Here is a 57671-nt window from a genome sequence, read left to right as displayed (position 1 = left end):
TCCTTATGAACAGGTTGCAATTATAGGTAAAACTGGTGCAGGAAAATCGACACTTCTAAATATGATAGCAGGTCTTGTTTCACTAAAAGAAGGTGAAATGAGAATCAATGGAGAGAAAAGAGAGCGGATCAGTGAAAAATCCTGGTTTGATAGCCTAAGCTATATTTCCCAGGACCCATATCTTTTTTCAGGAACGATTGCGGATAACATCGCAATTGGTTCTATAGAGGAAACGACACGTGAAGAAATAATCAAAGCAGCTGAGAAGGCCGGATTAAATAAACTAATCGATACACTTGAAAAAGGGTATGATACACCAATTGGCGAAGCAGGAAGAGGAATATCTGGTGGCGAAAAACAGCGGATTGCTATTGCAAGAGCCTTCTTAAAACGTCCTTCTATCATTCTTTTTGACGAACCAACTACCGGATTGGATTTGCAAACAGAGCAAATCCTCCAATCGTCTATCAAAGAGCTTGGAGAAAATTCAACCGTTATTACCGTAGCTCACAGACTGTATACGGTTAAGAATGCAGATAAAATTCTGTTGCTGGATAACGGAGAACTACGTGCAACCGGTACCCATACAGATCTGTTAGAGTCAGATGAAATGTATCGAAATATGGTACATACACAACAGGGAGGGAAAGCGGAATGAAGGGTTTAAGAACGGTAATTCTCGTTTTGCTGAAGGAGAAAAAAGATATTGTTCTTTCCATTATCTGTGGATTCATTGCCGGAATTACTGCTGTCGGTCTTTTTTCTTCTAGTGGATATTTAATTTCACAGGCCGCACTTGCTCCGCCTATTTATACATTAATGGTGCTTGTTGCCGTCGTCAAACTGCTTGGAATTATTTCCGCATTAAGCAGATATGGGGAGAGATATTTTTCCCACCGAGGAACATTTACGATGCTTGGCAACCTGCGTGTATCTTTTTATGAAAAACTCGAACCCCTTGCTCCAGCAATTTTTCAAAAATATCGAAGTGGGGATTTGCTATCCAGAATCGTTGGGGATGTGGAGACATTACAAAATTACTTCCTACGAGTTTTTTATCCACCGATCGTTATTGTACTCGTATTTCTCGTTACTATATTTTTTACAACATTCATATCCATCCAAACGGCATTGATTCTCGTTTTGGGGTTGCTCTTGACAACTTTTGTTGTTCCAGCCCTTTTTGGATACAGACAACGAAAAGTGGATCGTAAAGTAAGGCAGCGCAGAGGGAAACTATCCACAGATGTCACCGAGTTTTTATATGGTTTTCGAGATTTGAAAATATATCAGCAAGTACATGACAAAGAAAAGGATTTACTTCAGTCATCGAATCATTATGTGGAGGAGCAGGAACGGGAAAGCATCCATAATTTGTTTAGTGAATCGGTAAATACCTTTATATCACTTCTCGTTTCTGTAACTGTTCTGGCAGTGGGAGCTTACTTGGTTACTGTGGGGCAATTGGACGGAATATTTCTTGCCTTGCTTGTCATGATATCACTGACAGTATTTGAAAATACAACTGCCATGGCTGCGTATCCAAGCCATCTACAGGATAGCAGACAAGCTGTAGCGAGATTGGATACGGTTGTAAATGAAGAGGAGCCGTTGCAGCAAAATCAGACAGAAACGATGGAGCAAGGAATCGCTCCCTCCATTGAATTTAAAAATGTGCATTTTTCCTTTCCAGGAGAAACAGGTGATACACTGAAAAATATATCCTTGAATCTTCCAGCAGGATCTAAAACAGCAATCGTTGGTCCCAGTGGCTCAGGAAAATCGACAATCATGCAACTGTTACTGAAAATATACCCTGTCGGTAATGGGGATATCTATTTCAATAACCAATCGTTCTTGCAAGCAACACAGGAAAGCGTCTGGGAAAATGCCAATGTTGTACTGCAATCGAATCATTTTTTCTATGGAACCATTAGAGAAAATCTTGAACTTGCTAAGGATGGTTTGCGTGATGAAGAAATGAAGGAAATACTCCGAAACGTAGAGCTAGGCCATTTCGATCTCGATGATCAGGTGCTGGAAAAGGGGGAGAATCTTTCGGGTGGAGAGAAGCAACGATTAGCAATAGCCAGAGTTCTAGCACGGAAAGCCCCTTTATGGTTACTGGATGAACCGACCTCATCGATTGATGTATTAACAGAATCGAAACTGTACGAGCGTCTCTTTGAAGTCGCGAAAGATGATACCGTTATTCTTATCAGTCACCGACTTACAGGCCTAGAGAAAATGGATCAAATTATCGTAATGGAAAAGGGAACAATTATTGAATCCGGAACTTATGAAGAATTGATGAATCAAAAAGGCTACTTCCAGCAGATGAAAGAGATTGAAAAGAGTGTATTTCTTGGGGAGTAAGAGCACTTTTGGGAATAAGAAAAAGGCAGTCTAACGTATAACACCTTTAGACTGCCTTTTTAAATTGCCACATTGTTGCATTCCATTAATCTTTCTTCGTAACGATGTCATCTTTACCAGCTACCAAAAATGCGAGTGCGATCGCAACGATAATAATGAGAAAGGGAGCAATAAATATTAGAAAATCGTTAAACATCTGGATCACTCCTCCTTATTGTTATTTCCTTGTACATAGTCCTTATCAAAAAGAAACAGTTTCATTAATAAATATAAGGATGGGAGCAGGAGAGCCATTCCTAGAATAAATGCGATGACAAGTGAGATTGCCATTGCTCTATTGGTGAATCCTTCATATATTGTCAGATGTGGATATAGTAAATATGGATAATGTGATATTCCATACGCGAAAAATGCCAAAGCGAATTGTCCTACAAGTAAACCGAATGCAATTCCATAATTTTTCCGTTTCCATAGAAGCCAAACGGTTCCAATCCATAATACGAATGATAAGGCGAACATCCACCAAAGATCCATAATCCTGGAAAAGTGTTCTTCATTATGAAAACTCAATTCATAGATAATACCACTAGCTGTAATAATTAATGGTATTGACCAACCGATTGCATATTTTCGCATGAGACCAGTAGCTTTTTCGTCACCGGTTTTATTTGCGTACCAAGTTAGGAATACAGCCGAGATATAAAGTACAGCTGCAATACTAAGCACAACAATTGACCATGTTAATGGACTCGTAAATAAGGCTGCATAATCGAGTACCGGATTTCCATCAATAATGGATACAAACCCACCTTCTGAAATAGTCAGCACAATGGATAAAGAAGCTGGAATCAATAAGCCCGAAGCTCCATACATAAATGCATATCCCCTGTGACCCTTCGTTCCATACGATTCAAAGGCATAGTAGGAACCCCGAATTGCAAGCAATATCAAACCAATACTTCCCGGAATGAGTAGTATCGTTCCGAAGTAGTATGCTGATTGTGGGAAGAACCCGACAATTCCTACGAAAAAGAAGACAAAGAATACATTTGTCACTTCCCAGACAGGAGAAAGATAACGTTGAATTATATTTGACAAAATATGCTGTTTGCCTGTGATGATGCTGTGGGCATTAAAGAAACCTGCGCCATAATCAATGGAACCGACAATAACATATCCAAACAGGAATAACCAAAGTACGGACATACCAAGAATCTCTAAGCTCATGATGGATCACCACCCTGCATTTTTTCGAGCTCTTTCTCGACGGGATCATTTTTGAAAATTCGCCTGATCACGACAACTGTTCCAATTCCAAGAACAAGGTAAAGACCTGCAAACAGGATAAACATATGTCCGACATATTCACTCGTTGTTGCTGCTTGATCAACCGTCATAATCCCTCTTAATATCCAAGGTTGTCGACCAACTTCAGCCATCCACCATCCTGCTTCAATTGCAAGGAAGGATAATGGTCCACCGAGCACAATGAGCCAACGGTACCAATTTGCCTTAACAAATGGCCATGCTCTCCTAATGCCTATCCAGTAAACAAGGGATAGAAGAACCATAAATCCGCCAATCGTAACCATGGTGTCAAAGAAATAATGTATGACCAGTGGAGGTTGTTCTTCGACAGGGAATTCATTCAACCCGATAACCTCAGATGTAGGATTTCCGTGAGCAAGAATACTTAATGCAAATGGAATCCGAAGTGCATACTTCACTTCCTGATTTTCATCTAATACGCCATACATGAGCAATGGTGCGCCTTCTTCTGTTTCAAAATGCCATTCAGCAGCAGCCAGTTTTTCTGGTTGGTATTCTGCTAAGTATTTACCGGAGAGATCTCCAATTAATGCAGCAGCTATTGCGAATACGAGACCAACTTTCATTGTCATATACAACGCTTTTTTGTGATATTCATGATTGGATCCTTTAATTAACTTGAAAGCAGCAATCGCTGCAAGCATAAATGCTACTGTCATATAAGCTGTAGCTAAAACATGCGATACCTTTGTAGGCATGGATGCAGTAAACATTGCTGCCAATGGGTTTGCATTCAAAAGTTGCCCATTCACTATATCAAATCCACCTGGTGAATTCATAAACGAATTTACGATGGTAATAAAGAAAGCTGACATCCCTGCTCCTAGGGCAACTGGGATTAACAATAGGAAATGTTTTTTGGGATTATCAAATCGATCCCATGTGTATAAATAAATACCTAAGAAAATTGCTTCAAAGAAGAAAGCAAATACTTCCATAAATAAAGGTAATGCAATAATATTACCGGCAAGTTCCATAAACCTAGGCCATAGTAAAGAAAGCTGTAGTCCAATAATCGTACCTGTTACAACACCAACGGCAACAGTCACAACAAAACCTTTCGCCCATCTTCTTGCCATCAAAATATAATGATTATCATTCTTTTTGATTCCAATCCATTGTGCAATCATAATCATGAGTGGTACCCCAACCCCGATCGTTGCATAGATAATGTGAAAGGATAAGGTTAGAAGAGTAAGTAATCTACTAGCGTATACTGGATCATCAAATAACAATGTAAAATCCCCCTCTTAATAGTACGCAAGTATGGAGCATAAATAAGCGCTTTTTTAATATGCATTACAGTAGTTTGTTAAATAATGCACATGTTTAAATTATAACACGTATAACGAACAGGAATGTAATTTTCTTATGGCAAATTTCCAACATCGAAATGAATATCTTGTGAACAAATATATTAAATTCAAGTATATGCAAATCGAGTACATGTACATTACATTACCCAAAGCGTTACCGTAATAACCTTTTTTTAGCAAGTAAGAAATTTTAGATTTTATACTGCATATAAGTGCAACTTAGGCATGGGCTTAAAGGCTTAGGCAGTTGCTGCGTTTTTAAATATCGAATGTGTAATGTTTCTCAGTTAGAAAAATTCCCTTTTCATACGTTCGTTCCACAAAAGTGACATGATTGTTATGATCGATTAATATAACAGTAGAAGAGCGTGTTCCGTAGTCTGGAGTTCGTATGAATAATGGCGAGAGTTTTCTTTCGAGTTCTATGCCCACTCCTGTATGTGGGAGTTCTTTATCCCCAGCCTCTTCAGCATCAGAGACAATTTCAAATAGCTTATCGATATTCATATCCTTATTTTGATTCAAATAAGTTTCCAGCATACTTCGGCCTTTTCTGACTTTAGGCCATGGTGTATTCAGGAAATGATTGCTCAAAGCGTGTGTGCCTCTACTGACTTTTATGATATTATCCTCAATATTATTATAATAGAACAATTGCTCAGCATTGCCGACAATGACATTGAACCCTGCATAACGTTTATTGCTAGCACTTAAGTTTTTTAAATATTCGTCAGGAGTCACTTCTGTTGTCAAATAGTTGGTTACAATTTCACCTCGGGAAGTTTTGTTTTGTCCTTCCATGTCTGGATCCCGATAATTAGTCAATGCTGCGATGCGACCGCTTTTCGTGATGCCGAGCCATGTACCCATCAGCAATAGATCCCTACCTGCAAGTATTTCAGGATAATCTTCCCAAAACCCGGCCTCAGACGTGGGTCGCTTGTAAAACTCATCCCGATTGGCAACGATGACCAACTTATATTTTGGATGGTTATGAAACTGAAAATTGATTAAACACATGGCGGGATTTTCTCCTTTTTTCCCAATTATAAATGCATTGTACGTTGATTACCAAAAAATTGGCTTAACAGGAAAAAATTTATCTGGCAGTACTCATGGAACCATGCTATACTTATCAAGCGATGAGCTGATTTGTGTAAGACGGAAGGATAACGCAATACATGTGATGTGAACCACATGGTCCTGCGCCACAATTATAAACGCATAGAAAGAGGCTGCCTTATTAAGCAGCCTCTTTTTTCATACTTAAAAATTTAGATTTGATATATACTCGCAACTAGTGATGAAGAGCGATTTACGAACGGATGGCAACGTTTTGTATCCCAGTGTAGAATGACGAATGTGAATGAAGCAGAGGTGTTCAAAGGGTACGATTTCATAAAATAGGATGAAATTGTGCTATATTCTTCTATTGACAATAGTGCCGTTAGTGTCCATAATAATAGCAACAATATTGAACGGTAATGAAGGATTAGTACGTGGGAATGGCTATGAAAGAGAGCGGGATTTACGAGCTGAAAGATTCCGTCATAGTAAACCTGCAGAACCTGCCTTCAGAGTCCCATGCCAAAACATGGGCGCGTCTCCAGCGTTATGGATTTGAGCGGAATGCGCATGCATTCAAGTAATGGTGGTACCGCGGAAGCAAAGTTCTTTCGTCCTTATAAATAAGGATGATTGGGCTTTTTTTGCAAGTTATAAAGAATAAACTTTCTTACTTGCATCCGTGCAACGAAGACTGTCACCATAAAGGGTTGGTAATGTCAAGTTTTCTAATATTTATAAATTTTAATGTAGGGGAAATGAATGATGAGCAAAAAACGAATCGTAGTTAAAATAGGGAGCAGTTCTTTAACAAACGATAGAGGTGAAATTGATCAGCAGAAACTAGAAGATCATGTTCATGCACTGGCTGCACTTCGTAAAGCAAATCATGAAGTGATCCTTGTGTCATCCGGTGCAGTTGCAGCAGGTTTTGCAAGGCTGGGCTATTCCTCGAGACCAGTTACTCTGAAAGGAAAGCAAGCCGCTGCAGCTGTTGGTCAAAGTCTGTTGATTCAAACATATATTGAGAAATTCAATGCGTACCGTATTACTGCAGCACAACTGCTTTTAACTAGAAGTGATTTCTCCAACCAGGAACGGTACAAGAACGCTTACGCCACCATGATGGAGCTACTTGCGAGAAATATTTTACCAATTATCAATGAAAATGATACGGTTTCAGTTGAAGAATTGACTTTTGGAGATAATGATATGCTATCTGCATTGGTGAGTGGATTTGTCCATGCTGATCAGTTGATCATTTTAACGGATATTAATGGAATTTACAGCGGAAATCCAAAAACAGATCCAACTGCAGTGAAATATACTGTGCTTGAAGCCGTTACAGAGGAAATGATCGGTTTCGCTGATACGACCGGATCTAAAGTTGGAACCGGTGGCATGAAATCAAAACTGATGGCTGCCAAAGCTGCATCCTCACTAGGTATACCTGTTTTTATTGGAAGTGGTGAAGGAAGGGAAAAACTTCTTCATGTCTTAAATGGAAAAGGTAATGGGACCTATATTTCAGGTCATCGAAACGGCGCTATCAATACGAGAAGACAATGGATTGCAATCCACTCCGAAACAATGGGGAAATTGTCTGTTGATGAGGGCGCGGAAAAAGCGATTTTATATAACGGCAGCAGTCTACTTTCTCCAGGTGTTCTTAACGTTAGCGGCACATTCCAAAAAGGGGATGTCGTACAAGTCTATTGTGCAGATCGATTGCTTGGCAAAGGCCAGGTGAGTTGTTCATCGGATGATTTGAAAAAATGGATTGATAGCCGTATGGAAAATGGAATGGATATCATTTTACCTACTATAGAAGTCATTCATCGTGATGGATGGGTGGAAGCAAAGAAAATAGGGGAGGAAATATAAAATGAGTGAAGTTATTCAGAAGGGTAAGGCGGCAAAAATCGCAAGTTATTCTATGACAGGAGTGACTACGGAAGACAAAAACGCTGCATTGCAATTGATTGCGGAACAATTGATAGCCGATCAGCAAACGATTCTGGAAGAAAATAAAAAGGATCTTGTGGAAGGAAAAGAAAAAGGGCTGACCCAATCGGTACTGGATAGGATCATGCTGAACAAAGAAAGAATTGAAGGAATTGCTGAAGCTATTGGCCAGGTAATTGAACTTGATGACCCAATCGGTGAAGTTCTCTCAACAATCGAGAAGGATAATGGCCTATACATTCAAAAAAAGCGTGTGCCAATTGGTGTTGTTGGTATTATATATGAGGCAAGGCCAAATGTAACTATCGATGCAGCTGCACTTACTTTGAAAACAGGAAACGCCGTTGTTTTAAGAGGCAGCTCTTCTGCAAGGCATTCAAACATAGCCCTTGTAAAATCGATTCACCGTGCATTAAATAAGAGCAATATTCCAGTGGATGCAATTCAGTTAATCGAGGATACGAGCCGGGAAACAGCGAAAGAACTATTCCGCTTAAATGAGTATCTTGATGTACTGATACCTAGAGGTGGGAAAAACTTAATCGATACAGTTGTCAGGGAGGCTTCTGTGCCTGTGATTGAAACGGGTGCGGGGAACTGTCATGTATATATCGATGAGACTGCCAGACAGGAAATGGCTGAACAAATTGTACTGAATGCAAAACTCCAGCGTCCATCTGTCTGTAATGCGATTGAATCCTTATTGATCCATCCGAAGTGGTTTCATTCTCACGGTGAAAGTCTATTGAAAAAACTGAAAGAGGAAAATGTGGAAATATATGCGGAAGAGCAGGTCAGAGAAGTTTTACCACAAGCTAATCAAGCGACTGAAGAAGACTGGTATAAAGAATATCTCGGACTTGCGGTCAGTGTCAAAATAATTGATAATGTGGCAGAAGCAATTGAACACATTAATAAGTATGGCACAAGACATTCGGAAGCAATCATTACAGAGAACGACTCAAATGCACATATGTTTTTACAGAATGTAGATGCTGCTGCTGTGTACCATAATGCATCAACCCGGTTTACAGATGGATTTGAATTTGGATATGGTGCTGAAATCGGAATCAGCACTCAAAAACTGCATGCAAGAGGACCGATGGGATTGCAGGCACTAACATCAAGTAAATTTTTTATAAAAGGGAACGGACAAATCAGAAACTAAAAAGTAAGTTTGACAAATTTAAGGGGAGTGCCTGTAATCGATGGCATAATCCCCGGCAATTAAACATGGGTCGGCAACGTTTCTACAGAACATCTACACTATCATCTCGCTAGAAGGGGTCTTATTGTCATGGAAATCATACGACTTAATAAAATGGACCAATTAAAAGAAGTCCAATATCTCGAAGAAACAGTCTGGAAAGAGCCATCAATCCCATTGCATCAAACGTTTACAGGATTAAATAATGGAGGAATCATTTTAGGGGCTTATGATGAGGACAGAATGATAGGTTTCCTTTACAGTTTTCCTGGTTTTGATGGAAAAAATGCTTATCTATGTTCACATATGCTCGGAATATTACCGGAATATCGAAATGCAGGCATCGAAAAAAAGATGAAGATAGAACAGGCCATCCTTGCAAAGGAAATGGGTTATGAAATGATTACGTGGACGTTTGACCCACTGCAAAGTGAAAATGCCCATTTTAATTTGCATAAGCTTGGAGCGATAGGTACTGATTTTAAAGCGAATACATATGCCAATTTTAATGATGAATTCAGTAAGAGTATTCATTCAGACCGGATACAGATTATGTGGGACATCAGGGAACGATGTCAGGTGAAAGAGCCGGTTCACCTAGATGAAACAAAAATATTACTTCACATGAATTCAGACACTGCACCGGTCATTACCGAAAATTATTATCAACATTATCATAAGCAAAATGATGTTTGGTTTGTAGCAATTCCAGCAGATTATCAAGCAATCAAGCAGCGTGATTCTGCACTTGCCAATAACTGGAGAGAAGCAACAAAAACAATTTTAAAAAGAATTTTTGATGATGGATACCAGGCAAACGATTTTATTATTACCGGATATGATTATAACCTCTATGTATTTACGAAATAAATTTAAAGCAACTATCCGTTTAAGTCTTGAAATGGATAGTTTTTCATATGTATTTTAAGGAGAGAGATGATGTCCATACCTATTATGCAATTGAAATTGCACAAGCTGAATATGAAGTTGAAAGAGCCATTCCGTACAAGTTTCGGTACGTTTCAGGATAAGGAATTTTTCATTACAGAGGTAATTGATGTTAAGGGCAATCATGGCTATGGTGAATCAGTAGCATTTTCAAGTCCCTGGTATACAGAGGAGACCGTGAAAACAAGCTTGCATGTCATGGAGGACTTTCTTATTCCCATTTTAAAGGAAAATGAAATTAGTCATCCTGATCAAGTCTCCGAATTGTTTCAACCAATCAAAAGAAATAATATGGCCAAATCGGCCTTGGAAGGTGCCGTCTGGGATTTATATGCAAAGCGGGAAAATCAAAGCCTTGCAAAAGCCCTTGGGGGAGAAAAAAATGAAATAGAAGTCGGTGTTAGTATTGGAATCAAACCTACCGTCCAAGAGTTGCTTGATACGATACAGGAGTCTGTAGACGAAGGCTATAAACGTATAAAAATCAAGATTAAGCCAGGATGGGATTTGGATATTTTAAAAGCGGTCAGAAACAAATTTCCCGATTTACCTATGATGGCTGATGCAAATTCAGCTTATAGCCTAAAGGATATTGGCCATTTGCAAAAATTCGATGAGTTAGATCTGATGATGATTGAACAACCACTTGGATCTGACGATATTGTGGACCATGCAAAACTGCAATCCGAGTTGAAAACACCTATTTGTCTCGATGAAAGTATTCATTCCTTGGAAACCGCGAAAAAAGCGGTAGAACTTGGTAGCTGTAAGATTATTAATATTAAAATTGGGCGTGTTGGAGGACTTACCGAAGCTAAAAAAATACATGATTTCTGTATGGCGAGAAATATTGCTGTTTGGTGTGGAGGTATGCTTGAATCTGGCGTTGGCAGAGCTCATAACATAGCGCTGACAACGTTAAATCAATTTGTATTACCCGGTGATACAGCAGGTTCTTCGAAATATTGGGAAAAAGATATTATCAAACCGGAAGTTGTTGTAGAAAATGGAATCATCCAAGTACCCGAACAGCCGGGGATAGGATATGAAATGGATGACACAGCAATGAATGAATATGTAGAGTGGACGAAAGTTTTCCATTTCTAATAGGTATTTATAGCGAACAGCATAAAAAGAAAAATGCTGTTCGCTAGTTACATGTGCTATCCCCAGATCTCTTTTGCAAGATCGGCAATATATTTCAATTTTGCCCACTGCTCATCTTCTGTTAATTGATTGCCGTGATGTGTGGAGGCAAATCCACATTGTGGGCTGAGGCAAAGCTGTTCTAATGGAACGAATTCGGAAGCTGCTTGGATACGTGATTTAATTTCTTCCTTATCTTCAAGTTTGCCTGATTTAGAGGTAACCGCACCGATGACCACACGTGCTCCACCTTCTGGTACATAGTGAAGTGGTTCAAAGCTACCGGAACGATCATCGTCATACTCAAGGAAAAATCCATCTACATTCCCTTTTGCAAATAATGTAGGAGCGATTTCTGCATAGCTTCCAGTGAAAGCCCATGCGGAACGGTAATTTCCCCGACATAAATGGATGGTTACATATAAATCTTCCGGTTTCGCTTCCAATGCGCCGTTTATAACACGAACTGCCAGATCGATTAATTGCTCTCTTGAATATCCATCGTCAATTAATTGGAAGTCTGGAGATGAAAGACCTGCAATATATACATCATCCAACTGTAAATAACGTACACCAGCATCATAAAAAGCTTTGACTGCATCTTGGTATGTTTTTATAATATCGTTGGCAAATTCTTCGATGTCCGGATAGATGGCCGGATTCCGGATTCCTGCTTCAAATAACTGATTGGGACTCGGAATGGTTTGTTTTGGAATTGCGCGACCACCAACAATTTCTTTAAAATCAATAAAATCTTTTACGAAAAAATGTTCTTGGTTAAATGAGATTTTTCCAGTGTTTCGAATATGATGTTTATCTGTTTCAATACCATCGAATATATAACCCTTTTCCTTTTCATAGCCTTCAATACCATTTAAATTTTCCAGGAAATCAAGATGCCACCAGCTGCGGCGGAATTCCCCATCTGTAACTGCCTGTAAACCTACTTCAATTTGCTTGTCCACAATTCGCTTGATTTCTATTGTTTCCACTTCTCTTAATGCTTTTGCAGAAATTTTCCCGTCTTTAAAATCCTTTCTTGCCTCATGTAACTTATCGGGTCTAAGAAAGCTTCCTACATGATCTGCCTTAAATGGTGCCTTCACTAATGTTTTTGTCATTTTATTTCCTCTTTTCTGATATATAATGGTTGGTTTATTGCTGCGTTTTAGGCTGGGATAATCTCTCCCAAGTAACTGGAATCCGTAAGACTACCACCTCAAAGAAATCAAGATTCAATGAAATTCCTAGTTGGCCATAAGTCTTGATGGAGGGGAGTTACCCTGTAAATACTAAAAAACCCTCTTCCAAAGAAAAGAAGAGGGTTAGACGTCATGACTAATTTCTCTTCTTATCTTCAAGCAGTACACTACTTCTGGAATTGGCACAGTACTTTTTCAAGTCTGTTGCCGAGGTATCAAAGGGCCAGTCCCTCCACCTCTCTGGATAAGAAAAATTACGTATGAAGTTAGTTTGTTAATAGACACATTACAACTAAATTTCTATGATGTCAATATGGAAATCGGAAAATCTATTTTATTTTGAAAGATTTACCAATTGAACCTGATTTGTAATTTCACCGTCTACAATGAAAATAAAAGGAGTAAGTCGTTACGACAGATGTGTTGTTTATAGCCGAACTCCTTTATCAGGGTTATGATGGTCCTTTTGGTTTTCTAAACACTTTTATTTACTAGTCTAGAACACTTGTGAATTAATCATGAGATGTTCAGACAGAGATATTTGTCTTGCAATTAATAGGAGTAACGATAAAATAACATTATGGTAGAATGCATGGGGATTTCTAAAAAAGGGGAAAGTGATATGCTAATTAATGTAGTTGAGAATATAGATAAACTTGTCGTTCGCTTTCCTGGCGGGATGAGAGAAGTAAATTGCTATCTTTTGAAAGGTGATAATGGCTATACGGTTATTGACACGGGTACATATACGAAGGAAGCAATGGATACGTGGAAAACATTTTTGGAATCAGGTGTTGTCGTTGAAAAGGTAGTATTAACACATACGCATCAGGATCATATAGGTCTTGCTAAATGGTTTCAAGAGCAAATTGGTGTGCCCGTTTTCACTTCCAGACGAGGCTATACGGAAATGCTTAAAGGCCGCAACTTCAAAAGTTCCAAAGAAAAGTTGGACGGGCTTATTAAAAGACATGGTGGAGAAGGCCTCCCTGATCGTTTACATGATGATTCTATTATTTACGATTTTGAGCCGGATGGGTTTTTTGAAGAAAACGATATCATCCAGCTTGGCAATCATGATTATAAAGTAATATGGGCTCCCGGTCATGCGCCGGATCAATACATGTTCTATCAAACGAATCGAAAGGTCATGATCGTAGGTGATCATATATTAAATAATATTTCACCTGTAATCGGTTTGTGGAATGGTGAGGAAACAAACCCAATGAAAGAATACTATCAGTCTCTAGAAATTTTGAAAAATTACCCAACTGAGATTGCTCTCCCCGGTCATAGCGAGGTAATACTGGACTTTGACTCAAGAGTTCAATGGATCAAAGACAGACATGATTACCGCCTCGACCAGCTTCTAGGTTATATGACCGAAAATGGGAAGAGCGCAAATGAATTGAGTAAGGAAATATACGGTCCAATCAATCCGGCTTTTTTACTAAGCCCATTTATGGCAACTCTAACACGATTAATTTATTTGGAGTCATTAGGGTACATACGAAGAGTGGAAGAAAACGGCAAGGTGTTATTTGGTAGTTTAACTACATGATCCAGTAACCGTCGGCATCTATTCGGGTGGTAGTCTTGTGAAAACGACGAGATAAAGCGTAATGAAGCTATAATCAGAGAATCTATGATGTGAATGGATTCATGAAAAAAAGAGAGAAATTTAAAAACAATAGGTGATTCTATCATGTATAAAAACTCAGACAGATTTTTAACAGCATTCAATCGAATTGAAAAAGAACTGAAATCGATGCTTATGAAGAAGGAGCTTGGGTTCTCCAGAGCCGTGAGAGTGCTGCAGAAATCGAACGCAATTATCAAACAGTATACGGATGACCTGCTGGAATTTGCAGAATTACGCAATGCCATTGTCCATAATCGACTTGATATGGCTTTTGTGATCGCTGAGCCTCATGATTCTGTAGTGAATCGTATAGAAAAAATTGAACAGGAACTTACCCAACCGAAGAAAGTTGATCCGCTCTTTATAAAAAGAGTGATAGCTTTTCAGCAAAATGATCCGTTATATCATATTCTGGATGTGATTAATCATAAAGGTATTACCAAATTTCCAATTTATAATGGAGATGATTTTCAAGGATTGGTGACACATAAAGGTATTGCCAAGTGGCTTGCAAGAAGAACAAAAACAAACACGGGACCTTTGTTTGAAACAAGTATCATGGAAGTCCTTCAGGGTGAGAAATTTGATAATTACAAGTTCATATCAACCGGGACATCTGTTTACGAAGCAATGGAAATTTTTAGAGAACAGATTGGAAATGGAAATCGCCTGGAGGCATTGCTCATAACTGAAAATGGAACTTCCAAGGGAGAACTGCTAGGAATCGTAACAAACTGGGATATAATGGAAATTTAAGAAGTGTACTAGTATGGTAAGTTGCAAGTATGAATAAATTCAATTATTCATTACATTAGCCTGCAATCCCAATAAAGGAGGGAAATCGATGAATTTCGTATCCATAGATTTTGAAACAGCAAACGAAAAACGCCACAGTCCATGTGCAGTGGGGCTGGTAGTTGCCAATGAAAATCAAATAATTGATGAGTTTTATAGTTTAATCAATCCACTGACGGATTTTCGTTCATTCAATACATATATTCATGGGATCACGGAGGAGGATGTGGAAGATGCTCCTACATTTGCAGAGCTGTGGCCGACCCTTCATACCTATTTAGCCGATCATTTGGTAGTTGCTCACAATGCAAGCTTCGATATGAGTGTCATCCGTAATACGCTTGATTATTTTAAGCTGCCATATCCATCGATGGACTATCTGTGTACGGTGAAAATAGCCCAGCAGATTTGGCCGGAACTGGATAATCACAAATTAAACACACTTGCATTGCACCATGAGATAGATTTTGAACATCACCATGCTTTGGAAGATGCCAGGGTAGCAGCAAAAGTTTTTATGAAGGCAATAGAAGAATATCAATCAGAATCGATGGAAAACTTTCTGAATGTGTGTCATTTAACAAAAGGGAAAATTTATGAGCGAGGTTATACGCCACCTAAAACTAGAAAATTAGGTTCTCACAAAGCCTTTCGATGACAGCCTTCGTTGCACGAATGGATATCGGAACGTTTTTATACTTTCCGATTGCAATAAAGAAGCAGAAGGCTATCGCTATCTGAATGAATGCAGGACGAAGCAACTAACGCTTCGTCCTTTTCATTCGACAAATTTCGGGGAGTGACAGGCACCGTTTCGGACTATCTTTTTTCGACGAATAGCAAGATGAGGGTTGCGAGTGGTCCTAGCAATAGTGAAAGTAAAAACCAGTTGATGCCTGTTCTGTTTTTCCCTTGTGCCAACCCTGCATTGATTAATGCCAAAGTTCCCCACCCAACAAAATATCCATTTTCCATAAAATAATTCCCCTTGTTTAAATTTTCTCTTAATTATTACTAGTATAGCAAAATAAGGCATTCGAAAGAAGGAGTCGTACTTCTTGCTATTCATAGTTATCTGAAATAAAATAAAAAAAAGAATATTCAGCATGAATCCGCACCATTTAATTCATTTAAGGAGTGATGGAATGAACAGTGAAGCAACAGTACAGGATGAACTTGCTAAAATGTTGGATCGCGCAAGAAGGAATACATTAGGTGATTTGCTAGCCCGTACTCGTGATCGAATGCCGAATAAATTTGCAATCGCTTACAATGATAAACGGCTAACCTACTCTGAATTGGATGATCTCGTAAATCAAACTGCACAAGCGTTTTTAGACGATGGAATGAAAAAAGGGGATTTGGTAACGGTCATGTCCAAGAATAGCCTGGATTTTGTCTTGGCAAATTTTGCATTGGCACGGATTGGTGCTGTCATGATTCCGATAAACTATATGCTGACACAGGAGGATGTCCGATATATTCTGGAACATGCTGAAGTCAGTGGGCTTATTGCATCTGAGGAATATGCACGCGTACTTGATCAGTCGGCTGGACGGATGGAGATCAAGCATCGTTATTTGATGGATGTCGACATCGATTATCATAGTGAGCTTTCTTCATGGAAAGCACTTTCCAAAGTACGTCAAGGCCAATCAAAAGAATTTGTGGATGCTGAGATTGCTGATGATGATCTGGCACACGTGCTGTACACTAGTGGCACAGAATCGAGACCCAAAGGTGTTATGCTAACACATAAAAGCATTATTAGTGAATATGTAAGTACCATTATTGATGCCAAAATGGAAGCCAATGATGTGGCTATCCATGCCTTGCCACTTTATCATAGTGCCCAACTTCATGTATTTTTAGGCCCCGGAATATATATCGGATCGAGCGGAATTATATTGGGAGCAGCAAGTCCTGAACTTATTCTTAAAACAATTGAGGAAGAAAAGGTGACGCAGCTTTTCTGCCCGCCTACCGTTTGGATTGCCTTGCTTCGTCACCCTGATTTTGAAAAGCGTGACCTGTCATCCTTAAAAAAATGTTATTATGGTGCAGCTATTATGCCGAGAGAAGTTATTAAGGAACTCACGGAACGTTTACCAAATGCAAAATTATGGAATTGCTATGGTCAGACGGAAGTGGCACCATTAGTTACGGTACTGCAGCCGGAAGATCAATTAACCAAATTAGGATCAGCAGGAACTCCAATTTTAAATGTCCAAACGAAAATTTTCGATGATGAAGACGAGGAGGTGCCTCGCGGGGAAATAGGCGAAATTGTTCACCGCACCCCGCATGCGATGAAAGGATATCTCCATGACCCTGATAAAACCGCTGAAGCTTTCCGGAATGGTTGGTTCCATACTGGTGACCTCGGCATCATGGATGAAGATGGCTATATTACTATAGTGGACCGAAAAAAGGACATGATAAATACCGGTGGAGTGAATGTTTCCAGCAGAGAAGTTGAAGAAGCAATCTATCAGCTGGAAGGAGTTTCGGAAGTAGCTGTTATAAGTATTCCAGATGCTTATTGGATTGAAGCTGTAACAGCTATAGTTGTGCCGAAAGATGGTGCAAACCTGTCCCAAGATGATGTTATCGAGTACTGCAAAGGAAAACTTTCAAAATTCAAGATTCCAAAATATGTGGATTTCACCAAAGAATTACCGAAAAATCCGAGCGGTAAGGTATTGAAACGTTCGCTGCGGGAGCAGTATGAAGGTTTAGGTAGCAAATAATCCTGAGTGTGAACGCTGTGATAGCCACAGCGTTCTTTTTTAATATTCAATAAAACTGGCAGTGTACCTCTCGTTGATCAACGTATTGCTTTATAAAATGCACGATTCGATTTTCTGATTTCTAACCAATTGCTACATAGCAATTGGTTATTTGTGACATTCTAATACATAGATACATCTCATTGCTTAAGTCGCGTAGGAAGGTGATACTGTGGAGTTGGTCAAGGAGCTTTTGATTTTATTATTGAGAATTATCACGATACTGCCATTGATTCTGATGGTAACTTTGTTTATGGGGAGGCGTTCCATAGGAGAACTCCCGGTTTTTGACTTTCTTATTTTGATTTCGCTTGCTGCAGTTGTCGGGGCTGATATTGCTGATCCGGATATCGGACATATCCATACAGCGGTTGCAATTATCTTAATAGGAATTGTACAAAAACTTGTATCGAGATGGAAGATAAGAAATAGAAAAATAGGTAAGCTTATAACATTTGAGCCTACTGTAGTCATCACTGATGGTAAGTTTATCATCGAAAACATGAAAAAAATACAATATTCAATCGATAATGTGCTGATGATGCTTCGGGAAAAAGATATTTTTGATATAAGTATCGTAAAAATGGCAATCATAGAGGCAAATGGTAATTTATCCGTATTAAAAAAGCCCAGCAAAGCATCTATTGCGATGGAAGATTTAAATATTTATAACAAACAACCGGACATCGCCTATCCAGTTATTATGGAAGGAGAACTATATACAGATGTATTGAAGGATTTAGGTTTGGATGAAATATGGGTAAGACAGGAATTAAAAGGTATGAATATAACAGACATTGATACGGTTTTCTTTGCATCTGTTGACTATGAGAATAACTTACATGTTTCACTAAAAAAAGAAATCGTAAAAAAACCCCCACGCTTGTCTCATTAAAATTATATTCTGATTCTAAATACCAGTTCCTAAAACGAGGTGATTTGCGTGCCGATGCTTCAATTGGAAGGAGGTAGTATTTACTACTCTGTCAAAGGCAGTGGGGTCCCGATTATATTTATTCATCCCCCTGTACTAACTTCTGCCAATTTCCAATACCAAATCGAGGAATTATCCAAACAGTTTACAGTTATTACATTTGATATTAGAGGCCATGGCAATAGTTCTTTTTCAAGTGAACACATCACTTACCCATTAATCGTGCAGGATATAGTAAAAATACTCGACAACCTCGATATTGATAAAACATTTTTATGTGGTTATTCAACAGGAGGATCAATCGTTTTAGAATTTATGCAGACATTTGCAGATCGGTCATTGGGTGGCATTGTCATCGGTGGTATGTCTGAAACCCGTCATCTTTTCTTGAAATGTCTCATTCATTTAGGGATATTTTTCACCAGGAAAGATGCGGTCACTTTTCTTGCATATGTTGCGGCAATAAGTAATGCGGATACAAAAAAACTGTTTAAAAAAATGGTGAGAGAATCCAGAAAAGGTAATTCCAAAAATATTGGGCAGTATTATCGGTACATTCTTCAGTATAATTCCACAGCTCAGTTGAAAAGTATTGACTTACCAGTATTGCTCGTATACGGAGTGAACGATAAACCCTTTCACTACTATGCGAACTTGCTGCAAAAGAAACTACCGCTTCAGGAGTTGGTATTCATTGATAATGTCATGCACCAAGTACCTACCAAGGCTTCGGACGAATTAAATAGTTTGTTAAAAGACTTTATTCGCAGGTAGGAAACGAACATGTTAAATTACAATGCTAAAATTATGCATTCAATCCTGCTTAAAATGCGTTTTATCATAAAAAAGTATAAATGAACCAACCAGCAAAATTGTAAGTGGGATAAAAGTGAGTTTTCTTGAAAGACTATTTAATGGAGGTGTTTTTGTTGGCTAAGAAAAATGATAATTGGAGCAAACAGCGAGTAAATTCCAGCATAAATCCACAGGGTTTGTCCAAGGATATAGCAAACCAGGAGCCAAAGTCCCAGCTTGAACAACGTGCAAAAAAGAAAAACACAAAGATATAAGAGGTGATTACCATCGATAACACATTGGAATACTTACGTGAATCATTGTCGAATTACATGGAGAATGATATGTGTCAGCAACTAGTAAGTAAATTGGAAGCAAACCATTATACAAGTGAAAAAAAGTTCATCGATGATTTGGATGGTAATGAAATGGATTACCTTGATATGGTACTGGAAAACGAACTGGACTATGCCAAGAATGTTCAAAACGACATTAGGGTCCAAGAACTAAACGAGGTGTTCGAACAGCTCTTTTGATTAATATAGTAAAAATTTACCATTGAACTTTTGCTCTAAAAAGGTTACTATATATTTACAAGCTACAATGTTCGTATTCAAATAAGTTTTAACCTCTAATGAATGGATAGGGAGTTTTACATCGAAATTGGAATGTCGTGCCGCCGGATGATGTGGAAGACAGGAAGGTTTCTGCGAACACCCACTTTGCGAAGTGGTGGTTTAAAACTTACTATTACAAATACGGCAATTGTGGCCTGTATACATAGCTTATTGGAGACCAGTTCCCTGATTGGGAGGCTGGTCTTTTTAATTTTTCAGGAAAAATTGGGAAAGATGATGGACCATTGCCCGGGAACACCACTCAATAACCAGAGAACCCCACACCAAGCGACTTCCCCCATCTCCTAGGTTATACGTGCTGACCGCTTCATATATAAGCAAATCTTTACAAAACAGATTTGGTATTGCTATTATACTTATCATGCTTTTGAAGCTATGATGATACGTGAGGAGGGATTTTATGGATTTTCATTATGAAAAGATTGATCACATACAATTGGCAGCTCCGGTTGGGAGTGAAGCAAAGTCACGAGAATTTTATCATGGATTGCTTGGATTGGAGGAAGTGGAGAAGCCAGCCATCTTACAGAAGAATGGTGGAGTATGGTTTAAAGCGGGTGATGTGGATATTCATATTGGAATTGAGGAACCTTTCACACCAGCGAAAAAAGCGCATCCAGCTATCCGAGTGAGAAATATTAAAAAAATGGTGGAATATTTAGCTAGCAGGAAAGTGGATTATGAAATGGATGATAAATTACCAGGGGCAAGTCGATTCTACGTGTGGGACCCATTCGGAAATCGTATCGAATTTTTGGAATGGAATACATAAAGATTAGCGATTACCAAAGTACCCACTACCTATGATAGGTGGGTACTGCTTGCATGTCCTCACTACTTGGAAAATCAGTTAAGCATTTTATTAATTAGCCCAGAACACGCGTGACTGTAGTCATTGGAGATTCAAACCTTGGGTATCAATCAGAATAGGTGACTTTATTCCATTTTTCATGCCATTTTTTATCCTGGATTCTTTTTAAATAATTTTCCATTAGTTTGTTCGAGCTTTTAAATAATGGTGTTGGCCGTACAACCAAATCTAAAACATCCTGCACGCCATGTGGGGCTGTTAAGCAAAGTTCTCCTGTCTCATCCAATTTAACACCTAATGCTGTTGCTGTTTCAGGGAATTTAGCGATTGCATCTATTGTGCTGATGTATGGGTCAACGTTATTTCTTAGATGCATTCGAGCCTCGTTTTTAACAGACCATGGAACGTTAGGCAATAATTCAATAAGTATATTTTCCAGACGTTTTTCTGCGGATTCATCTGTATTTCTCTTGTCAAAGTAGACAACATCAATATCTGCCATTTCGGTTCGCTTGTCGCCTCCGTGCAATTCATCCCAGATTTTTGAACGAACAAATCCAGCGCAAATCCACCAATCAGGCAATTCTAATGTGCGTGCTGTTTTTAGGATTTCCATCATCCAAGCATCATTTTTGATTTGTTGAATTATGTCTTCTTCATTTTCCAGTTTCAAAAGTTTCACCTCGCTACTTGTATTATAGTAGCTAATCAAAATCTAGGACAGCTTGTATTCTATTGTTAATTTGAATTATCTATAGACATTTCATGTTCACTTCCATATAATTCAATATATTACGTAACTATAAGGAGAAAATTATTGGGGAAAAATGAAATCGAGGACTATAAAAAAATAAATAAGACTCCTATTGTTGCAGTACTCATAACGGGAGCTTTTATGGCAATTTTAAATCAAACATTGCTCGCAACGGCAATCCCGCATATCATGCGCGATTTGAATCTTACAGAGAATACGGCTCAATGGCTGACAACAATTTTTATGCTGGTGAATGGAATAATGATACCAATCACAGCGTTTCTAATAGATACATTCACGACAAGGCGTTTGTTTCTGACGGCTATGGGTGCATTTACGTTTGGGACATTAATTTGTGCGGTCTCTCCGAATTTTGCTGTGCTAATGACCGGGCGCATTGTTCAAGCTGCTGGTGCTGGTGTGATGATGCCACTAATGATGACAATTCTCCTGTTAATATTCCCGATTGAAAGACGGGGCACTGCCATGGGGATGGTCGGGTTGGTCATTGGTTTTGCTCCGGCACTTGGTCCGGTAATATCTGGATGGCTCGTTGAACAATATCACTGGCGATCCTTGTTTATTCTAGTATTACCACTGGCAGCAATCAACATGTTAATTGCCTATTTTGTCATGAAAAATATAACGGAACGGACCTTTCCGAAAGTGGATTTTCTATCTATCTTTCTCTCGACACTTGGTTTCGGCGGTTTGTTGTATGGATTCAGCAGCGCGGGAAATTACGGATGGACAGATATAATTGTTATTAGTTTTATACTGATTGGTGCGATTTCGCTTACGTTATTCATTCTGCGTCAGTTCAAACTGAAACAACCTATACTGGAATTTCGGATTTTTAAAAATAAAGTGTACACGATGACGACTGTAATCGGTATGATAGCGTTTATTGGATTAATTGCTGCAGAGACTATATTGCCAATCTATATGCAAAATATGGCTGGTTTCACTGCTTTGGAATCCGGTATGATGATTTTGCCGGGAGCATTGGTGATGGGATTTATGTCGCCGGTAAATGGCCGGATATTTGATCGCTTTGGAGCAAGATATCTTCTTATTATTGGTTTGACCCTGCTAACAGTAACATCTTTTCTGTACACAAACTTGAGTGCACATACATCACTGGCGTATCTTACTATTGTTTTTACGATTCGAATGTTTGGGATATCGATGATTATGATGCCTGCAACAACGCAAGGGTTAAATCAGCTTCCGAGACGGTTGCTGGCACATGGGTCTGCCATGACAAATACGATGCGACAAGTAGCTGCTTCCATTGGAACAGCCGTATTAGTAACGGTTATGACTACAACAGCGTTAAACACTGGAGCGAATGCACAGCCTGAAGAAATTATTCATGGTGTTAATATGGCATTCTACGTTGCAACTGTCCTTTCATTAATTGGACTGATATTGTCGTTTATGATCAAAGGTGGTACCCCTGCGGAAGAAAGAGCCCGCATGAAAGCTGAAGGAAATGAATAGAAAAAGTGATGGCTGCTCTTAAAGAGTGCCATCATTTTTTTTTGCAACTTTTTGGTAGATTTCTATTTTCTTTCGATTTCCTAATGAAGAGACAACACTATGCAATATCATTCCGAGAAGGACAAGTCCCATTCCGATGAAAGAAACGTTACTTGGTAAAGGTGCACTCAATAGCAATATCTCACCAATTAAAGCAAAGACAACTCCCCCAGATTGGGTGGCTTCGACCCCGGCTAATTTCTGATTGTCATGTTGAACCATTTCGGTAGCATAGAAAAATAATGCCGTTGCAATAATTCCGGATGAAACAGCAACGATAAACGTCTGAACAACCTGACTTCCAGTAGGCAAACCATGTGCAGCAGCTCCATATATGGAAAGCATGATCCAAAATGGCATCGAAGCAAGGGTCATACCGAGAATGCGTTGGAAAGTATTCAGCTCTCCATTTGCCACTAGCATCATTTTGCGATTGCCGAGCGGGTATGCAAATGCGGAAATGATGATAGGGACGACACATAGAATGACAGAAATAAGCGGAACAGATGAGGCGTGTTCAACCTGCATAATGAACACGCCCAAAAGAATAATGAGCGATATGAAAATACTCTGGATTGGAATACGCTGTTTCGTTTTTCGATTCAGAAAAGGTACAAGTAGTGAACCTGCGATAATCGTAAGCTGAAAGGTTGCTGCCACAAGCCAGCCAGGTCCATAGATTGTTGCGAATGTCAGGGGGGCATAGAATAGGCCAAATCCAACTGTACTCCATACCAGCCATGGCATCGGTCTTTTTTTCATATGTATGATGACCGGTTTAATGTTGCGTTTATAACCGACAATGAGAAACAGAATTGGCAGCATAAACATATATCTCAGCGAGGCACTCCATACCCAGCTTCCGCCTTCCAGTTCCATCGACCGATTCAATACAAACGTTACAGAGAAAAATAATGCCCCGAAAATACCGATACAGATAGCTTTCAAAAGATCACCTCAATTGTGGGAAATAAACATAAGATTATCATAACAGATTTTACTATGGAATATTTTAATTATCAAAAAATTAAAAATGTCATCTCTTTCTTCATATAAATAGATTGTTTGAATAACTTGAGAGGAGGAGAGAGAATGCAAGTTAAATATAGAAGGATTTCGGGAGTTATCATAGACAACTTCTGTTTCGGATATATGGTGATGACCAGTTTGGAAAAAAGATTACTACTTATTCACTATAGGAGGGCAATGTTTTCTATGGGGATTTCTTATTATTTAAGCAGGATGATTTGTTTCTTTGCCGAATTAAATAAAGAGAAGGTTATAAGTGAAACTTTGGCATTCGCCCAAAAGGCTTTGCGTATGCCAAAGTTTGCTAAGGGGAGATTAGAATGGAAACTTTACCAAATTGGTTTTGGATTGCTTATTATATTTTTATTTTCCTGACATTGATCAGTGGAATTATTTATTGGGTTCGGCAACTATATAGCGCATTAGCCGCCATTACAATCATTTTATCACTGCTTATTCCACTTGTTGGATTCATTTACTTTATCGGGAGACCTGAGGGGCTGAATGAGTATGAATACGTTATGTCACAGTTCCAAAACCGAGATCTATGGTCTTTATTTATCATTCTTACACACTTTTATTTTATTGTTTGGTGGTTTTTGTTCCTCGATGTCTGGTACTGGCTTAAAAAAATTCCGCCCTATTATGAAGTGCTTATCGAAAAAATAAAAAGCTGGAAGAGGAAAGAAAAAATGTAGCGAGTTGAATAGATAGGATGTGCTGATGTGGTCATGCGATAGGAATTTTGTCCCGTGATTTAGTGTTGTGTATAACTTATGTATTCAAACCAATCAAATTATTTACTGGTGGAGAGAAGTGTGGCTACCCACTAACGAAACAGGAGATGACGTATGAAGATAAACATATCACAATTACATCCGGAGAAGCTTTCTGATATGCAAATAACAGCGTTGCTTTTTAATAATTTGGAAGATGATCATAAAAAAGGAGATTGTATTTTTGTTCCCGGAAGCAGTAAGGCAGTGATCTATCGTTTACCGAAAGCAGTTGAACTATATAAGGCAGGAAGGGCAAAGAAAATCTTGTTTTCCGGTGGAGTGATTTGGGAAGGCACAGACTTGCCGGAAGCAACATTACTTCGAGATAAAGCGATTGAATTAGGAGTACCTGCTGAAGATATTTTAGTGGAAGATGTATCATTACATACGAAAGAAAATGTCCTGGCTTCCTTGCTCGTGCTTGACCGGGCATTGGGATTACATCATATCCAGCGGCTGATTGTAGTCACAACTAATATTCATATGCGCAGAATGCATTTATGCTTGAAAACATTTATGCCTTCCTGGATAGCCTATTCTTTATGTGTGGTGAATGATACAACAACAAAACAGGACAACTGGTTTAACCATGCCTATGGAAGGAAAAGAGTAAAAATGGAAACCGAAAAGCTTATTAATTATGTGAAGCTAGGATATATCATGGACGAGGAAGTTGAACTATCTGAATAATTCATTCGGCAGTTTAACAATAAATTTTTATCGGAATGGAAGAAGTATTGGATAACGAAACGAGCGCAGCATTTCTAAAAGAGGCATATTCGATGGGCATTCCCATTGCTTCTATGTGTGCATCTGCTACACTGTTAGGGGAAGCAGGGATTCTTCAGGGGCACAAATTTACTTGTCTTCCCCATACATATGAACACAATAAAGATAAATTCATTGGTGCTGTGTATACAGGAGAAAAAGTTGAAACAGGGAATAACATAATTACTGCAAAAGGATCGGCATTTCCTGAATTCACCATAGCTGTTGGGGATCTTTTAGGTATGTGGCGTAATGAGCAGCAAGCAGAAAAGGCGCTGCAGTTTTGCAAAGGAAATGGATGATGGATAATAATTGGGAGTGACATCATATGAAAACGGAAAAACAGAAAATGATTGATGGTGAATTGTATAATCCCGCAGACGCAGAATTAGTAGCGGGACGACTGCATGCCAGAAAAATGACGAGGTTATATAATCAAACGACAGAGGAAGAAGATGAATTACGTACGAAAATGCTTAAAGAGCTGTTTGGCTCAACAGGAGAGACTCTCTATATAGAACCGAATTTTCGTTGTGATTATGGTTACAACATCCATGTAGGGGAAAATTTTTACGCTAATTTTGATTGTACTATTTTGGATGTATGTGAAGTGAGAATCGGAGATAACTGTTTTATGGCTCCAAGTGTTCACCTGTACACTGCAACCCACCCATTGAATCCCAATGAGAGAAAAGCTGGAATCGAATATGGGAAGCCAATCACAATCGGGGACAACGTTTGGCTTGGTGGGGGATCAATTGTTAACCCAGGTGTAACGATCGGTAATAATGTTGTTATAGCCTCCGGAGCAGTCGTTACAAAGGAAGTTCCCGACAATGTAGTTGTAGGTGGCAATCCGGCCAGAGTAATTAAAGAATTGGAAATATAAGTCGTTATTCAAGTTTCGAACCAATAAAATAGTTCAATCGTTTCGCTGGGTTATACTTGGTAAGATATAAATATCCGCCTTACTAACTTGAAAAAGTAAGGCTGGGTTTCGTATTTTTTGCTTAATATGCTTAGTAGTTATTGTGAACTCCAACTAACTGCTATCTATGTAGCTGGTAATGGAAACAAGTTACTTCGGCAACCGCAGCCCGTATACACTTCGCTTTCCGCTGGCGGCTGGTGAGCCCCTTCATGCTACGCATTTCAGTGTCTCACCGATGCCTTTCCTCCCGCTGGAGTCTCCGTGTATACGGGCTGCTGATATGGGAGTTCTTTCAAAAAAGAAATCCTAACAAGAGCTATTGAAGCTTTTGGATTAAATTTGATTGCATTCAGCATTTTTATAACAAGCTAAAGAGATTCGTAATCATTAATATCACTAGTCCTTGTTCACCTGCAATATTATTTATGAGCAATCCTCTAACTAGCTCTGGGAAATACACGGAGACTTCTGCGGGAGCAGAGGCATCGGTGAGACAGCGCAGCGCTTTAGCGCAAGTTGGCTCACCAGCCGCCCGCGAACCGTAAGTGTATTTCCCAGAGCGACGGCCTGAGAAACTATTTTCCATTATCAGGTGTTTTAGGTTTAACATAAAAAGAAGTTACGTCGCATTTTATATCAACTCCGATGAAGTCTAACAGTTAATAGAGTTTTAAACAGTTATCTCCAACCCACCTCATGCTACTAAAGTTTATTTTTCATCTTATTTAACTATGTGAAAAGTGAGTAGGTATAAGTAGTAGGTAATCCTAATCCTGTGTGGAATGAAACGAAACATAGAATTGAACAACATCTGTGCTAAAACTTCAACCGTACACTTGATGTTCCGGATGGAGATAGAATATCATAGTAAGGGAAGCTCCCTGACGATGATATTTTTTTTAGTTTATCATTATTATCGTACACATCATGAAATTGGAGTGACTTGTGATGGTTGAAAAACTTAATTCATTCCCGCCAGTTTTGCCGAGAGAACCGAAAGTGCTTATTCTCGGATCGATGCCTGGTGGGATGTCATTGGCAAAAGATGAATACTACGGGAATCCGCGAAACCACTTTTGGCCGATAATGTTTCACTTATTTAATGTACAGCCATTAGAGGATTACGAGAATAAAATCAAGTTTATTAAAAGCCATGGAATAGCACTGTGGGATTCCATTGGTTCCTGTTATCGTGAAGGAAGTCTTGATGCTAGTATTAGGGAAGAGGAGCCAAATGACATCATGGGGCTACTTCAAGATTATCCATCGATACAATTAATTGCATGTAACGGAACAAAGTCATATCAAACTTTCACAAAAAACTTCCCCAAAGAAAACCTTAGAGCGGTTGAAGTGGTGAAGATGCCATCAACTAGCCCAATTCCAGGGCGCTATACAAAGACATTCGAAGGTAAAGTGGAGGAATGGAGCAAAATTCTGGATTATTTATAGATGTAATGGTGATGTGGTGGTGTGAACTTTGTATTTCAGCAAGCAAGGAAAGTATAAACTTTCTCACTTGCTAAAAATACGTTCTTATCGTTTTGTAGTGAAATATTTATTAAATAACAGCTTGGAGGATTACTTATATGAATAATAACCTTGTGATTCAAACAGACTTTGGTAAAAGTGATGGTGCGGTAAATGCTATGTACGGTGTAGCAGTTTCCGTTGATCCATCCATTCGGATCTATGATTTGACCCATGACATACCGCCGTACAATGTGTGGGATGCATCCTACAGACTTTTTCAGTCTATTAGCTATTGGCCAGAGGGGACTGTGTTTATCTCCGTTGTAGACCCTGGTGTGGGAACAAAGCGATTGAGTGTCGTAGCCAAGACAAAGGAAGGGCACTATATTGTGACACCGAATAACGGCACACTGACACATATCCATCACAGCATTGGCATTAAGGAAGTACGGGTTATTGACGAAAAAATTAATCGACTGCCAAGATCCGGTGAATCGTATACATTTCATGGCAGGGATGTTTATGCTTTTACAGGAGCAAGGTTGGCATCTGGCGTCATTTCTTTTGAAGAAGTTGGACCTGAAGTAGATACTGCTAAAATTATTGCGTTACCATTGACGAAAGCGGAAACGAACGAAGGAAGAATTACAGGAAATATTGATATTTTGGATGTTCGTTTCGGAAATCTTTGGACAAACATAGACAGGGAGCTTTTTCACGAAGCGGATTTTAACTATGGCGATGTACTGGAAGTTTCGATTGAGAACAATACACAAAAGAAATATAAAAATAGCATTGTGTTTGGAAGATCTTTCGCCGATACGAGACTTGGCGAACCATTACTCTTTGTGAATTCACTCGACAAATTAGGAGTGGCCATCAACCAGGGATCTTTTGCTAAAGCATATCAGATTGAAACAGGCTCAGATTGGAAAATCACCATTCAGAAAGTAATCAAATAGGATTGAATTTTTGATGCTTTTTCCCTTCTTAACCTGAAAAAATACGATAATGAATTCAGCTAAAGGAAAGAAAGTAGGATTGGAGCATGAAAATCTTCTGGCTGCGTTTTGCTATATTTAGCCTTTTATGGATGCTAATCATTTTGCTGGATAGCAATCAGATTCCCCTGAGTATCGTCAGCTTTGCAATTGCTTTAGGGTTTTATTTTATTCTTTCCTTACGTAAGCGGATGTTAATAATTTATTTATGTCTCACTGGTATGATTACGTTCCACGGTTATTTTCTGACCGAAGAAAGTCTACTTACGATGCAACTGTTGTTTTTTTGCATGGCAGATGCGGGTTTTCGCTTAAAGCAGACTCGACTGTTCAGCTATTTAATGGTTACGTCGGTTTTGTCAGTATCTTTTTTATGGTTGAAAGATGGTTTCCAATTGGAATGGGTATTGATGGCAATACTGCTTTCAGTACTCATACTCATCATGAATGCAATTGTAATGGAACGACAGGAACAGAACGAATTGTATGAACAGCTGCTAGGTGAATATCGAAAGCTAAAGCGAATGAATATGGCAGGCGAGCAGGATGCGAGACTACAGGAGCGGACAAAAATTGCACGTGACATTCATGATTCCGTCGGTCACCGGTTGACGGCACTGATCATGAAGCTTGAGATGCTCACTATCCAGCATAAAAATAAGCATTATGATGAATTGAAGCATATGGCCAAGGACAGTCTGGAAGAAACACGGCAGGCAGTAAAAGCTTTACAAACAGAGCAAAATGAAGGGATTGCCACTGTGATTCATCTTATCCGTAAGCTGGAGGCGGAAAGTCATATCCAGGTCCAATTTACGTTGAAACAAGGCATCCTGTCTGTCCCACTTTCCAATGAAAAAAGCATTGTTCTCTATCGCGTCATCCAAGAAGCATTAACAAATGCCATGCGCCATGTACAGACGAGAGAGGTCCAAGTTACGTTGGGGAAATCAGCAACGGGAGATGTTGCTTTTGAAATTACAAATGCAATCTTTCAGCCGAAGCCATTTACATTCGGTTTCGGGCTGACAAATATGAGAAACAGACTGAAGGATATAGACGGTACACTGCATGTTTATCAGACTGAAAACCAATTTGTTGTTGCTGGCAATATTCCAAGTTAGGGGGGATGCTCATGTGGAAGGTTTTGCTTGTGGAGGATCAGACCATTGTAAGGCAGGGGTTAAAGGTAATATTGGAACAGGATAAGAATATTCAAATAAGCCATCAGGCTGAGAATGGGCAACAGGCAATTGAAATAATGGAGAGACATCTGATTGACTTCATCATGATGGATGTTCGGATGCCAATCATGAACGGCATCGAGGCAACACGAAAGATAAAGCAGCGAACAGGGAAATAGCGAATGAGCTATATCTTTCCGTCGGTACAGTCAAAAATCACTTGACGACAATTTTACATAAAACAAATTTACGGGATCGAACACAACTTGCGATTTATGCTGTAACACATAATATAATATCGGATTAAAATAAAAACTAAACATAGTGTCATAAGATTGTTAAAACTGACCTCTTCACTTTGCTATATACTTGAGGTAAAGGCATCGTTCAAAGAGGAGGTGAGCCGCTTGCTTGAGATTATTTTGGATGAATTTCATTTTTCAACCTTGTGGAACGGTGGAATACTGCTGTTTTCCATGTTTGGAGCAATTATTTATTTCTTTCTACTTCCTTCGTCCAAACGTCATCCATTATGGAAATCAATCCTATTTTTGGCAGGATTAATTATCATTTTTATTGCTATTGGCAGTCCCTTGAATGTAACCGGCAGAATTAAGTTCAGTTCCCATATCATTCAATTGGTTCTACTGTTACTTGTAGCTCCACCGTTGATTATAGTTGGGTTTAAAACAGAGATATTAAATCGAATCCAATCTGTTTCTGTGATTAAAAGAGTATTTGATCAATTAAGGAATCCGATAACGGCAACGATTCTCTTCCAAGGATTCTTATACGGCTATCACATTCCAATCGTATTTAATTTTGCAAGAATTGATCTGTATTTAAATTACTTTTTTTTATTGGCATTATTTATTTCGGCACTATTGTTTTGGATTCCGATTTTATCTAGGAAACAGTTAGCGAAAGGTCGAAAGTGGAAGTACGCAATGTTGAATGTGTTGCTTTTGACTCCATTCAGTATCATTTTACTTATGGCTGATGAAGGCATTTATTTGATCTATTCGGATATGAATTTATTCATATCTGCACTGGCATTATGTTTGCCAGATTTAACCGATGTCCCTCCAGAGTTTTTCGCGTCGCTTTTACCATTTGATCCCGTTCACGAACAACGACTTGGTGCAACTATATTCTTGATCAGTCAGGTAATTATCGTTCAGGGTGTGACGTGGGTGTCCATTAAATGCAAGAAATATAAATCGTAAAAAAACTTTTCGCTAGTCGGAAAGTTTTTTTAAGGAGTAGGAAAGTATAAAATTTTGGCTGCAATTAATACTTACACCTAAATGGCCACGTCTAGCTCCAGCGCCCAGGGACTAGCGAGACTTCCTTCACCTCCGTACGATAAGTCAACATCGACTCTCTCCGTTCGTCGTGTTTCCTTTATCTCCTACGCCTCAGTCCAGTCCGTACGTCCCTAAACGGGCGCCCTGCGCTTTTGTTGTTGCAAAACAAGACAAATTCCGACAAAAACCAGGGAGTGACAGACACCAATAAGTGACGGAGGTCATGGTTGTGGGTCGATATAGTGACTTTAGTTAGTGTTTGCGATTCATTGAAAATAATAGACTGGGGTTATGGGAGGGGTACTGGATGCTTGAGTTAGTCGATTTATCAAAGAAATTTAAACAAAACAATGCTGTGAAAAACGTAAATATGTTTATTGAAAAAGGTGAAATTGTTGGTCTTCTTGGCCCGAATGGAGCTGGGAAATCCACCGCCATTTCGATGCTGTCTTCGTTGGTTATACCGACAAAAGGAGATGTCCGATTCAATAATAAGAGTGTGATTAAACATCCGGAACCACTGCGAAGAGTTATTGGAATGGTGCCACAGGAAATTGCTTTATATGAGGATCTGACCGCCGAGGAGAATTTGAAATTCTTTGGCAGGATCTATAAATTAAAAGGAAATGCTCTCAAAAAGAAAATCGATGAAGTGCTGGACCAGATTGGACTGACAGATCGCCGGAAAGATATTGTTAAAACTTTTTCGGGAGGGATGAAAAGGCGTTTAAATATTGGAGTGGCAATGCTTCATGACCCGGAAATAATGATAATGGATGAGCCGACAGTTGGAATCGATCCACAATCCAGAAATTATATTTTGGAAACGGTGAAACGTTTGAACCATGAAAAGCAAATGACAGTGCTGTACACGAGTCATTATATGGAAGAAGTGGAATTTCTATGTGACCGTATTTACATCATGGATCAAGGAAACCTGATTGCATCTGGAACAAAGGATGAGATTAAGCGGATTCTTTCAGCGGAAAAGGCGATATTGATCAAATCGAACCGTTGGAATGATACATTTATTACCTCACTAAAGCAAGACCCAACAGTGAATCGAGTCATCGTTGAAGAGAAGGAAATCACAATAATGGTACCAAAGGAAATCAACATGTTCTCTTCCTTAATCAGAATAGCTGAGGATGCCGGAATCGAATTGAATTCGGTTGATATAAAGACACCGACTCTTGAAGATGTTTTTCTTCATCTTACAGGTCGGGCGCTGAGGGATTAGGGGGAAGGAAAGATGATAGGACAAATTGTAAAAAAGCAACTGTTAATCCTGCTTCGTAACCCGGTACAAATTTTACTTTTGGTTGGGCTGCCAATAATACTGATTGCCATTTTGAGTATGGCACTAGGTGGAACGATGAGTGGAGAAGCACCTAAAATTAATCTAAAGATTGCCTTCCTCGAACATGGGGACGAAGAAGAACAGATAGATCGTTTCGTTTCTGATATCGAACAAAGCGCATTACCTGATGAAGCTACGGAAGCCATCCGCTCTAATACTAGCCAAGTGGCACCGATACGAATTCTGAAAGACCATATATTTGGTAGTGATGATCTTGAAGCAATGATCGAATTTCATGTTGTTGAGCCTGGGGAGAGAGAACAAATTTTAAATGACAGCAGTTACACAGCAGTTGTGGAAGTTCCAGAAAACTTTACGTATGAAGCTCTTGGGTCGATGGTTCTTGGCGGGGCTGCGCCAGCATTGCAGATTTCTGTTAATGATGAGCAGCAACTCGGCTCACATATTGTTACACAGATTCTGGAAAGTTTCCAGGAGCAATTAACATTGGGAACCTTTTTAGGGAAAAAGGGAATGGACGAAGCTGTCCTCCAAGTTGAAGAGACGTTCGGAGAAGTATCAATAATCGCGCAAAAAAATCCGATTACAACACAAGGGTATTATACAGTCGGAATGGCGGTTATGAATGTTCTTTTTATAGCATCAACACTCGGTTCCATTGCATTTATGGAGAAGAAAACCCACGTATTTGATCGGATGATTCTCGGAAATATTTCCAGGTGGACATATTTTATAGGTGTATTTGTTTCCAGTTCGCTATTCGGATTTATTCATTTACTAATTGTGTATGGGTTTTCCTGGATTGTTTTCGGGGTGAAATGGCCGGATTTAGTTGCTTTCTTTCTCGTAACGATGGCATATGCAATCGCTATCGGTGGAATCACCGTGTTGCTGACTGCCATTAGCTACCGGATTAATTCGGAAGTAATTACAAATTTCTTCTCAGCAATTGTCGTAACATTCATGGCTGTTCTGGGTGGAAGCTTCTTTCCGATAGGGGATTCGTCTGCAGTTATACGGATGCTCGGTAACTTAACCCCTAATGGTGCGGGCATGTCTTCCTATCTAACCATTTTAAGGGGAGATGGCATTTCTGAAATAAGTCATCATCTTCTGTTTATGTTCCTATTTGCATTGCTATCCATAACGATAGCTGCCATTAGTTTTCCGAAAAGGAGGGCATCATGATGATTGGAATTTTACAGGCTAAATGTAAACTATTCCTTAGAAACCCGCTACTATTTGTCATTTTTACGGGGATGTCCATTGTGTTTGCACTTATCATTGGTGGGGCAATTGGAATGAATACCATCCATGTTCCCGTATATGCAGAAAATGAGACTGTACAAGATTCTTTTATCGGAGAATATCTGGAGGAAACGGATGTATATCAATTTAGTTGGATGACGAAGGATGAAATGCTTGAAGAAATCTCGAATGGAAAGGCAGAAGTTGGAGCAGTGCTGCAGGAATTTGATTATCAGCTAATTGTAGGTGTGGAATCAGTCAACACTGCTATGGTAGATCAGACATTAAGAGACGCATATATGAGAAACATACAGCTGGAGCAAATGATTACTGCTGCAGGTGCAGATACAGGTCGTGAAAGGGAAAACGTGTTGGAAGAATTGCAGTCTGCCATGGCGTCACCTGTATTTACAATAGAAACAACCAGCTTTCGAAGTTCGGACAGCTTTATTTATGACAATACGTTTCAATCGCTGTTCGGGTTTTCCTTGTTTTTTGTTATCTACACAATTGCCTACAATGTTCTTCCAATCTTAATCGAAAAAAAAGATGGAATCTGGGATAGGATGATACTGTCTCCTATAAAAAAGTGGGAAATGTATGTAGCGAATCTAGTCTATAGTTTTTTTGCAGGTTACTTGCAGGTGTTGATTATCTTCCTCATCTTCCGGTTTTGGGTTGGTGTTGATTTTAATGGGAGATTCTTGGAAACATTGGTCTTACTTATTCCTTATGTATTCTCGATTGTAGCTTTGTCAATCTTCCTCACGTCACTCATGAAGAATGCAGAGCAGTTTAATGCAATCCTACCGATCATAGCTGTCAGTATGGCAATGATTGGTGGTGCGTATTGGCCAATTGAAATTGTTGAATCGGAAATTTTGCTTGCATTATCCAAAATTAATCCGCTCACATATGGAATGGAAGTGCTTCAAGGGGTTGCCGTATACGGTTATTCTATAGAAGAATTGCTATTGCCAATAAGTATTTTATTGCTAATGGGTGTTGTTTTTATGGGCTTGGGTATTCACTTAATGGAAAAGCGGCATGTGTAACAATCCGCAAAAAGTCCCGTTATATATTGATAGGAAAAAAGTTGTCCAAAAGGGCAACTTTTTTTAATATATCCATAACATGGATGACTTTTCAGCTATATTTTCTAGTATAATAGTATTATAGAAAATGAAAGGGGAGTCAACGTGAAAAAAAAGAAATTATGGAAGAAAATTGTTATGGGACTGTTTTCAGTTCTGTTGATTATAAATATTATTGCTGGTTTCTTCTTTTATGATTTGGCGATCGAACGGAATGTCAAAGATTTTCTAGTCGGAAATGCTGATTTGGAAGTTTCTGCTGAAGCGATGGATGTCTTCCTTGCTGGTGATTGGCGGGACTGGTCAGCGCAGCAGTCTTTTGAACTGTGGGAAATGGAATCCTACGATGGTCTTAATCTGAAAGGTTATTACTTGGAAGCGGAAGAGCCTACTAATAACACAGTAGTATTTGCACATGGGTATCTTGGACGAGCTAATGACATGTCTTTATTTGGAGAATATTATTATGAAGAGCTAGGCTACAATATGTTCACTGCCGACCTCCGTGGACACGGACAAAGTGAAGGCGATTATATTGGATTTGGTTGGCATGACCGTCTCGATTACGTAGATTGGGTAGAAAAAATTATAGAAGAACTTGGTTCCGATACGGAAATTATCTTACATGGTGTTTCAATGGGAGCAGCCACCGTACTGATGGCAAGTGGTGAGGACCTTCCGGAAAATGTGAAAGCCATTGTAGCAGATAGTCCATATACAGGAGTTCAAGAATTATTCTCCTATCAGCTTCATCGAATGTTCCACCTCCCGGAATTTCCGATTATACCGACTACCGGACTAGTAACAAACATGAAAGCCGGCTATACGCTGAAAGAAGCATCAGCATTGAAACAAGTGAGAAAAGCAGAAATACCGATTCTATATATTCATGGAAATAAGGATACTTTCGTCCCAACTGTTATGGCAGAAAAATTATATGAAAATACGAAAAGTGACGCTGAAATTATTATATTTGAAGAAGCGAGTCACGGCGAATCCTTTGTTGTGGAAAGAGAAGCCTATAAGGAAAATCTAAGTTTATTTCTGAATAAATATATCCAATAATGATAAAAACCTTCCTGTTTGGAAGGTTTTTTTATGCATAATTTATACGGCGTATTAACCTAAAACAGAAATATTTTTTAGTATTAATGCATATTTATAAATTTTTTTTTATAAATATACTTGCATAATCGTCTGTGAATCACTATAATAATGAATAATTATAAGTTAATAAAGGAGCGGTATCCATTGAAGAACGCAGGAATTATTGGGGGAACAGGTTACGGGGCAATTGAGCTGATAAGACTTTTGCAAGCTCATAAAAATATACATTTAAAAAAGATAATCTCCCATTCACAGCATGGAGAGCAAATTTCTACTATTTATCCACATTTAATTAACTTTATAGAGGAATTGATGCAGGAATTACAGATTGAGAGTTTAAAAGAAGAGTTAGATATTTTATTCTTTGCAACACCTGCTGGGGTAGCTAAAGAAATCATCCCTCAGTTCGTTGATTCAAAGGTTCAATGTATAGATCTTTCCGGGGACCTGCGATTGAGTTCGCCTTCTGAATATGAATTATGGTACGGAAAGAAATCAGCACCTCAGAAATTGATCGACCAGGCAGTTTATGGATTATCTGAAATATATCCTGAGCAAATTAAACAGGCCCAGATCATTTCCAATCCTGGTTGTTTTCCTACATCGGCATTACTTGGGCTAATTCCTGCGATTGAACAAGGAATTATGAGTGAAAAGAGAATTGCCATTGATGGAAAAACAGGTGTATCTGGTGCAGGAAGAACACCAACAGCAATGACCCACTTTTCTGAGACGAATGAAAATGTAACACCATATAAAATTGGAAAACATCAGCATATTCCAGAAATTGAGCAATACTTAACAGATAAGGCGAAGGAACCTATTACGGTGGCATTTACAACACATTTGATTCCAATGACAAGAGGATTGATTTGCACCATGTACGGCCAATTGGCCAAGGAAACTTCCACAGCGGAAGTAATCCAGGAATACAAATCATACTATGAAAACCATCCCTTTGTCAGGATACGCGAAGAAGGTATTTTTCCTTCTACAAAGGAAGTGTATGCAAGTAACTTTTGTGATATTGGCATTCACGTGGATCAAAGAAGCAATCAAATCATTATTGCATCTGCGATTGATAACCTTGTTAAGGGAGCGGCAGGGCAGGCCATACAAAATGTGAATTTAATGAATGGCTGGGAAGAAACACTTGGGTTACATTCGATACCGATTTATCCATAGGGGGGGCAAATGATGCCATTAATGACAGAAAGTAAGATAAAGATGCAGCTATTGGAGGATGGACATGTAACAAGTCCTAAAGGATTCTCAGCAGGCGGGGTACATTGTGGATTAAGAAAAAGCAAGCTGGATTTCGGATGGATTCATTCCGAAAATCCTGCTTCTGCTGCTGGTGTGTACACATTAAATGCTTTTCAGGCAGCACCATTAAAAGTGACGAAAAACAGCATTCAGAAGGATAATTTAATTCAGACAGTAGTTGTTAATTCAGCAAATGCCAATTCCTGCACTGGTGAACAAGGGTATTCGGACGCCTTGATGATGCAGAAAATGGCCGCTGAGAAAATGGAAGTTAGTATTGATCATGTTGCAGTCGCATCTACTGGTCTCATCGGAGTCCCATTGCCAATGGAAAATATTAAAAAGGGTATCCATTTAATGAATCATAACAGTGCTGCAGAAGACTTTGAGCATGCTATCTTAACGACGGATACGGTGACAAAACACATTGCTGTCCAACTGGAGATTGATCATCAAACGATAACAATCGGCGGGGCTGCAAAAGGATCTGGAATGATTCATCCTAACATGGCGACAATGCTTTCGTTTATCACAACAGATGCAGCCGTGGACCCTGATAGTTTGCAGCTGGCATTGAGGGAAGTAACTAATAAATCATTTAACATGATTACGGTTGATGGAGATTGCAGTACGAATGACATGGTACTAGTGCTTGCAAATGGCCAGCAAAAGAATACGTTACTAAATGAGTCACATCCAGATTGGACGGCATTTAAAGCTGCCCTGCAATTCGTAAGTGAGGAACTGGCAAAAATGATTGCAAGAGATGGAGAGGGCGCAACCAAACTGGTTGAAGTGCATGTAAAAGGGGCACCATCAGAAACCGCTGCAGGTTACGTTGCAAAAGCAGTCATTTCTTCTAATCTTGTAAAAACCGCTGTGTATGGCGCTGATCCGAACTGGGGCAGAATTGTATGTGCCGTCGGATACAGTGAACAGCCATTGGATCCGGAAAAAGTCTGTGTTTCCCTCGGAGATATTGACGTCGTAAAAGATGGTCTGCCACTTGATTTTGATGAAGCAGAAGGAAAAGCGTACCTGGAGAATAAAACGGTGAAATTACAGATTGATCTACAAAATGGTACCAATGAAGCAACGGCATGGGGCTGCGATTTAACCTATGATTACGTCAAAATAAATGCTTCCTATCGGACATGAGGTGACTTAGATGAATATCATTGTGCTAAAAATGGGCGGTAGTGTGCTGGCAGAATTACCGGATTCCTTTTATAAAATGGTTGTCAACTTAAAGAAACAAAACATATGTCAGCCTGTCATTGTACATGGAGGGGGTCCTGAAATAAACCAGGTCCTGGAGCAGTTAAATGTGAAAACTGAATTTGTTGATGGCTTACGAGTAACGACAAAGGAAGTATTGGATGTGGCCGAGATGGTAATGAGCGGATCAATCAATAAAAAGATTGCCGGCAAACTGCAAATGCAAGGTGGTACGGCCATTGGACTGAGTGGTGTGGATTGTTCCCTTTTGCAGACGAAACCTGTAGATCCGATACTCGGATTTGTTGGTCAGGTTGAAGAGGTAAATACAACCTGGCTGCAGCTGATTATGGAAAATGGTGGAATTCCGGTAATAGCACCTATTGGCATCGATGCTTCAGGCCAGCATTATAACATAAATGGAGATGTGGCCGCAGCAGCCGTTGCCCAGGCATTAAAAGGCAAGCTTGCATTCATCAGCGATATTCCAGGAGTGATGGAAAACATTGCCGGTAAAGAAATCGTCCACGCGCAATTGACCAAAGAAGAAATAGAGCAAAAAATAGCTTCCGGTATTATTTATGGAGGGATGATTCCCAAGGTCCGATCCGCATTAAAAGGATTATCGGGCGGAGTGAAAGAGTCGGTCATTTTAAACGGGTTGGCTCCCGATGATTTAAAGAACTACATGGAAGGAAAACAGGCCGGAACGAAGGTAATCAACAAGAAGGAGGTACAACATGTCTGATACAGCAGTTAATCAATCACCTCTTCCTGTAATGAATACGTATCAACGATTTCCCATTACCATCGTAAAAGGGAAGGGAAGTTATGTATGGGATGATAACGGGAAAAAATATTTGGATTACACATCGGGAATTGCAACCTGTAATTTAGGGCATGTACCGGAACAGGTTCACGAGAAACTTAGTAATCAGCTTGATCTGCTATGGCACTGCTCCAATCTGTACAGTATACCTCCGCAAAATGAACTTGCATCATTATTAGTGGAACATAGTTGTTTTGATCAAGTGTTTTTTTGCAACAGTGGAGCAGAGGCAAATGAAGCAGCAATCAAATTGGCGAAAAAATATGCAAAAGATAATGGATTTCCGGAGCGAACAGAGATTGTGACATTCCAGCAATCATTTCATGGCCGTACCGGTTCAACAATGGCAGCAACTGGCCAGGAAAAAATTCATAAAGGATTTACACCGTTAACTTCTGGGTTCCGCTATTTGAACTATAACGATGAGGCAGCATTGGATGAAGTGAATAATGGTACGACAACTGCAGTGTTACTCGAGTTGGTTCAAGGTGAAGGCGGTGTGAATAAAGCAGAGCTGGACTGGATTAAAAAACTGTCCCAAGTATGTAAAGAAGCAAATATTCTGTTCATGGTTGATGAAGTACAAACAGGGATGGGACGTACGGGTACATTATTTGCTTACGAACAATATGGAATTGAACCGGATGTGATGACACTTGCGAAAGGACTCGGTTCAGGATTTCCAATCGGTGCGATGCTTGCAAAAGAGAATATTGCCGTTTCATTTGGACCCGGTACTCATGGAAGTACATTTGGAGGAAATCCATTAGCTTCCAGTGCAGGGATTGCTACAATGGAAACGTTGCTGAACGAAAATATCCTCGCCCATGTGACATCGACAAGCAAATGGCTGAACAATCAGCTGGAAGAATTGAAGGAAAAGCATAAATTGATCGAGGATGTCCATGGGATTGGCTTTCTAATTGGTTTGAAATTAACAGCGGAAGCAGCTCCCTATATTAATGAATTCAGAGAAAAAGGAGTACTCGTCCTCTCGGCAGGTTCTCATATACTGCGGATATTACCGCCATTGACAACGACTAAGCAGGAGTTAGAGATCTTTATACAGCTATTGGAAGAGGTAATGACGGATGGAAGGAGTTAAATCATGACTAAAGGATACCTTATACTTGAAACCGGTGAAGAGTTTGAAGGGGATTGGTTCGGTGCCGAGCAAGAAATAAGTGGTGAAGTTGTCTTTAATACAAGTATGACAGGTTACCAGGAGATGATGACAGATCCATCCTATGCAGGACAAATATTGACGTTCTGTTATCCGATTATTGGTAACTATGGCATAAATGAAGAAGATGATGAGAGCCCTAAACTATCTGTTTCGGCAATTGTTGCAAGTGATATTTGTGATGATCCGAGCCATTATCAGGCAACATCCTCCTTTTCAGAAGAATTAAAAGAAGCAAATATACCAGGACTGAAAAATGTAGATACACGTTCATTGGTTGCAGCTATCCGCAAGCATAAAACGGTAAATGGAAAAATAGTATCCGAACAAGGTAAAAAGCATTTTTCTGCAGCGTGGAAAAAACACAGTAATATGGAATTGGTCAATCGTGTGTCTGTAGACGTCCCAGAGTCATATGGAATTGGCACGTATCATGTAGTTCTTATCGATTTTGGTTATAAAAAATCAATTTTAAAGGCATTGTTGAAACAAGATTGCAAAGTAACAGTCGTACCATACCATACATCCATCGAAGTGATTGAAGCGATGAATCCACATGGTATATTACTGAGCAATGGTCCTGGAGACCCGATGGAACTTAAACCATATTTCCCTGCAATGAAAGCATTGATCGAAAAATATCCAACACTTGGTATTTGTCTAGGCCATCAGCTTATAGCCCTTGCTTACGGAGGGAAAACGAAGAAAATGCCTTTTGGACATCGTGGTGGAAATCATCCTGTTAAGGATTTACTGACAGGAAAGGTGCGCATGACATCTCAAAACCATGGTTATGTCGTAGAAGAAGATAGCATCGACCCAAGAGATTTTCAGGTTTTATTCCGGAATGTGAATGACCGCTCTCTTGAAGGTATGAAGCATGTGAGCAAACCAATACAATCTGTTCAGTTTCACCCGGAAGCACATCCGGGACCAAGTGATACGGAATATATTTTCAACGAATTTATACATCAAGTAGTTTCTGCAGCTCAGGAGGGAGCACCAGTATATGTCGAAGCATAAATCTATAAAAAAAGTATTGGTTATCGGTTCCGGACCAATTGTTATCGGTCAGGCAGCAGAGTTTGATTATGCAGGTACACAGGCATGTCTTGCATTAAAGGAAGAGGGCATTGAAGTCGTTTTAGTCAATAATAACCCTGCAACGATTATGACCGATGAGCGAGTGGCAGACCATGTGTATATGGAACCGCTTCAGGTCGAAACACTCGAAAAAATTATTGCAAAAGAAAAGCCGGATGGTTTAATCGGAAGTCTTGGTGGGCAGACAGGGCTGAATTTAACGGTTGAACTTTATGATAAAGGTATCCTTGATAAGTACCAAGTTGAATTGCTGGGTACTTCTGTTGCTTCCATCAAGAAGGGGGAGGACCGTGAATTATTCCGTCAATTAATGATTGATATCAACGAGCCGATTTCAGAGTCAAAAATAGTTCAGACAGTGGAAGAAGGAATGGCATTTATTAAGGAAATCGGTTTTCCTGTCATTCTTCGGCCTGCTTATACCCTTGGTGGAGAAGGGGGCGGTTTTGCATATGAAGTGGAAGAATATAAGAATCTATTAGAAAAAGGACTTATGTTAAGCCCAATTGACCAAGTTCTCGTTGAAAGAAGCATTAAAGGATGGAAGGAAATAGAATACGAGGTTATGCGTGATTCAAATGATACATGTGTCATCGTCTGCAATATGGAAAACATGGACCCAGTTGGTGTCCATACCGGTGACTCCATCGTTGTTGCACCTTCCCAAACATTGTCTGATGTGCAGTATCAAATGCTTCGGACAGCCTCCCTGAAGGTTATACGTGCACTTGATGTTGTCGGTGGATGTAATATTCAGTTTGCTTTAAACCCACATTCCAATGAGTATTGTATTATCGAGGTAAACCCAAGGGTCAGTAGATCATCTGCCCTCGCTTCCAAGGCTACGGGATATCCAATTGCCAGGATTGCTGCAAAATCTGCAATCGGATATACACTCGACGAAATTCTAAACCCGATCACAGGAAATACATATGCATCCTTTGAACCGGCTTTGGATTATATTGTCGTAAAACTTCCCCGTTTTCCGTTCGATAAATTTACGGAGGCAGATCGGACATTAGGTACACAAATGAAGGCAACCGGCGAAGTTATGGCGATAGACCGGACATTTGAGGGCGCTCTGAATAAAGCAATCCGATCGCTGGAAATGAATATGTATAGTTTGCATTGGCCGGGCATGGCTGAGAAATCGCAGGAAGAACTATTAGAATTATTAAGGATTCCAAATGATCTCCGGATATTTGCAATTGCAGAAGCTCTCATGCGGGGAGAAGAACTTAAAACGCTCATGGATCTGACAAAGATAGATTACTGGTTCCTGCGTAAAATCCAAAGAATTCTTGAATTAGAGCAGAAACTAACAGGTTGTGACTTGCCTGATGTTCCGGTTGAACGATTGAAGGAGGCCAAACGTTTTAATATCAGTGACATTCGTCTAGCTGAACTGTTTGGGACATCCGCGAAGCAATTAAGGGAATTTTATAAACGTAATGGGATATCACCTTCCTATAAGCTCGTTGATACATGTGCAGGGGAATTTGATGCCATCACACCTTACTATTATTCAACCTGGCATGGTAATGATGAAGTGGTAACGACCGATAACAAGAAAAAAGTTCTCGTTCTTGGTTCAGGTCCAATCCGGATCGGTCAGGGAGTTGAATTTGATTATTGCTCTGTCCACGCAGCTTTAGCTCTTAAAAATAGCGGCTACGAAGCGGTTGTCATTAATAATAATCCGGAAACAGTCAGTACGGATTACTCTGTAGCGGATCGGCTGTATTTTGAACCACTGGCCTTGGAGGATGTACTTTCTGTAATAGAAAAAGAAAAAGTCGCGGGAGTGCTCATACAATTTGGTGGTCAGACGGCTATTAATCTGGCAAATGACTTAAAGGATGAAGGAATCAACGTACTGGGCACGTTACCTGAACATATTGATCAAATGGAAGATAGGGAACAATTCTATGAATTCCTGAATCAATTGAATATCCCGCATATTGCTGGACATATCGTTCATCAATCGGAAGAAGTGGCAACTTTAGTGAATGAACTGGGCTTTCCGGTATTGATTCGACCTTCCTATGTAATTGGCGGACAATCGATGTTTATTTGTTACAACGAGAAAGAATTGCATCATTATGTGTCAAGAATTCAGAAAGACACAAATGATCGCTGCTGGCCATTGCTAATCGACCAGTATCTTCCTGGCCTGGAATGCGAAATCGATGTGATTAGTGACGGAGAGCAAGTAATCGTACCTGGTATTTTTGAGCACATTGAGAAAGCGGGTGTTCATTCCGGCGATAGTATGAGTATTTTTCCACCTGTATCATTGAGTGAAAAGACGAAAGAAAAGATGCTTGAAATTGCACGTAAGATCAGCAGCAAATTGCCTGTAATCGGAATGATGAACATACAATTTGTTATTCATGATGAGATTATTTATGTGCTTGAGGTGAATCCGCGTTCTTCAAGAACGGTTCCAATTATGAGTAAGGTAACGGGTATACCAATGATAGAATGGGCGGTAAAAGCACAATTGGGAACACCATTGCATGAACTGACAGATAATGTAGGCTTATTGAAGGAACCGGCATATTACACGGTTAAAGCACCAGTATTTTCAGCAAGTAAATTAAAGGGTGTTGATCATGTACTTGGACCGGAAATGAAATCGACTGGTGAGGTTATAGGTTTGGCCTTCAATAAAAAAGAAGCTTTGAAAAAAGCTTCACCAATTGCCTTCCATGTGGCCGGGCATACAGATCCGATACAATTATTTGTGTCTATTTCGGATCGTTTAAAGAAAGATAGCTTAAATTTGATACGCCAGTTTGGAGCTTCTGGAGCAGTCATTACTGCGACATCCGGGACATCTGACTTTTTGCTGGCAAATGGCATCGAAACGAATGCCATCGTGAAAGATAAAAATGATTTGCTCAACCATTGGGAACAGGATGCACCCCATATTGTCCTGAACATTCCTAATCAAGGCCGCGAGAAAGAAAAAATAGGTTTTTATATTCGTGAATTATCTGTACGATATCAAGTTCCATATTTTACGAGTTTGGAAACACTTGAATCCGTTATGGACTGGTTTCATGATGAATCGATAGAAGAACAAGTTATATCTCTACAGGATTATGTTGCAAGTATCTCAACTGAAAACAAGCCTGCTGCAGAATATCTCTAACACACAAAAACAGCTGACAATCATTTGTCAGCTGTTTTTATGATTATCTAGGAAATTATAGATTTTTTCGTTTGTAGAAAATTTTATTATCGGAACGGCTACGTCCAGCTCCAGCGCCCAGGGACTATCAGACTTCCCATACCTCCGTACGATAAGTCAACATCGGTTCGTCCCTCACCGTGTTTCCTTTATCTCCTGCGTAGGAATGTTCAACAAGTTGAACCACCCCACAGTTCGGGGCGCAGTCTGTACGTCCCTAAACGGGCGCCCCGCGCTTTTGTTCTTATAAATACGTTTCAAACCAGCGGCAGATTTGCTCAAGTCTAGCAATTCTCATTTCTGGATTCCCGCTCCTGCTCAGTTCATGTGTTGCACCAGGGAAACGGACAAACTCAACTTCCTTACGCAGGTGTTTCAACGTGATGAAAAGCTGCTCTCCCTGCTCAATCGGACAGCGGAAATCTCGTTCACCATGTAAAATCAATAAAGGTGTTTCCACATTCTCAGCATATTTCAATGGAGAAATGTCCCAAAGTTTTTTAGGGTCATCCAATAAATTTAAACCATGTTCCCATTTCGTGAAGAAAAATCCGATATCACTCACTCCGTAAAAGCTCAACCAGTTGGAGATGGAGCGTTGTGTCACTGCAGCTTTGAAACGGTTTGTATGGCCGACAATCCAGTTTGTCATAAACCCACCATAGCTTCCGCCTGTTACCCCGAGTCTCGTTTTATCGATAAAATCATAATTTTCCAGTGCATCATCGACCGCACGCATTAAATCGGTATAGTCACCTTCACCGTAGTTATGACGTACTGCATCAACAAATTTCTGGCCGTAGCCGTGGCTTCCACGTGGATTTGTATAAAGTACGACATATCCTTTTGCAGAGAGCAGCTGCATTTCATGGAAAAATGTCTGACCGTACATTGCATGTGGTCCTCCATGAACTTCTAGTATAAATGGATACTTTTTATTTTCCTCAAATCCATAAGGGTGCAGCAGCCAGCCTTGTATTTCCCAGCCATCTTCAGCAGTTACTGTCAGTGTTTCCGGTTCTGCAATGGCAACTTCATGCAGAAAATCAGCATTCCCATTTGTTAAACGCAACAGTTTTAGGTCAGACTCCAATAGATAAAAATTACATGGATTTGTAGGTGTGCTGATTCCAAGGATAAATGAATCGGTTGCATGATTATAAGTGAAACTAAATACATGATTGTCATTTTTATAAAGTACTTTTAAATTTCCGTTCAATGTTGCCTGATAGAGGCCTGTAGCACCATAGTCCGTAGCAATAAAGAAAATACGATTTTCGTCTTCCGCCCAGATAGGTCCCGTCTGAGAATCACCGAGTCTCGTGTCACTTGCCATTGCATCCCCAAGCTGCATATCCCAGTCAGTGCTCAGTGCAGTTCTTTCAAGGCTCGCTGTGTCGAAAATATATAATTCACTTAATGTAGCACCGCTATATTCATAATCATGCCCGAAGCAGGCGATTTTTTTCCCGCTCGGCGAAAAGCATGCACTATAATAGGAACTTTTTCCATTCGTTAATTTCGTTACTTCTTTGGTTTGAACGTCTAATGTATATAAATCACTGATTAATTCGTAGTCAGCATTCTCACCAAGGTTGGCTGTGAACAGGATTTGACTACCATCAGAAGAAATATCCTGAAAACCGTGATCGGCGTCTTCCGTTGTCAGTTGTGTAAATGAATCATCTTCAAAGCTGTACAAGATAATTTGTGTTTTCTTATTATCATGGAAGCCTCTCGCATCGGATTTGTATTTTAGCCGATCGATGACAAGTGGTTGTTTGCTTTGTTCTTCCTGTTCTTTTTTGCGTTCTTCCTTGGATTGTTCGTCCTGATTCTGAACATCATCTAAGCTATCAAGAGAAGCACTGAATACGAGATATTTTCCATCCTTAGACCAAGCAGGATTGACTGCCCCGTTTTTAAAAGTGGTTAATTTCCTTGCTTCGCCACCACCTGTTTCAATGAGCCAAAGCTGAGGAAGGCCGCTTCTTGTTGATTGAAAAACAGCTCTTTCCCCGTCCGGTGAGAAACGAAGGTTGCTGTTTTTGTCACTGCCGAAAGTCCATTGTTTCGCTTTATCATGACCGACTTTCTGAAAATAGAGATTGGACTGGTATTCATCTTGTTCATTTATAGTGTTCGTAACATATGTAAATGCTTTTCCGCTCGGTAAATATTGAGGATCGCTGTATACCTCAATCTGTTTAAGATCCTCGGCAGTAATTGATCGTTTAGTCATGGAATTGCCCCCTAATATCGAATTATCTAAACTTTATTTCAGTTTAAACTATTTCGTTTTACGAATCAATTAGGAAGTTTCACCTATTTTTATCCAATTCTGTTAAATAGTTTTGAAGTTCTTTAGGAGATTTAAAGATGAGAATTTTTTTAGTCTTATAGTGCGATAGGCGGCTATAAATAGCAGGTGCTTTTGTTTTGTTGAAGTTTTTAACCCATAGGAAAAATTCCCAGTTCAACCTTTCCGGGCAGTCTTTTCCCATATCAGGCCGCGTTTTACGACGGTACTGCAAGCGGCGCTTCGTTATGCCATAGAGGCAGCGAATTGTTTTATAATGCAAAAATATAACCGTATCTGCCTGTGCCAATCTTTCATCCATTGTACCGCTGTAGTTTCCATCGATAATCCATGTGTCGTTTTCAAGAATTTTCTGTTGCTGCTTCCTAAATATCGCTTTGTCTTGTGGTACCCATCCAGGCTGCCAATAAATCGCATCCAGATGATAAACTGGAAGATGCAGGATCGTACCAAGTTTTCGTGCCAACGTGGATTTTCCCGACCCTCCACAACCAATGACAGCAATCTTTTTCATAAAAACCTCCTATAAGAAATAATTTCGTTCATCCGCTTTGAAGTGAAAATTATTGAAAAGCTACACGCTCATGAAAGATATCATCCAACTGCATTGTAAAAAAAGGCCCATCATCCAGAATAAACATACAAAAACGCCTCCGTACTACATATACGGGGGCATTTCTTCAGGTCGCTAGTTATTTTTAAACAGTTTGATTTATTTTCTTTTCTAGAATCCCGGCATCCATTTCATAAGCTTCCTGTAATTGTCGAGTGATTTTCCCTGGCTTTCCATCAGCAATTTGTTGATTATCCACTTTTATGATTGGAGTGATTTCTGATGTACTACTGGATAGGAAGATTTCATCAGCCAGACTGATATCTTCTACTAAGAAACTCTCTTCGATGAATGGAATGTTCAATTCTTCAGCAAATCGTTCGATAGCCATTCTTACACAACCATGCAAAATATTGCTTGTCGCAGGATGGGTATAGATTTTCCCGTCTTTGACCATATAGACATTGGAAGCGCTGCATTCTGTAACAAGTCCATCTTTGTGCAGGACGGCCTCGTAACAGCCATTTTCTTTTGCAGTTTGTTTCGCAAGTACATTAGGTAAAAGGTTTAAGCTTTTAATATAACAATTTTCCCAGCGGATATCTCGTAGTGTAATTGTCTTTACACCGTCTTGCAATCCAGAAAGACTACGGGGCTGGTCCTGAACATAAGCATAAATGTTAGGCATTACCTCATCAGGGAAAACATGATCTCTTGGTGCTGAACCTCGTGTTACTTGCATATAAACTTTTCCGTCCGTAGTCATTTTATTTTTGGTGAGCAATTCGAGTAAAAGATTCGTAATTTCTTCTTTATTGAACGGAAGTTGAATTTTAATTGCTTCAGCAGAGCGGAATAAACGATTAACATGTTCCTCTAATAAATAATATGTTCCTTCATATATTCGGATTACTTCATATATACCATCGCCGAATTGAAGTCCACGCTCTTCGAATGGATATTTTAGATTGTCATGGTGAGTAAATTTGGATTGCGTTAAAATTATTGGATAAACCATCTAGTTGGCTCCTCTCATAAAATATATACCTAGTTTAAAGGGTGTATTTGGCAAAGTAAAGTAAATGTTTTATATTTCTGAAATTAGTTTTATTTACATTCAACCCTTGTAAATAGGCCTTTGTTATAGATAGTTAAACTTTTTGTAAAAAATTGTTGAAAAATCTATTGATTTGTTTACATGTAGTTGCTATAATAGATTTTGCAATCAAAAAACAACCTATTCTCAAGTTAAACAAATGCTAGCCAAGTTTTTAATTTGCGGGTGTAGTTTAGTGGTAAAACCTCAGCCTTCCAAGCTGATGATGAGGGTTCGATTCCCTTCACCCGCTCCATACATATGTGATAACGCAGTGTTTCGTAAAAAAGATTACGAAGCGTTGCGTTTTTAATTTCCCCAAATAAGAAATACGATCTCACATCCTGCACTTGAATACTTCTTCTCAATCATAGTATCCTAATAGAAAATACACGTCATATATGAGGGATTTACATGAAAAAACTATTTCAGCAATTAAATCAATTGGATAATAAAGGCTATAAAGCATATAAAGATATCCAAGGTCATTATCGATTTGATGACTTTGACTTATATATAGATTATGTACAGGGTGATCCATTTGCGACACCTTCCAAAATCAGGTTAGTCGTATCGAAAGAAAAGCGATCGATTCACAAGGAATGGCTCAAGACAAAAAGGCGGAAAGTTGCTGCAGAAGATGCTTTTTCTCGTGCTGTTGGAAAAACGGTTACTAGTGGAAGCTTTTTAGTGAAAGGGTCAGGAAAAAGCGGAATGATTTTCTTCGACAGTCCTGGTCAGGAAGTACTGGAACGGACTGCATTAGAAATCAATTCCGAGTCGATTACCGTATGCATGTCTGTCGGTTTGCCGGCAAATGGTCGTCGTATCAATGGGAAAGAAGCTGAAAAACTGTTTGGTAAAATCATTCCAACTATACTAACGAATTCCATCTTTCAAATTCGTGATAACGATATAAATGATGCCATTAAACTGGCTGATCAGCAAGAAGCAATCCGTAATGAAATGGATAAAAACGGTTGGATTGCCTTCATTGCCAATGGTTCTATTCTTCCAAGGGAGAGTGGTATCAGCAATCGACCGCTGAAGCAGGCTGTCCCTTTTCAAAGTCCAAAGGAAATGGAAGTTGCCATAACGATTCCACATCAATCACAACCTTTAAAGGGGATGGCGATTAAGAAAGGAATTACGTTAATCGTCGGTGGAGGATATCATGGAAAAACTACCATTTTAAAAGCGATTGAACGTGGTGTATACTTTCATACAAAGGGAGACGGACGTGAATTTGCGATTACAGACCCGAACGCTGTAAAAATACGGGCTGAAGATGGCAGACAAATTGCTTCCGTAAATATCTCACCATTTATTAATAATTTACCATACAGGCAGACTACCACTTCTTTCTCAACTGAAAACGCCAGTGGCAGTACATCACAGGCAGCAAATTTAATAGAGGCGTTGGAGACTGGGGCTCAAGCTTTACTGATTGATGAGGACACTAGTGCCACCAACTTTATGATTCGTGATGATCGGATGCGCAAGCTCGTACAACAGCATAAGGAACCTATTACGCCATTGATTGACCGGATCAAACAACTTTCCAATCAATGGCAAATATCCACAATCCTCGTTATGGGTGGATCTGGAGAATATTTTTCCGTAGCAGATAAAGTACTGATGATGGATGACTATATACCAAAGGATGTAACGGACGAGGCAAAAAAAATCATGCACGATCATCCAATTGAGCGTGATTCTAATAGTGAAACGGATTTCGGACAAATTACGAATCGTTCTTTTCAACAGCGCTCCCTGAAGTTGGATAAAGGGAACCGAACAAAAATCCAGGCTAAAGGATTGCATCAGATCGTAATGGGGCGAACAGATATCCTGTTTCATGATACAGAACAACTTATTGATCCATCCCAGACCCGAATGATAGCTGAAATCATTCATTACTTGTATCGAACAGATGGTTTAAAGGATAAAACATTGAGTGAAGTACTTGAAGGTATTGAAAGAAAGATGGATCAAGGCGGACTTGCATCTTTGACAACTTTCGGAAATCAGCATCCGGGAGATCTTGCACGTCCGCGCAAACATGAAATTGCTGCCGTTTTGAACCGAATGCGCACTGCAAAAGTGGACATATAATATGGAAGGGAGGAGATGACCATGCAAACGGAAAAACTGAAACAGGAAATCATTCACTATGCGAAGGAAATTGGAATCGATAAAATTGGATTCGCTTCAGCAGATGTTTTCGGGGAATTAAAGGAACGGTTGCGCAGGCAGCAGGAATTGAATTATCAATCCGGGTTTGAAAAAGGCTCATTGGAAGAGCGAACAGAACCACAACGTCTTCTCCCCGAAGCGCAATCAATTCTTTCCATCGCTATTGCGTATCCTTCCCGGATGAAAGGTGCCCCTAAGAGTACAAAAGAAGAGCGTAGGGGGTTGTTTGCCCGTGCTTCATGGGGAATCGACTATCATGTTGTATTGCGGGAGCGGCTGGAAAAGTTGTCTGCATTTATTCAGGATAAGGTTCCAGATGCTGTGAATCGAATAATGGTAGATACAGGGGAACTATCCGATCGTGCCGTTGCAGAACGGGCAGGCATCGGTTTTAGTGGGAAAAATACGTCCATCATCACGCCGGAATTTGGTTCATTTGTATATTTGGGTGAAATGATAACGAATATTCCATTTATACCAGATGAGCCGTTGGAAGATAGCTGCGGTGACTGCAGAAAATGTATGGATGCATGTCCAACAGGTGCTTTAGTCGGTGACGGTGGACAATTAAATGCACAGCGCTGTATTGCCTTTCTGACCCAAACGAAAGACTTCCTTCCAGATGAATTTAGAACGAAAATTGGTAATCGTGTTTACGGATGTGATACTTGCCAGCAGGTTTGTCCGAGAAATAAAGGGATCGACTTTCACATTCATTCCGAGTTTGAGCCGGAATATGATGTATCGAAACCGAAGTTAAAACCAATGCTGCACATCTCCAATCGGGAATTCAAAGAAAAGTTCGGTCATATTTCTGGATCATGGCGTGGGAAAAAGCCGCTTCAGCGGAACGCATTAATAGCTTTGGCACATTATAAAGATAAAACCGCCGTCGCTGATATAATCAACGTGATGAAAAATGACCCACGTCCCGTCATTCGAGGAACTGCTGCCTGGTCACTTGGTAAAATTGGTACAGAAGAAGCCTATTCAGCCATCCGCGATGCCATGGAAAAAGAGACCGATGAACAGGTGCTCTATGAAATGGAAAAAGGACTGGAATTTAAAAACAATCTATCGTACAATAAATAAATCGTGAAACGAGCATTCCCTCCATATACTTTCAGTGGAGGGGATTTTTTTATGGAAAAAATAAAGATGCTGTGGCTTGATTTTTTTCATGATCGAGAAAAGGAAAATTGGTGGCAGAGAAAGCAGAATTTATGTTCTGAGCGAGGTGCTGAAATCATTCAAATACGTGGGAATGGAAAAGTATTTGAAAAACTAAGGTACGATAAGGAAACACATTATCGGTACTTCATGCATCTTACGTATGTTATTAAACAACATAAAAAGATTTATGTAGAAGAACATGTTTTACCATATGGATTTGGGCTAGTGGACGGTACTATAAAGGATCATAAACCAATAAAAACAAAAAACGAGCGAATGAGAAAAGAAGCAATTGTTACCAATAAAGTTCGCGATCAAGTGAATGAACGGTTCGCCTATGATCGACTGGCTGCCGTGCAATATGCAGAGCGTTGGTGGAATAGTTATAATCCTGCATATCGTTTTTTTGACGTGGACTGTACGAATTATGTGTCTCAATGCCTTCGTGCTGGTGGTGGACCAATGTGGGGATCGCCTGTCAGGGAGCGCGGTTGGTGGTATGGGTCTGGAACATGGAGCTTCAGCTGGTCGGTAGCGCATTCACTAAGATGGTATCTTAGCGGATCTGAACAAGGATTAAAGGGAAGAGAAATGGAACGAGCGGACCAATTAATTCCAGGGGACATTATCTGTTATGATTTTCAGGGAGATGGAAGGTGGGACCATAATACAATCGTTGTAGCCAAAGATACGGAAGGAATGCCTCTCGTAAACGCACATACTGACAACAGCAGAAATCGATATTGGTCTTACGAGGATTCCACAGCCTGGACACCAAATATACAATATAAATTTTTCCGAATTGGGGATGATTAATGGTATACTAATAAGGTTATTAACTAAAAATGCTATTCTAAAAGTCCGGTAAAAATGACATATCGAATTTTGCAACAACTAGGACGTAGCGACCTCAGCCAATCCTTTTAAACACCTTTTTGAATCGGGACTAATAGCTACACGAATTTGTAAGGAGAATGAATGTTGAGTTTACATGTCGTATTATATCAACCAGAAATTCCAGCAAACACTGGAAATATAGGCAGAACTTGCCTGGCAACAGATACAACACTTCATCTTATCCGTCCGCTCGGTTTTTCAACAGAAGATAAAATGCTTCGCAGGGCGGGATTGGATTACTGGAAGTATGTTGATGTGCATGAATATGATTCAATGGATGAGCTTTACCGAATGTTTCCGGAAGGCAGCTTCTATTATATTGAAAACTTCGGAACAAAGCATTATTCTGATTTCAATTATAATAAGCCTGAAGAAGATATATTTTTTGTGTTTGGAAGAGAATCATCAGGAATACCGAAAGACCTCTTAATAGGCAAAGAAGACCAATGCCTGAGAATTCATATGAATGATAAAGTCCGTTCATTGAACCTCTCGAATACTGCAGCAATTATTATTTACGAAGCACTGAGACAGCAAGGATATCCAAATTTAACATAAAAACAGAAAAACCGTCATGCATCCAAAAATGCGTGACGGTTTTACTTAAGTAAAGAAATATAAGTTTTTTATGGAAGGTGATTGCCAACAGAGAGCCAATGCCACTTCCAATCAGTCGCTTTACTGATCCTGTTTTGGTACACCTGGTTTTGCTTCGTAGCCTGAAGTAAACATGGATACGATAAATGTTACAATTACACCCATTAACAATGCTAATTTCATAAAAACATCCTCCTCGATATCAATAGAGATAAAGCATTCTTTCGATAACTATGCCCCTATTATAACGAATAAAAACAATTATGTGAACTATCATGGAATATTTAGACAAAATATTAGAAGTAGGTGTTCAACAAAGAGACAAATTAGAATCGACAAATCAAGTCGGTTTAGGCCAGTGTATAGGAACGTACGTTTCTGTGTGTGCGTCGAAAAATAAGCAATGCTAACAACGTTTATCAAGTAAGAGAGATTCAATATTGTACAAATATCTGAATATATATATTGTAACAATCCTTAAAATAAGGTATATTAGTTGATGTAACGGAAAGTCAGTTCTATAATTTAATTGAACCGTTTACATAGCGGTAAAAGTTAACTTCTAATGGGGGTATCAGACGTGGCAGAAAATGAAGAATCTGTAGAAAGATTCTGGGGGCAGTTTCACGGACCAAATACGGGGTATTTGGAACAACAATACGAGTTGTACAAAGAAAATCCAGAAGCTATCGAGTCTTCCATAAAAGAGATTTTCGATACTTACGGAGCTCCTGCATGGTTGCAAACACCGAATAATGCAGGACAGTCAGCATCACAGGCGCCATCGGAATATGATGTGAAGAAACTAACCTCAGCTATGAAACTTGTTGAGGCTATTCGACGTTACGGTCATATGGAAGCAGACATCTATCCGGTAGGTGGTTATAAAGGCAATCAAACACCATTATTGAATCTGGAAACCTATGATTTATCTGAAGAAGATTTAAAGAATATCCCTGCATCCTGGATATGGGACAAGGCTCCCAGTGATGTGGAGAATGGTTTGGATGTAGTTAATAGATTAAGGAAGTATTATACGGGTACAATCACATTTGAGTATGATCATGTAAATAACCATGAAGAACGAAAATGGCTTTTTCATTTAATTGAAGATGGAGAAGCAAGACTTGAATTGTCGAATGAAAAGCGTAAAGAGATATTGGAGCGCCTTGTGGATGTGGAAGGGTTTGAAGCTTTTCTGCAAAAAACATTTGTCGGTCAGAAGCGCTTTTCTATTGAAGGCCTTGAAGCAATGATACCGATGATCGATCGAATTGTGCATTATGCCGCCCAAGATAAAATTGAAAATGTCATGATGGGTATGGCTCACCGTGGACGGTTAGCTGTGCTTGCAAATGTGCTCGGGAAACCGTATGACAAGATTTTTTCTGAATTTAATTATTCCAAAGATAGGGAACTTATGCCTTCCGAAGGCTCCATCGGGATCAATTACGGTTGGACTGGGGATGTGAAATATCACTTCGGAGCGAAAAAGGTCGTTAATAACGGAGATGAAGTTACGACTCGAATTACGTTAGCACACAATCCATCCCATTTAGAATTTGTAAATCCGGTTGTGGAAGGATTCGCACGTGCTGCACAGGATGACCGTTCTGAAAAGGGGTATCCGAAACGGGATTTTAATAAAGCAATCCCTGTATTAATTCATGGGGATGCGGCATTCATTGGTGAAGGTGTAGTTGCGGAAACATTGAATCTTAGCGGTCTACCGGGGTATAACACTGGAGGTACATTACACATTATTGCCAACAATTTATTGGGTTACACAACTGATCGGGAAGATGGCCGTTCTACAAGATATGCGAGTGATCTTGCAAAAGGTTTTGAAATTCCAGTTATTCGCGTGAATGCCGATGATCCGATTTCATGTGTTTCAGCTATTAAAATAGCATACGAATACCGCAAGAAATTCCAGAAAGATTTTCTGATAGATTTAGTTGGCTATCGTCGCTATGGACACAATGAAATGGATGAGCCAAGAACGACGCAGCCGGCATTATACAATGAGATTGACAACCATCCTTCCGTAGCAAGTCTTTTTGCTGAAGCTCTTGAAAACAGAAATATTATTAAAGCAGAAGATTTCGATCAGATGAAAGAAGCTGTTGAAACAAAATTAAGTGATATTTATTCGGAAATGGTAGAAAACGAAATCGGCCATCCAGAAGCAAAACTCATGCCAGAAGTGCTGTTAAATGGGTTGGATAAATTCGAAACAGCTGTCGATTTGGAAACGTTAAAAACATTGAATAAAGAATTATTAAAACGTCCGGAAGGTTTTAAAGGATTTAAAAAGACTGAAAAAGTGTTGAATCGTCGTGCAGATGCTCTGGAAGAAGGAAATAAAGCAGACTGGGGTACTGGAGAAGCTTTGGCATATGCATCCATTCTTCGTGATGGCATTCCAATCCGTTTGACAGGTCAGGATACAGAAAGAGGTACCTTTGCCCACAGACATATTGTTCTGCATGATACCGAAACAAATGAAAAATATAGCCCGATGCATGGTATTTCGGATGCCAAGGCATCATTCGATGTTAGAAACAGCCCATTATCGGAAGCAGGGGTGCTCGGATTCGAATATGGATACAGTGTTCAGTCCCCGGATACGTTGGTAATTTGGGAAGCACAATTTGGTGATTTCGCGAACGCCGGTCAGGTCATATTTGATCAATTTATTTCTTCCGCCAGAGCGAAATGGGGAGAAAAATCGAATATGGTCATGCTTTTGCCACATGGTTACGAAGGACAGGGACCGGAGCATTCCAGTGCCCGTTTGGAAAGATTCCTGCAAATGGCTGCAGAAAATAACTGGATAGTAGCAAATGTAACCTCTTCTGCACAGCTTTTCCATTTACTTCGCAGACAAGCAGCAATGCGAGGGCGTGAAGAGGCAAGACCATTAATTCTAATGACACCGAAAAGCAGTTTGATCCGCCATCAGCGTATGGCTTCATCTGCAGAGGAATTTTCTGAAGGTAAGTTTCAACCGTTGCGAAATCAGCCAAACCTGGAAGTTAGCCGGGAGAATGCAACGCGCTTGCTGATAGGTAGTGGAAAAATAATGGTAGATATTGAGGAAGCGATAGACAATTCGGATGAGACTTTCGAGTGGTTACGAGCTCTAAGATTGGAACAAATTTATCCATTCCCTGAGAAGGCATTAAAAAGAGAATTGGAGCAAATGCCGAATTTAGAGGAAATAGTCTGGGTCCAAGAAGAACCAAAAAATATGGGGGCATGGAATTTCGTTGATGATTACTTGAGAGATTTGTTACAGGAAGGTCAGAAGTTGCGTGTAATCAGTCGCCCGAATCGTTCTGCACCAGCTGGAGGGATACCAAGTGTCCATAAGACAGCTCAAAATAAAATCATAAATCAAGCGCTAACTACATCTGAAGGAGGAAATTCCAGTGCAAGAAATTAAAATTCCAGAACTAGCAGAATCCATTACAGAAGGTACCATCGCCGAGTGGCTTGTCCAAAAAGGCGACAAAGTGGAAAAAGGGGATCCAATTGTTGAATT

Annotated in this window: 52 protein-coding genes, 1 tRNA gene, 1 other RNA gene, 1 pseudogene and 1 riboswitch (1 of these 56 running past the window's edge); of the genes and pseudogenes, 44 read left to right on the top strand and 11 right to left on the bottom strand. The window is 39.6% G+C overall.

Annotated features, from left to right (window positions below; all coding sequences use genetic code 11):
* Both cydD and cydC read left to right on the top strand, forming a co-directional pair.
* Positions 1 to 658, top strand: partial view of a thiol reductant ABC exporter subunit CydD gene (gene cydD, locus MN204_RS08315; RefSeq protein WP_249870625.1) — the end only. It extends 1073 nt beyond the left edge of the window; only the last 658 of its 1731 coding nucleotides appear in the window; its start codon lies beyond the left edge, outside the window; it ends in the stop codon at positions 656 to 658.
* A complete protein-coding gene (gene cydC, locus MN204_RS08310; RefSeq protein WP_249870624.1) occupies positions 655 to 2376 on the top strand; it encodes a thiol reductant ABC exporter subunit CydC in 1722 nt (573 codons plus the stop codon). The genes cydD and cydC overlap by 4 nt, the downstream gene beginning before the upstream one ends.
* An 85-nt stretch (positions 2377 to 2461) precedes the next feature.
* Here cydC and cydS read toward each other — a convergent pair whose 3' ends face one another.
* From cydS to MN204_RS08295, 4 genes are all read right to left on the bottom strand, one after another.
* Complete coding sequence (gene cydS / locus MN204_RS21720; RefSeq protein WP_438804697.1) at positions 2462 to 2572, bottom strand: cytochrome bd oxidase small subunit CydS family protein; 111 nt, start codon at positions 2570 to 2572, stop codon at positions 2462 to 2464.
* Positions 2573 to 2577: 5 nt separating this feature from the next.
* Positions 2578 to 3603, bottom strand: coding sequence for a cytochrome d ubiquinol oxidase subunit II (locus MN204_RS08305; protein ID WP_249870623.1), 1026 nt, complete (start codon positions 3601 to 3603; stop codon positions 2578 to 2580).
* Positions 3600 to 4940: a cytochrome ubiquinol oxidase subunit I gene (locus tag MN204_RS08300; protein WP_249870622.1), complete on the bottom strand. Its 1341-nt coding sequence runs from the start codon at positions 4938 to 4940 to the stop codon at positions 3600 to 3602. The genes MN204_RS08305 and MN204_RS08300 overlap by 4 nt, the downstream gene beginning before the upstream one ends.
* A 339-nt stretch (positions 4941 to 5279) precedes the next feature.
* Positions 5280 to 6041: an NRDE family protein gene (locus MN204_RS08295; RefSeq protein ID WP_249870621.1), complete on the bottom strand. Its 762-nt coding sequence runs from the start codon at positions 6039 to 6041 to the stop codon at positions 5280 to 5282.
* 810 nt (positions 6042 to 6851) lie between these two features.
* Between MN204_RS08295 and proB the strand changes: the two genes are divergently transcribed.
* From proB to menC, 4 genes are all read left to right on the top strand, one after another.
* Positions 6852 to 7970 (top strand): glutamate 5-kinase, encoded by a 1119-nt coding sequence (proB, locus tag MN204_RS08290; protein WP_249870620.1) that lies wholly within the window; start codon positions 6852 to 6854, stop codon positions 7968 to 7970.
* A gap of 1 nt (position 7971) precedes the next feature.
* Entirely contained in the window at positions 7972 to 9219 is a 1248-nt protein-coding gene (locus tag MN204_RS08285; RefSeq protein WP_249870619.1) for a glutamate-5-semialdehyde dehydrogenase, read from the top strand.
* A gap of 129 nt (positions 9220 to 9348) precedes the next feature.
* On the top strand, positions 9349 to 10128 hold the full coding sequence (locus MN204_RS08280; protein WP_249870618.1) for a GNAT family N-acetyltransferase: 780 nt from the start codon (positions 9349 to 9351) through the stop codon (positions 10126 to 10128).
* A gap of 69 nt (positions 10129 to 10197) precedes the next feature.
* Positions 10198 to 11313, top strand: coding sequence for an o-succinylbenzoate synthase (menC, locus tag MN204_RS08275; protein ID WP_249870617.1), 1116 nt, complete (start codon positions 10198 to 10200; stop codon positions 11311 to 11313).
* A 56-nt stretch (positions 11314 to 11369) separates the two neighbouring features.
* Here menC and MN204_RS08270 read toward each other — a convergent pair whose 3' ends face one another.
* Positions 11370 to 12473, bottom strand: coding sequence for a 5-methyltetrahydropteroyltriglutamate--homocysteine S-methyltransferase (locus MN204_RS08270; protein ID WP_249870616.1), 1104 nt, complete (start codon positions 12471 to 12473; stop codon positions 11370 to 11372).
* A gap of 227 nt (positions 12474 to 12700) precedes the next feature.
* A riboswitch (SAM riboswitch) is annotated at positions 12701 to 12805 on the bottom strand.
* 371 nt (positions 12806 to 13176) lie between these two features.
* On the opposite strand from MN204_RS08270, the gene MN204_RS08265 reads away from it, so the two are divergent.
* The 3 genes from MN204_RS08265 to MN204_RS08255 all read left to right on the top strand — a co-directional run bounded on the left by MN204_RS08265 (position 13177) and on the right by MN204_RS08255 (position 15649).
* Positions 13177 to 14115, top strand: coding sequence for an MBL fold metallo-hydrolase (locus MN204_RS08265; protein WP_249870615.1), 939 nt, complete (start codon positions 13177 to 13179; stop codon positions 14113 to 14115).
* 144 nt (positions 14116 to 14259) lie between these two features.
* Positions 14260 to 14952, top strand: coding sequence for a CBS domain-containing protein (locus MN204_RS08260; RefSeq protein WP_249870614.1), 693 nt, complete (start codon positions 14260 to 14262; stop codon positions 14950 to 14952).
* An 88-nt stretch (positions 14953 to 15040) separates the two neighbouring features.
* Entirely contained in the window at positions 15041 to 15649 is a 609-nt protein-coding gene (locus MN204_RS08255) for a 3'-5' exonuclease (protein ID WP_249870613.1), read from the top strand.
* Between the two features lie 161 nt (positions 15650 to 15810).
* On the opposite strand, the gene MN204_RS08250 is transcribed toward MN204_RS08255, so the two are convergent.
* Positions 15811 to 15966, bottom strand: coding sequence for a hypothetical protein (locus MN204_RS08250; RefSeq protein ID WP_249870612.1), 156 nt, complete (start codon positions 15964 to 15966; stop codon positions 15811 to 15813).
* A gap of 170 nt (positions 15967 to 16136) precedes the next feature.
* Between MN204_RS08250 and MN204_RS08245 the strand changes: the two genes are divergently transcribed.
* The 7 genes from MN204_RS08245 (at position 16137) to MN204_RS08215 (ending at position 20919) form a co-directional block, all read left to right on the top strand.
* Entirely contained in the window at positions 16137 to 17741 is a 1605-nt protein-coding gene (locus MN204_RS08245) for an acyl-CoA synthetase (protein ID WP_249870611.1), read from the top strand.
* A 211-nt stretch (positions 17742 to 17952) separates the two neighbouring features.
* Positions 17953 to 18675: a DUF421 domain-containing protein gene (locus MN204_RS08240; protein ID WP_249870610.1), complete on the top strand. Its 723-nt coding sequence runs from the start codon at positions 17953 to 17955 to the stop codon at positions 18673 to 18675.
* Positions 18676 to 18723: 48 nt separating this feature from the next.
* Positions 18724 to 19488 carry an alpha/beta fold hydrolase gene (locus tag MN204_RS08235; RefSeq protein ID WP_249870609.1) on the top strand — a complete coding sequence of 255 codons (765 nt, stop codon included), beginning with the start codon at positions 18724 to 18726 and terminating at the stop codon, positions 19486 to 19488.
* A 155-nt stretch (positions 19489 to 19643) separates the two neighbouring features.
* Positions 19644 to 19784: a small, acid-soluble spore protein L gene (gene sspL / locus MN204_RS08230; protein WP_249870608.1), complete on the top strand. Its 141-nt coding sequence runs from the start codon at positions 19644 to 19646 to the stop codon at positions 19782 to 19784.
* 3 nt (positions 19785 to 19787) lie between these two features.
* Positions 19788 to 20045, top strand: coding sequence for a sporulation protein (locus MN204_RS08225; RefSeq protein WP_438804696.1), 258 nt, complete (start codon positions 19788 to 19790; stop codon positions 20043 to 20045).
* A gap of 56 nt (positions 20046 to 20101) precedes the next feature.
* Positions 20102 to 20287, top strand: a non-coding RNA gene (ssrS, locus tag MN204_RS08220) — 6S RNA.
* Positions 20288 to 20547: 260 nt separating this feature from the next.
* Positions 20548 to 20919, top strand: coding sequence for a VOC family protein (locus tag MN204_RS08215; RefSeq protein WP_249870607.1), 372 nt, complete (start codon positions 20548 to 20550; stop codon positions 20917 to 20919).
* A 145-nt stretch (positions 20920 to 21064) separates the two neighbouring features.
* Here MN204_RS08215 and MN204_RS08210 read toward each other — a convergent pair whose 3' ends face one another.
* Positions 21065 to 21631 (bottom strand): nucleotidyltransferase family protein, encoded by a 567-nt coding sequence (locus MN204_RS08210; RefSeq protein WP_249870606.1) that lies wholly within the window; start codon positions 21629 to 21631, stop codon positions 21065 to 21067.
* 144 nt (positions 21632 to 21775) lie between these two features.
* Between MN204_RS08210 and MN204_RS08205 the strand changes: the two genes are divergently transcribed.
* On the top strand, positions 21776 to 23215 hold the full coding sequence (locus tag MN204_RS08205) for a DHA2 family efflux MFS transporter permease subunit (protein ID WP_306798632.1): 1440 nt from the start codon (positions 21776 to 21778) through the stop codon (positions 23213 to 23215).
* An 18-nt stretch (positions 23216 to 23233) separates the two neighbouring features.
* Here MN204_RS08205 and MN204_RS08200 read toward each other — a convergent pair whose 3' ends face one another.
* Positions 23234 to 24202, bottom strand: coding sequence for a DMT family transporter (locus MN204_RS08200; protein ID WP_249870605.1), 969 nt, complete (start codon positions 24200 to 24202; stop codon positions 23234 to 23236).
* 144 nt (positions 24203 to 24346) lie between these two features.
* Here MN204_RS08200 and MN204_RS08195 point away from each other — a divergent pair, with 144 nt between their 5' ends.
* The 20 genes and pseudogenes from MN204_RS08195 to carB all read left to right on the top strand — a co-directional run bounded on the left by MN204_RS08195 (position 24347) and on the right by carB (position 45253).
* Complete coding sequence (locus tag MN204_RS08195; protein ID WP_249870604.1) at positions 24347 to 24658, top strand: hypothetical protein; 312 nt, start codon at positions 24347 to 24349, stop codon at positions 24656 to 24658.
* Positions 24604 to 24981 (top strand): hypothetical protein, encoded by a 378-nt coding sequence (locus tag MN204_RS08190; protein ID WP_249870603.1) that lies wholly within the window; start codon positions 24604 to 24606, stop codon positions 24979 to 24981. Before MN204_RS08195 ends, MN204_RS08190 begins: the two co-directional genes overlap by 55 nt.
* Positions 24982 to 25134: 153 nt before the next feature.
* Entirely contained in the window at positions 25135 to 25752 is a 618-nt protein-coding gene (locus MN204_RS08185; protein WP_306798631.1) for a YdcF family protein, read from the top strand.
* A 47-nt stretch (positions 25753 to 25799) separates the two neighbouring features.
* Positions 25800 to 26132, top strand: a complete 333-nt coding sequence (locus MN204_RS08180; RefSeq protein ID WP_249870602.1) for a DJ-1/PfpI family protein — start codon at positions 25800 to 25802, stop codon at positions 26130 to 26132.
* Positions 26133 to 26158: 26 nt separating this feature from the next.
* The gene (locus tag MN204_RS08175) at positions 26159 to 26719 is read left to right on the top strand and encodes a sugar O-acetyltransferase (protein ID WP_249870601.1); all 561 of its coding nucleotides are present in this window, start codon (positions 26159 to 26161) and stop codon (positions 26717 to 26719) included.
* A gap of 990 nt (positions 26720 to 27709) precedes the next feature.
* The gene (locus MN204_RS08170) at positions 27710 to 28213 is read left to right on the top strand and encodes a DNA-deoxyinosine glycosylase (protein ID WP_249870600.1); all 504 of its coding nucleotides are present in this window, start codon (positions 27710 to 27712) and stop codon (positions 28211 to 28213) included.
* A gap of 137 nt (positions 28214 to 28350) precedes the next feature.
* Positions 28351 to 29196 (top strand): SAM hydrolase/SAM-dependent halogenase family protein, encoded by an 846-nt coding sequence (locus MN204_RS08165; RefSeq protein ID WP_249870599.1) that lies wholly within the window; start codon positions 28351 to 28353, stop codon positions 29194 to 29196.
* A gap of 86 nt (positions 29197 to 29282) precedes the next feature.
* A complete protein-coding gene (locus MN204_RS08160) occupies positions 29283 to 30359 on the top strand; it encodes a sensor histidine kinase (RefSeq protein WP_249870598.1) in 1077 nt (358 codons plus the stop codon).
* A gap of 11 nt (positions 30360 to 30370) precedes the next feature.
* Positions 30371 to 30726 (top strand): annotated as a pseudogene (locus MN204_RS08155) (response regulator transcription factor).
* Between the two features lie 100 nt (positions 30727 to 30826).
* A complete protein-coding gene (locus tag MN204_RS08150; protein ID WP_249870597.1) occupies positions 30827 to 31645 on the top strand; it encodes a cytochrome c oxidase assembly protein in 819 nt (272 codons plus the stop codon).
* A 388-nt stretch (positions 31646 to 32033) separates the two neighbouring features.
* Positions 32034 to 32966 (top strand): ABC transporter ATP-binding protein, encoded by a 933-nt coding sequence (locus tag MN204_RS08145; protein WP_249870596.1) that lies wholly within the window; start codon positions 32034 to 32036, stop codon positions 32964 to 32966.
* 12 nt (positions 32967 to 32978) lie between these two features.
* Positions 32979 to 34235, top strand: coding sequence for an ABC transporter permease (locus MN204_RS08140; protein ID WP_249870595.1), 1257 nt, complete (start codon positions 32979 to 32981; stop codon positions 34233 to 34235).
* Positions 34232 to 35350 carry an ABC transporter permease gene (locus MN204_RS08135; RefSeq protein ID WP_249870594.1) on the top strand — a complete coding sequence of 373 codons (1119 nt, stop codon included), beginning with the start codon at positions 34232 to 34234 and terminating at the stop codon, positions 35348 to 35350. The genes MN204_RS08140 and MN204_RS08135 overlap by 4 nt, the downstream gene beginning before the upstream one ends.
* Positions 35351 to 35494: 144 nt before the next feature.
* Positions 35495 to 36454 carry an alpha/beta hydrolase gene (locus MN204_RS08130; RefSeq protein WP_249870593.1) on the top strand — a complete coding sequence of 320 codons (960 nt, stop codon included), beginning with the start codon at positions 35495 to 35497 and terminating at the stop codon, positions 36452 to 36454.
* 186 nt (positions 36455 to 36640) lie between these two features.
* Complete coding sequence (argC, locus tag MN204_RS08125) at positions 36641 to 37681, top strand: N-acetyl-gamma-glutamyl-phosphate reductase (protein WP_249870592.1); 1041 nt, start codon at positions 36641 to 36643, stop codon at positions 37679 to 37681.
* Positions 37682 to 37702: 21 nt separating this feature from the next.
* Complete coding sequence (argJ, locus tag MN204_RS08120) at positions 37703 to 38920, top strand: bifunctional ornithine acetyltransferase/N-acetylglutamate synthase (RefSeq protein WP_306798647.1); 1218 nt, start codon at positions 37703 to 37705, stop codon at positions 38918 to 38920.
* Between the two features lie 10 nt (positions 38921 to 38930).
* Positions 38931 to 39728 carry an acetylglutamate kinase gene (gene argB, locus MN204_RS08115; protein ID WP_249870590.1) on the top strand — a complete coding sequence of 266 codons (798 nt, stop codon included), beginning with the start codon at positions 38931 to 38933 and terminating at the stop codon, positions 39726 to 39728.
* Complete coding sequence (gene argD / locus MN204_RS08110; RefSeq protein ID WP_249870589.1) at positions 39721 to 40914, top strand: acetylornithine transaminase; 1194 nt, start codon at positions 39721 to 39723, stop codon at positions 40912 to 40914. The genes argB and argD overlap by 8 nt, the downstream gene beginning before the upstream one ends.
* A gap of 3 nt (positions 40915 to 40917) precedes the next feature.
* Positions 40918 to 42015, top strand: coding sequence for a carbamoyl phosphate synthase small subunit (locus tag MN204_RS08105; protein WP_249870588.1), 1098 nt, complete (start codon positions 40918 to 40920; stop codon positions 42013 to 42015).
* A complete protein-coding gene (gene carB / locus MN204_RS08100; protein WP_249870587.1) occupies positions 42002 to 45253 on the top strand; it encodes a carbamoyl-phosphate synthase (glutamine-hydrolyzing) large subunit in 3252 nt (1083 codons plus the stop codon). The genes MN204_RS08105 and carB overlap by 14 nt, the downstream gene beginning before the upstream one ends.
* A gap of 283 nt (positions 45254 to 45536) precedes the next feature.
* Here carB and MN204_RS08095 read toward each other — a convergent pair whose 3' ends face one another.
* The 3 genes from MN204_RS08095 to dat form a co-directional block, all read right to left on the bottom strand.
* Complete coding sequence (locus tag MN204_RS08095) at positions 45537 to 47534, bottom strand: S9 family peptidase (RefSeq protein WP_249870586.1); 1998 nt, start codon at positions 47532 to 47534, stop codon at positions 45537 to 45539.
* A 79-nt stretch (positions 47535 to 47613) separates the two neighbouring features.
* Positions 47614 to 48126, bottom strand: a complete 513-nt coding sequence (locus MN204_RS08090; protein WP_249870585.1) for a DNA topology modulation protein — start codon at positions 48124 to 48126, stop codon at positions 47614 to 47616.
* A gap of 184 nt (positions 48127 to 48310) precedes the next feature.
* Entirely contained in the window at positions 48311 to 49183 is an 873-nt protein-coding gene (gene dat / locus MN204_RS08085) for a D-amino-acid transaminase (protein ID WP_249870584.1), read from the bottom strand.
* Positions 49184 to 49443: 260 nt separating this feature from the next.
* Between dat and MN204_RS08080 the strand changes: the two genes are divergently transcribed.
* From MN204_RS08080 to MN204_RS08050, 7 genes are all read left to right on the top strand, one after another.
* Positions 49444 to 49517 (top strand) — tRNA-Gly (locus tag MN204_RS08080).
* Between the two features lie 158 nt (positions 49518 to 49675).
* Complete coding sequence (locus MN204_RS08075; RefSeq protein WP_249870583.1) at positions 49676 to 51376, top strand: ABC-ATPase domain-containing protein; 1701 nt, start codon at positions 49676 to 49678, stop codon at positions 51374 to 51376.
* A gap of 21 nt (positions 51377 to 51397) precedes the next feature.
* The gene (gene queG, locus MN204_RS08070; RefSeq protein WP_249870582.1) at positions 51398 to 52549 is read left to right on the top strand and encodes a tRNA epoxyqueuosine(34) reductase QueG; all 1152 of its coding nucleotides are present in this window, start codon (positions 51398 to 51400) and stop codon (positions 52547 to 52549) included.
* A gap of 51 nt (positions 52550 to 52600) precedes the next feature.
* Complete coding sequence (locus tag MN204_RS08065; protein ID WP_249870581.1) at positions 52601 to 53446, top strand: amidase domain-containing protein; 846 nt, start codon at positions 52601 to 52603, stop codon at positions 53444 to 53446.
* Positions 53447 to 53611: 165 nt separating this feature from the next.
* On the top strand, positions 53612 to 54085 hold the full coding sequence (gene trmL, locus MN204_RS08060; protein ID WP_249870580.1) for a tRNA (uridine(34)/cytosine(34)/5-carboxymethylaminomethyluridine(34)-2'-O)-methyltransferase TrmL: 474 nt from the start codon (positions 53612 to 53614) through the stop codon (positions 54083 to 54085).
* A 619-nt stretch (positions 54086 to 54704) separates the two neighbouring features.
* Positions 54705 to 57572, top strand: coding sequence for a 2-oxoglutarate dehydrogenase E1 component (locus tag MN204_RS08055; RefSeq protein WP_249870579.1), 2868 nt, complete (start codon positions 54705 to 54707; stop codon positions 57570 to 57572).
* Positions 57559 to 57671: biotin/lipoyl-containing protein (locus MN204_RS08050; protein WP_249870851.1), on the top strand; the 113-nt coding region annotated here is incomplete at its 3' end. The genes MN204_RS08055 and MN204_RS08050, both read left to right, overlap by 14 nt.

The sequence above is a fragment of the Oceanobacillus saliphilus genome, assembly GCF_023522835.1.
GTDB classification, from domain to species: Bacteria; Bacillota; Bacilli; order Bacillales; family Amphibacillaceae; genus Oceanobacillus; species Oceanobacillus saliphilus.
Note: the sequence above shows the minus strand (reverse complement) of the source record. Positions and strands in the feature narration are given on the sequence as shown.

Coding starts and splice junctions, on each gene's coding strand:
- cydC (WP_249870624.1), top strand. CDS start 655: ATGAAGGGTTTAAGAACGGTAATTCTCGTTTTGCTGAAGGAGAAAAAA.
- cydS (WP_438804697.1), bottom strand. CDS start 2,572: ATGTTTAACGATTTTCTAATATTTATTGCTCCCTTTCTCATTATTATC.
- MN204_RS08305 (WP_249870623.1), bottom strand. CDS start 3,603: ATGAGCTTAGAGATTCTTGGTATGTCCGTACTTTGGTTATTCCTGTTT.
- MN204_RS08295 (WP_249870621.1), bottom strand. CDS start 6,041: ATGTGTTTAATCAATTTTCAGTTTCATAACCATCCAAAATATAAGTTG.
- proB (WP_249870620.1), top strand. CDS start 6,852: ATGAGCAAAAAACGAATCGTAGTTAAAATAGGGAGCAGTTCTTTAACA.
- MN204_RS08285 (WP_249870619.1), top strand. CDS start 7,972: ATGAGTGAAGTTATTCAGAAGGGTAAGGCGGCAAAAATCGCAAGTTAT.
- MN204_RS08280 (WP_249870618.1), top strand. CDS start 9,349: ATGGAAATCATACGACTTAATAAAATGGACCAATTAAAAGAAGTCCAA.
- menC (WP_249870617.1), top strand. CDS start 10,198: ATGTCCATACCTATTATGCAATTGAAATTGCACAAGCTGAATATGAAG.
- MN204_RS08270 (WP_249870616.1), bottom strand. CDS start 12,473: ATGACAAAAACATTAGTGAAGGCACCATTTAAGGCAGATCATGTAGGA.
- MN204_RS08265 (WP_249870615.1), top strand. CDS start 13,177: ATGCTAATTAATGTAGTTGAGAATATAGATAAACTTGTCGTTCGCTTT.
- MN204_RS08260 (WP_249870614.1), top strand. CDS start 14,260: ATGTATAAAAACTCAGACAGATTTTTAACAGCATTCAATCGAATTGAA.
- MN204_RS08255 (WP_249870613.1), top strand. CDS start 15,041: ATGAATTTCGTATCCATAGATTTTGAAACAGCAAACGAAAAACGCCAC.
- MN204_RS08250 (WP_249870612.1), bottom strand. CDS start 15,966: ATGGAAAATGGATATTTTGTTGGGTGGGGAACTTTGGCATTAATCAAT.
- MN204_RS08245 (WP_249870611.1), top strand. CDS start 16,137: ATGAACAGTGAAGCAACAGTACAGGATGAACTTGCTAAAATGTTGGAT.
- MN204_RS08215 (WP_249870607.1), top strand. CDS start 20,548: ATGGATTTTCATTATGAAAAGATTGATCACATACAATTGGCAGCTCCG.
- MN204_RS08195 (WP_249870604.1), top strand. CDS start 24,347: ATGCAAGTTAAATATAGAAGGATTTCGGGAGTTATCATAGACAACTTC.
- MN204_RS08190 (WP_249870603.1), top strand. CDS start 24,604: ATGGAAACTTTACCAAATTGGTTTTGGATTGCTTATTATATTTTTATT.
- MN204_RS08185 (WP_306798631.1), top strand. CDS start 25,135: ATGAAGATAAACATATCACAATTACATCCGGAGAAGCTTTCTGATATG.
- MN204_RS08175 (WP_249870601.1), top strand. CDS start 26,159: ATGAAAACGGAAAAACAGAAAATGATTGATGGTGAATTGTATAATCCC.
- MN204_RS08170 (WP_249870600.1), top strand. CDS start 27,710: ATGGTTGAAAAACTTAATTCATTCCCGCCAGTTTTGCCGAGAGAACCG.
- MN204_RS08165 (WP_249870599.1), top strand. CDS start 28,351: ATGAATAATAACCTTGTGATTCAAACAGACTTTGGTAAAAGTGATGGT.
- MN204_RS08160 (WP_249870598.1), top strand. CDS start 29,283: ATGAAAATCTTCTGGCTGCGTTTTGCTATATTTAGCCTTTTATGGATG.
- MN204_RS08145 (WP_249870596.1), top strand. CDS start 32,034: ATGCTTGAGTTAGTCGATTTATCAAAGAAATTTAAACAAAACAATGCT.
- MN204_RS08140 (WP_249870595.1), top strand. CDS start 32,979: ATGATAGGACAAATTGTAAAAAAGCAACTGTTAATCCTGCTTCGTAAC.
- MN204_RS08135 (WP_249870594.1), top strand. CDS start 34,232: ATGATGATTGGAATTTTACAGGCTAAATGTAAACTATTCCTTAGAAAC.
- argJ (WP_306798647.1), top strand. CDS start 37,703: ATGACAGAAAGTAAGATAAAGATGCAGCTATTGGAGGATGGACATGTA.
- argB (WP_249870590.1), top strand. CDS start 38,931: ATGAATATCATTGTGCTAAAAATGGGCGGTAGTGTGCTGGCAGAATTA.
- argD (WP_249870589.1), top strand. CDS start 39,721: ATGTCTGATACAGCAGTTAATCAATCACCTCTTCCTGTAATGAATACG.
- MN204_RS08105 (WP_249870588.1), top strand. CDS start 40,918: ATGACTAAAGGATACCTTATACTTGAAACCGGTGAAGAGTTTGAAGGG.
- carB (WP_249870587.1), top strand. CDS start 42,002: ATGTCGAAGCATAAATCTATAAAAAAAGTATTGGTTATCGGTTCCGGA.
- MN204_RS08095 (WP_249870586.1), bottom strand. CDS start 47,534: ATGACTAAACGATCAATTACTGCCGAGGATCTTAAACAGATTGAGGTA.
- MN204_RS08090 (WP_249870585.1), bottom strand. CDS start 48,126: ATGAAAAAGATTGCTGTCATTGGTTGTGGAGGGTCGGGAAAATCCACG.
- dat (WP_249870584.1), bottom strand. CDS start 49,183: ATGGTTTATCCAATAATTTTAACGCAATCCAAATTTACTCACCATGAC.
- MN204_RS08075 (WP_249870583.1), top strand. CDS start 49,676: ATGAAAAAACTATTTCAGCAATTAAATCAATTGGATAATAAAGGCTAT.
- queG (WP_249870582.1), top strand. CDS start 51,398: ATGCAAACGGAAAAACTGAAACAGGAAATCATTCACTATGCGAAGGAA.
- MN204_RS08065 (WP_249870581.1), top strand. CDS start 52,601: ATGGAAAAAATAAAGATGCTGTGGCTTGATTTTTTTCATGATCGAGAA.